Consider the following 41,826-nt stretch of genomic DNA (forward strand, 5'->3'; position numbering starts at 1 on the left):
TATAAAGTTATATGGTGCTAAAAGTCAGCATTTAAAATGTAAAAATATTAGGTTATAAAAGACTCTCGCCTAGGTGTAATAAAATTAAGATTGTTAATGGCTACTATTTTGTTGATAATTTCTGATTAACTACGGCTTAAGCTTGTATGCTCCATTGTGAGGTTTTTCAAGTAGATTCGGTCATGTCCTTAGAACATTCGCTATGTTGGTTGTTATTGGCGTTTAACTTGGCCATAAGGGTAACCTTATTCATCAGCCTGAAACAATTTTTTAAGGGCTACTATGAATTAATAGCCTTGTCTGTGGGTTTATACTCTGCCTATCCTAAATCCTACACGGTAATTAATGATAGGCAGTTATATAGATATAATTACTGGGGTCGTTACTATTGTTATTTACCAATACAAAAGGATGAAAATATTTCACTTAATAAATCATCATTGGTAAATTCGCCGGTGATCTTATTGAGTTCTTGCTGACAAAAACGTAGTTCTTCAGCTAGAATTTCACCAGCAACATAGGATTCAAGTTGCTCTAAACCAATAGTTAAATGTTGGTGGGCTTGTTCAAGAGCGACCAAGTGACGTCGTCTCGCCATAAAACCTCCTTCGGTGCTACCTTGGTAACCCATTATGTGTTTTAGGTGCTCAGTTAGCTCTGTAACACCTGCACCTGTTTTAGCTGACAAGGTTATCGTGGGTGTGGCATTGATTTCACTGTATCCAGTTTTTGCTTGGTTAATATCAGCTTTGTTTCTAATGATAGTTAAGCCGATATTAACAGGTAACTTTTCAAAAAACTCTGGCCAAGCTGCTTTTGGATCCTCGGTTTCATCCTGTGCAGAGTCAATCATTAGCAAGACACGGTCTGCTTGTTTGATCTCCTGCCAAGCCCTTTCAATACCTATTTTCTCTACTTCATCGACACTTTCTCTTAATCCTGCGGTATCAATAATGTGTAGTGGCATACCATCAATGTGGATTTGTTCAGATAATACATCACGCGTGGTGCCTTCAATGTCAGTGACTATGGCGCTTTCTTTACCACTGAGGGCATTAAGTAAGCTTGACTTACCTGCGTTAGGTCGACCGGCAATAACTACCCGCATACCTTCACGAATAATACTGCCTTGCTGTGCTTTATTTTTTACTTCTGTGACCTGAGTAATAATCGCTTTTAAGTCGTTAAGTACTTTTTTATCAGCAAGAAAATCTATTTCCTCTTCTGGAAAGTCTATCGCGGCCTCCACATACATGCGTAAATGTATAGTGTCGTTTACCATTTGATGGACAAGTTTAGAAAAATCACCTTGTAATGAATGTAAAGCACAGCGGGCCGCTTGCTCTGAGCTTGAGTTAATTAAATCTGCTATAGCTTCTGCTTGAGTTAAATCAAGTTTATCATTAATAAATGCCTGCTCACTAAACTCACCAGGGCCGGCCATACGCACTTTAGGTAGTGTTAAAATCTCTTTCAGCAACATATCTAAAATAACGGGACCTCCGTGGCCCTGTAGTTCTAAAATATCTTCACCAGTAAAGGAATTAGGGCCTTTAAAATAGAGTGCTATGCCTTGGTCTAGTGCTTGTCCTTTATGATCTTTAAAGGTTAAATATTCAGCTTTACGCAATTCAGGCACTCTACCTAAAATAGCTTGAGCGACATTTTTAACTTCAGGTCCTGAAACCCTGATGATACCAACACCACCTCTGCCTGGAGCTGTAGCTTGTGCTGCTATGGTTTCTTTCTGGCCGGATATAAAAGCTAGGTCGGTCATGTTAGTTTCTCAGTTAACGGTTTAGGCCTTAATTGGCTTCATATTATAAAGCCTTAATTACCTGCTGCAAATGTACACTGAGCTATTGTGTAATTTATTCTGCTTTGATTTTAATAAGTGCCTGATATGAGTCTTGGTATCGGTGAATAGTGCCTAGTTAATGTTAGTTATCTTTGTCGTTTCTTGTTTCCTGCAGTCAGCATTACTGTTTGTGGCGTGTTATTTTATCAGGGAGGAAATAATGAGAGAAGAAATAGGAATAATTAAGCTTTAAGAAAAACTAATCTCATTTTGAGCACTTATAATTCATTCAAAGAGACTTCAAGGTTTGATGAAAAGCTAAATATCAAAAAGACGCCTTGTGTTTGGCTGTTTTACCTAGCTTTAAAGTAGATTAGATAATTAATAAAAATATATCCTCGTACTTTATTTTATTTCAAAATATTCAATAAATTTTTAATGATCTCAAATTTAAGTTATAAAAAAAGGTAGCCTAAGCTACCTTTTTAGTCGATAAAAAATAACCTTATTTGGCTTTTTCTTTCTCTTTGGCCTTTTCGATGCCCGAGAATATTATCTTCATTTGTGCAATTGAAATAAGGTTACTGACCAACCAGTAAAGTACTAAGCCGGATGGGAACCAGAAAAAGAATACTGTAAACATGACTGGCATGTACTGCATTATTTTTTGTTGCATAGGATCTTGTACTGTCATTGGCTGCATTTTTTGCATAATGAACATACTGACACCCATTAATACCGGCAAAATGTAAAATGGGTCTTGTGCTGATAGATCCTGTATCCACAACATAAAGGGTGCATGACGTAATTCAACACTTTCCAAAAATACCCAGTATAGTGCTAGGAAAATAGGCATTTGAATAATTAAGGGTAAACAACCACCAGCAGGATTTACTTTTTCTTTACGATAAAGTTCCATCATGGCTTGTGACATTTTTTGTTTATCATCACCTAATCGCTCTTTTAGCTGCGCCATTTTAGGTTGTAGTGCCCGCATCTTAGCCATTGAGGTATATTGTGCTTTCGTTAATGGATACATACCACCTTTAACGATAAGGGTAATGATAATAATCGCTACACCCCAGTTAGTTACAATAGATTGAATTTTGATAAGCAACCAGAATAATGGCTGGCTGATCATGAATAAAAATCCGTAATCAATTGTTAGATCAAGGTTTTGTTCAATACTTTCTAATACATCTTGGTCTTTTGGACCGACATAAAAAGTCGCTGATGTGGTTGCTGTGCTGTTAGGCTCAATCGTTATTGCCGGAGCTTTAAAGCCGATCACTGCGTCTTTGTTACTAGAGTATCTAGTATATAATTGATTATCTGAAGTTTTTTCTGGTACCCAAGATGATACAAAATAGTGTTGCAACATAGCAACCCAACCACCTTGAGTTGTAACACTCAGGTTGGCTTCAGCGATATCATCAAAGTCATATTTTTCGTATATATCTTCAGTTGTTGAATAGGCCGCACCGACATAAGTCGGAATTAAACCGCTTGAGCTATCAATTAAAGTGGTTTGCTTTAGTTGTGCATACATTTGTACGCTTGCAGGGCTTGTCGCGTTATTGGTAATGATATATTCAACATTAATGGTATAGCTGTCGTAATTGAGCGTAAAACGCTTAGTAACAGACAAACCAGCGTCATCAAGATAATTTAAATCAATTACTAGTGGCTCACCAGCGTTTGCTTGATAAGAAGTGGCTGATGTTTGATAAATAGGTCGACCAGGAATAACACGGTCTAAACCTTGTGCGCCAGTCAAACCACTTTGTGCTACATAGCGGTCACGATCGTTGCGCAATATAGTAAAGGGTATGCCATTACCTTGTTCGGTATCGAACTTAAGTAATTTAGCTTCAACAATGTCGCCGCCGTTAGTATCAATTTTTAGTGATAAAACATCATTTTTTACTGTAATTAGTGTAGCACTAACTACTTTTTTTTCATTGCTGATAGACGTTGCTGTAGCTGATGACTCAGGAACAAATTCGCCGTTACTAGTACTTGGCGTTGTTTGTTGAGTTACTGCTGGTTGCTCAAGAATTGGAGCTTTGTCTGTTTGCCATTGGTTAAATAGCAAATAGGTAACAACCATAAGCGCAATAAAAAGAAAACTGCGTTGGGATTCCATAATGTTTTATTTCTCTTTTTTTGATGGTGGCACGGGATCAAGTCCTCCCGCATTGAGTGGGTGGCATCTTAGTATACGTTTGCCTGCTAACCAACAACCTTTTATCACACCAAAGCGATTAATTGCTTCTATCGCGTAAAAAGAGCATGTTGGATTAAATCTACAATGGGGTCCAAGCAATGGGCTAAGCCAGCGCTGGTAGGCTTTTACTAGTGTAATAGCTACTTTTTGTGGCGTTGAATTATTTTTCGCCATATTTTTTCCAATTGCTGATTAATTTCTTTATTTTCGAGCTTGTCAGTGCCAGATTTTACCATAACGACTATATCAACAAAGGGAAGGTTATGTTGATTTAAACGGAAGCTCTCGCGAATTTGTCGTTTGATACGATTTCGTTGAACAGCTAGTTTCACCCGCTTTTTAGCAATGGCTAGACCGAGACGGTTATTATTATCAGAATTTGGAGTGACGAGTATAGTGATGTGGCTAGAGCCAAAACGAAGAGGTTTTGCGAATACAGCTTGAAAATGACCGGGAGTCAACAAGCGCGACTCCCGATTAAATTCATAAGTAACCATAGCGGTCACTGTTCTTTTAACTTAAGTTTCAAGTTAAAAGATTAAGCACTAAGGCTTTTACGGCCTTTAGCACGACGACGTGAAATTACAGCACGTCCGTTTTTCGTAGCCATACGAGCACGGAAGCCATGGTTGCGCTTACGTTTTAATACACTAGGTTGAAATGTTCTTTTCATTACGCTAATCCGTCTGTTGTTGTTGCCCTGGCAAAACAGCCTTCATGAGCACACTGGGTCTAAAAATGAGGCGAAATTCTATATAGAGAAAGAAACTTTGTCAATGCTTATTCACTAGCTATTTTCAAATGATCGTCTATGGATCGTCTGGATCACAAATATATCCACAGTTTTATCACAATTTGGCTTTTTCGTTGCAAGTAACTCGTCATATTTAGTCATAATTAAATTGTATATTAAAATGTTTTCAGCACTAATTTGCGATTAAAAATAGGCAGGGAGCCTAATTTAACTGAGTTTACTAAAAATAACTGAAAATAAAAGCCATTTATTGAAAAGTCAATATTGATGTTGTGGATAACTATAGAGATAATAGGCTAATTATAAAAATTAATTTTTTTTACTTTTCTGTATTTTTATCGGCCATTTTTATCGGTTATTAAACGCAGGGAGAATAGTATTTATCAGGAGTCGGTTGTTGGATCATACACTTTGGCAAAAATGTTTGTCTGTTCTTCAAGAAGAATTGCCCGCACAACAATTTAGTATGTGGATACGTCCACTACAGTGCGTGATCACAGACAATATTATGACGTTATATGCGCCAAATCGATTCGTTTTGGACTGGGTTAGAGACAAGTATGTTAATCGCATTAATGAACTTGTGGGTATGCAAGACAGCGCAAACCCACCATTATTGCGTTTTGATGTTGGTAGTATCCCAGCACAAAAGACTAATATTCCAAATAGTATTAACCAATTGCAACCCAATATTAGAACGCCAAATCGAGATACTCCACCACCAGAAAGTAATTTACCAAAAACAACCAATATCAGGGTTAAATACACCTTCGATAATTTTGTTGAAGGTAAATCAAATCAATTGGCCCGCGCTGCGGCGTCACAAGTGGCTGATAATCCAGGCGCGGCTTACAACCCTTTATTTATTTATGGTGGTACTGGCCTAGGTAAAACACATTTATTACATGCAGTCGGTAATGGTATTTTACTTAATAAACCCAATGCAAAAATTGCCTACATGCATTCAGAGCGGTTTGTGCAAGATATGGTTCGAGCGTTACAAAACAACGCGATGGAAAAATTTAAACAATATTACCGTTCAGTTGATGCCTTACTTATCGATGATATTCAATTCTTTGCCGGTAAAGATCGTACGCAAGAAGAGTTTTTTCATACTTTTAATGCCTTACTTGAAGGCAATCAACAAATCATTTTGACCAGTGATCGCTATCCAAAAGAAGTGGATGTTGAAGATCGTTTAAAATCACGCTTTGGTTGGGGATTAACCATCGCCATTGAACCACCAGAATTAGAAACTCGTGTCGCAATATTAAAACGCAAAGCACAAGAAAGTCACATCAATTTAGCTGACGAAGTTGCCTTCTTTATTGCTAAACGCCTGCGCTCAAATGTTCGCGAATTAGAAGGTGCTTTGAATAGGGTAATAGCAAATGCTAACTTTACGGGTCGAGCTATCACGATTGATTTTGTTAGAGAAGCTTTACGTGACTTATTAGCCTTACAAGACAAGCTGGTCACTATTGATAATATCCAGCGTACAGTTGCAGAATATTATAAGATTAAAGTGGCAGATTTACTGTCTAAACGAAGAAATCGCTCAGTAGCTAGACCGCGTCAAATTGCCATGGCATTATCTAAAGAATTAACAAACCATAGTTTACCTGAAATTGGCGATGCCTTCGGTGGTCGTGATCACACGACTGTATTACATGCCTGTCGTAAGGTAAAATCGTTACGTGAAGAGTCTCACGATATTAAAGAAGATTATTCAAATTTAACCAGAACATTGTCATCATAATAATAAGTAAGTTACAAGTGAGTCAGAAATGAAATTTTCATTGAGTAGAGAACTACTGCTGAAACCTTTGTTATTGGTTTCTGGTGCTGTAGAGCGAAAAAGTACATTACCTATTTTAGGTAATATACTCTTTAATGTAAGTGGGCAGTCACTTACATTAACAGCCACTGATTTAGAACTAGAGATGGTTGCTTATGCCAGTATAGATAATCAAGCAGAGGATGGGAAAATCACCATTCCTGCTCGTAAGTTACTTGATATTTGTAAAAGCTTACCTGATGATTCTATGTTGACCTTTGAATCTGATAACGACATTATAAAAATTAGTACAGGTCGTAGTAAGTATTCACTTTCAACCTTACCAGCCAGTGACTTTCCTAATATTGAACAATGGCAAGGTGACGTAGAATTTAGTTTATTAAAGTCTGAATTATTACGCTTAATTGAAAGCACCCATTTTTCAATGGCAAACCAAGACGTACGCTATTATCTCAATGGTATGTCGATAGAAACAGAAGGTCATGAAATACGCTCTGTTGCTACTGACGGACACCGTTTAGCTATCTGCAAAATATCTAATCAAGCGCTTGAACTCCCTGCTCGACAAGTGATTGTACCGCGCAAAGGTATTTTAGAGATTATTCGTTTACTAGACCCAGTTGATGAAGGCGTGCAGGTTTTTCTAGGCTCTAATCACATACGCATTATTGATAGCGAATTTTCATTTACTAGTAAACTGGTTGATGGTCGTTTTCCTGATTACCGTCGAGTATTACCACGTAACGGCGATAAAATTCTTAATGCTAACAAAGACGCACTTAGGCAAGTATTGTCTCGTGCTTCTATTTTATCTAACGAGAAATTTAAAGGCGTTCGTCTTAACTTTGGCCGCACCGAGCTAAAGATAACTGCGAACAACCCTGAGCAAGAACAAGCTGAAGAGGTTATTGAAATTCACTTTCCTTATGAGGAAGTTGAAATCGGTTTTAATGTTAGCTATGTTTTAGACGTACTCAATGCTATCAAAGAAAATGATGTTAAATTTACCTTAGCTGATGCTAACAGCAGTGTGGTTATTGAAGGTGGAGAATCTGGAGAAGCTTTGTATGTTGTTATGCCAATGCGACTGTAACAACGACCTATTATAATGAGTATTGGTAAATTAATTATTCAAGATTTACGAAATATTGAAAGTGTATCGGTTGAATTACATCCAGATCTAAATTTTATTATTGGTGATAATGGTAGTGGTAAAAGTAGTGTATTAGAGGCTATTTTCTATTTAGGGCACGGTAAGTCATTTCGTAGCTCAAAAGTAGAAAACTTGCTTCAGCATACTAAGCGTAGTTTTACTGTCAGCGCTAAAACTCATAAAGATTGCCAGATGGGTGTACGAAAACTCTTTAATGGCCACAGTACAGCGAATACTGAAATACGTATAAATGGTGAAAAAGAAACAAAGTTCTCTGTGCTAGCAAAAAATATTGCTGTGCAAGTGATTACCCCAGAAAGTTTTAAAATATTTTTTGGTGGCCCAAAGCAGAGAAGAAGGTTTGTTGATTTAGGTTTGTTTCACGTGAAACATACATTTTCAGATCATTGGAGAGAATTTTCACGAATCCTTAAACAGCGTAATGCCTGTTTACGCAGTAAAACTGCGGGTAGCACGTTAAACTATTGGACTGATGTCTTTATTGATAGCTCGCAAATAATAGCTAATCTTCGAGCCAGTTATGTTGAAGAGCTGACTAAAGAATTAAGTTATTGGTTGAAAATAATGTTACCTTCAGTATCAGACGATATTGTTATTCAATATTTACAAGGCTGGAATAGTAAGAAAAACTTGTACGATGTTTTGCAACAATATAAAGAAAAAGAATTAGCTTATGGTTATAGCCTATTTGGTGCACAAAAATTTGATGTCCGTTTCTTATTAAGAGGTGCATCAGTCGATAACCAATTGTCACGTGGACAACAGAAGTTGTTTTTACTGGCGTTAACTTTTGCTCAAGCAAAACTAATAGAAAGAGTTAATCTAGTAAAACCAATTTTATTAATTGATGATGTAGGTGCAGAATTAGACATTCACTCTAGAACGTTATTAAATAATGCAATAGCAGGAATTGAATGTCAGGTTATTGTAACCGCAATAGATAAAACAGCAGTGGAACAACTCGTTCCACAGAAAGAAAACTATAAAATGTTTCACGTGAAACATGGCAAACTATCAGTAATGAGTGAGTAGGCTACAAGCTATGACAATAGAAAATGAATATGACTCGGCTAGTATAAAAGTACTAAAAGGCTTAGATGCAGTTCGTAAAAGACCAGGGATGTATATAGGTGATACCGATGATGGCACAGGCCTTCATCACATGGTATTTGAGGTGTTGGATAACTCAATTGATGAAGCTCTTGCAGGTCACTGTACTGATATTATTGTTAAAATTCACTTAGACGGCTCGGTATCTGTAAAGGATGACGGTCGTGGAATTCCAACAGAAATTCATCCAGAAGAGGGTATTTCTGCCGCTGAGGTTATCATGACAGTATTGCATGCTGGTGGTAAGTTCGGTGGTGAAGACTCAGGCTATAAAGTTTCGGGTGGTTTACACGGTGTTGGTATTTCAGTAGTAAATGCTCTCAGTAGTAAATTGAAACTAAATATTCGCCGAGCAGGTAAATTATTCGAACAATTTTATCACCACGGCATACCACAAGAACCTATGAAACAGGTTGGCGAAAGTGATAAAACGGGAACAGAAGTCAGGTTTTGGCCAAGTGAAGAGACCTTCACTGATGTGCTATTTCACTATGACTTACTAGTAAAAAGAATTCGTGAATTATCATTTTTGAATTCAGGTGTATCAATTAGACTTATTGATGAACGTGAAGAAGGTAAGTCAGATCACTTTCAATTTGATGGTGGTATTCAAGCTTTTGTTGACTATCTAAATACCAATAAAACGCCGGTGAATGAAGAGATCTTTTACTTCGATTTAGCACGCGAAGATGGCATTGTAGTGGAAGTGGCAATGCAGTGGAACGATGGCTTCCAAGAAAGCATTCATTGTTTCACTAATAACATTCCACAACGTGATGGTGGAACTCACTTAAGTGGTTTTCGTACCGCTTTAACTCGTACGCTTAATAGCTATATGGTTAAAGAAGGTTTAAATAAAACTAAAAAAGGTGGCAGTACTGAAACCAGTGCCTCTGGTGACGACGCTCGTGAAGGTTTAACTGCGGTAATTTCAGTTAAAGTACCTGACCCTAAGTTTTCATCTCAAACAAAAGATAAGCTTGTTTCATCTGAAGTTAAAACTGCAGTAGAACAAGCTATGGGCGAAAAATTAGGTGAATACTTATTAGAAAAGCCTTCAGTTGCTCGTACTATAATTATGAAAATTGTTGATGCCGCTCGTGCTCGTGAAGCGGCGCGTAAAGCAAGAGAAATGACCCGCCGTAAAGGGGTGTTAGATATTGCAGGTTTACCGGGCAAATTAGCTGATTGTCAGGAAAAAGATCCAGCCCTATCTGAACTCTATATTGTGGAAGGGGACTCTGCTGGTGGCTCTGCTAAGCAGGGAAGAAACCGCAAAAATCAGGCTATATTGCCATTGAAAGGTAAAATTCTTAACGTAGAAAAAGCGCGTTTTGATAAAATGATATCTTCTCAAGAAGTTGGCACATTAATCACAGCGTTAGGTTGTGGTATTGGTCGCGATGAATATAACCCAGAAAAACTGCGTTATCACAGTATTATCATTATGACGGATGCTGATGTCGATGGTTCACACATCCGAACATTATTACTGACATTTTTCTATCGTCAAATGCCTGAAATAATGGAACGTGGCTATATTTATATTGCTCAACCACCACTGTATAAAGTGAAAAAAGGTAAGCAAGAACGTTACATAAAAGATGAAAATGGCTTAGTTGAGTATTTAACATCATTGGCATTAGAAAATGCAGAAATTCATGTTAATGAATCTGCACCGGCCTTATCAGGCTTATCTTTAGAAAATTTAGTAAAACAGTTCCGGAAAACTCACGAAACTATTAAGCGCGTATCGCGTTTGATTCCTGCTGATATTCTAGAAAAGATGATCTATGGTGAATTAATTACCACTGAAGAATTTAAAACTAAAGCTAACGTTGAATCTTGGACCGCTGATCTACTAAAACAGCTTTCTGAGCAAGATGGTAATGGCTCTATCTATACTGTTGAAGTTAAGCATGACCAAGAACGCCATGTTTATTACCCAAGCTTTAATGTCCGTAAACATGGTATTGATACGGTTTATGATTGTGACTATGAATTTTTTGATTCAAAAGAATTTGCCTCAATTCAAAGTCTAAATAAAGCAGTGAATGGCTTAATGGAAGAAGGTGCTTACGTTAAACGTGGCGAAAAAATTAAGCAAATAACTGAGTTTGACGAAGCCTTAAATTGGTTAATGGCTGAATCTAAACGGGGCCAATATATTCAACGTTATAAAGGTCTAGGTGAAATGAACCCCAATCAATTATGGGAAACTACCATGGATCCAGATTCACGCAGAATGTTACAGGTAACTATTGAAGACGCTATTGCAGCAGATCAATTGTTTACCACCTTGATGGGTGATCATGTTGAGCCACGTAGACACTTCATTGAAGAAAATGCGCTTAAAGTAGCTAACTTAGATGTTTAGTCTTTAAACTGTAGAAATAATAATGCCCGATCATCAAATCGGGCATTTTTGTTTCTAAGCAGATATTTTTAGATAAAAATATCTAATATCTAATATCTAGCCCTAGTGTTTAGTAATACCATTATTCGCTTATCCTTAATGCTTAAAACAAAAAAATACCGTGTTGTAAATTTATCAGTCAATTACCGATAAAATTTTATATCTTTTCTTTAGCTATTTTTTTTGATGAAAAATTAGATCACTTAATTAATTAAATTGCTATAAGGACACTAGGCTAATAAAGCGACAAACGGTATAATTAGCCTTATTTAACCCCATATAACTACAGATTTGGAATGTTATGAGTACGTTTAATATAAAGACCTTTCAAGGACTAATATTGCAGTTGCAAGATTATTGGTCACGCCAAGGCTGTGTAATAGTTCAGCCATTAGATTTAGAAGTTGGGGCCGGCACGTTTCACCCAATGACATTTTTACGTTCTATTGGTCCTGAGCCAATGAGTAGTGCTTATGTGCAACCATGTCGACGTCCAACCGATGGTCGCTACGGTGAAAATCCAAATCGCCTACAACACTACTATCAATTTCAAGTCATGCTAAAGCCTTCTCCAGATAATATTCAAGAGCTTTACCTTGACTCGTTAAAAGAGATGGGTATTGATCCACTCGTGCACGATATTCGCTTTGTAGAAGACAACTGGGAATCACCCACCTTAGGTGCTTGGGGGTTAGGTTGGGAAATCTGGCTAAACGGCATGGAGGTTACGCAGTTCACTTACTTTCAACAAGTTGGTGGTATAGAGTGTGCACCTGTTACTGGTGAAATAACCTATGGCTTAGAACGCTTAGCCATGTATATTCAAAACGTAGATAGTATTTATGATTTAGTTTGGACTGATGGCCCTATGGGTAAAGTACTTTATGGCGATGTCTTTCATCAAAATGAAGTTGAACAATCAACTTATAACTTTGAATATGCTGACGTTGATGCCTTATTTAACACTTTTGATCAGTGTGAAAAAGACAGTGAAAAACTGATTCAAGCAGGTTTAGCTTTACCGGCGTACGAACAAGTGATGAAAGCTTCTCATGCCTTTAACTTACTGGATGCTCGACACGCAATATCGGTAACAGAACGCCAACGTTACATATTAAGAGTAAGAGCTTTATCAAAAGCTTGTGCACAAGCCTATTACGCGAAACGTGAAGAGCTTGGCTTTCCACTTTGTAAAAATAATTCAGCCAATGATAACTCAACTAAGGGACAGTCATAATGACAACAGAAACACTATTGATTGAACTCGGTACTGAAGAATTACCACCAAAGTCGTTGAGAACCTTAGCTACAACGTTTTATGAACAAATTAAATTACAACTAGATGAAGCAAAACTTTCTTATTCTGATATTTATTGGTATGCGACGCCAAGACGTTTAGCGGTAAAGGTTGATAATTTAGTCGCTAACCAAGCTGACAAAGCTATTGAAAAACGTGGTCCTGCTGTTAGCGTAGCATTTGATGCTGAAGGTAAACCAAGCAAGGCTGCCGAAGGTTGGGCACGCTCAAATGGCATCACTGTTGCTCAAGCAGAGCGCTTAATAACAGATAAAGGCGAATGGTTACTTTACAAAACCATTGAGCAAGGCAAACATGTTGAGCAATTAATTCCTGACATGGTAAACCTAGCTATTGCAAAGTTGCCTGTACCCAAACCTATGCGTTGGGGATCAGGTAGAACACAATTTATTCGTCCTGTGCATACGTTAACATTACTGTATGGCTCAAGTGTTATTGCGGGTGAATCGTTAAACATTCGCTCTAATAACTTAGTGACCGGTCACCGATTTCATTATCATGGCTTAGTCGCGTTAGCACATGCCAATGACTATGAAAGTGCACTAAAAGCAGCGCATGTTATGGTTGACTATCAAGCACGTAAAGACACTATTCAACACCAAATTAATGCAGCGGCGATAGCCATTGGTGGTTTCGTGTTACCGGATGACGAGTTACTAGAAGAAGTGACTTCATTAGTTGAATGGCCAGTAGTATTAACAGGCAGCTTCGACAAAGAGTTTTTGAATGTACCTGCTGAACCCTTAATTTATTCGATGAAAGATCATCAAAAATACTTTCCTGTCACTGATGGTGAAGGTAAGTTGTTGAATAAATTCATCTTTGTATCAAATATTGATAGCAAAGATCCAAGTCAGGTTATTAAAGGTAATGAGAAGGTTATTCGACCACGTTTGGCTGATGCTGAATTTTTCTTTAAAACAGATAAAAAACAGTCACTTGAGTCAAGGTTACAAGGTTTAGAGTCGATGTTGTTTCAAAAGCAACTAGGCACAGTGAAAGCTAAGTCTGAACGTATTGCTAGTTTAAGTGAATTTGTTGCGGCTAAAATTGGCGACGATACGGCTATAGCTTATCGCGCAGGTTTACTGAGTAAAACGGATTTAATGTCAGACATGGTGCTTGAATTTCCACAAGTTCAAGGCACCATGGGTAAGTATTATGCTCAGCACGATGGTGAACCGGCTGCTGTTTCACAGGCCTTAGAAGATCAATATCGACCTCGTTTCGCGGGTGATGTATTACCTGAACAAACTATCGGTTGCGCCGTTGCTATTGCTGATAAAGTCGATACTTTAGTCGGCATCTTTGGCATTAACCAAGCACCTAAGGGTGATAAAGACCCGTTTGCTTTGCGCCGTGCCGCCATTGGTTTAATCCGTATCATCATTGAGAAAGATCTTAATTTAGATATTGCGGATCTATTGGCAAAAAGTGTGGAGCTTTATCAAGATAAATTAACTAATCAAGACGTGACTCAACAAGTGCTTGAGTTTGTTCTTGGTCGCTACCGTGCTTATTATCAAGATCAAAATATTACAGTTGATGTTATACAAGCTGTTCTAGCTAACGCTCCATCTTCACCACTGGACTTTAACAAGCGTATTCATGCGGTAACACATTTTAAAACCTTAGGTGAAGCGGCTACGTTAGCTGCTGCTAACAAGCGTGTGGGTAATATTTTGGTTAAATTTAAAGGTGAGCTTTTTAACACTTTTAAAGCTGATTTAGCGACAGAAGCTGCTGAAGCAGAGTTAGCCTCAGCTTTTTCAGTGGTTAATACTAAAATAGCACCATTAATGGCGACAAAAGATTATCAAAGTGCATTAACCGAATTAGCGGCGTTAAAGCAGGCCATTGATAACTTCTTTGATCATGTCATGGTGATGGCTGATGATGAACAAGTTAAAATCAATCGTTTAACCTTACTAAACGAAATCCGCAATAGTTTTCTTGCGATAGCTGATATTTCTTTATTGCAGTAATACTTGTGGTTGTAGCGTATTAAAAACTATAAGGAATGCTAAGGCATTCCTTTTTTTTATCATTAAATCTTGCTTACACCGAGATTAATTTTGCTAAGTGGTATTTAACACAAACAATAAAAACACTCCACTCCTTACTTAATATAGCTTCTGTCAATTAAGTCAATTAAGTCAATTAAGTCAATTCAGTTAATTCAGTTAACTGAGTTCGAAAATGGCAACTACTGTGTCGTTTAGAAGCGTCTATTTGAATATAAAAATAATATCAAACAACTTTTCTAACAACAAAATAAACATTTAGCGAACGGCGCAAGTTTTTTTCTGCTCTTGAGCTTGCAAAGTTACCTGCATAATACTTTCACTGTTTGCTAAAGTAAAATCTAGACCTAGTCTTATAAGCTTAGCTAATTTTAACCAGCAAAGTTAAGTGTGACAAACTTGACCGTATTTTAAGCTGTTATTTTAGCTTGATATAATTTTTTTATCCGCCTTACCCTGAGCAATAGATTATTCTATAGTGAGTTTGAGAGTGAGTTTAACCGTGCGTTGAATTGAATTATTAATAGGACGGATGAACCCGCCAAGCTTATTAAATGTGCTAATCTTTTAACAAAATAATAATCACAATAATATTAGGTCGTCGTTATGTTTATACATTTTTCTCAAGTGAAAATTATCGCGCTTACTCTATCGTTTAATGCTTTTTCTCGAAAGATTTTTGGGACGTTATGTGCATTTGCTACTGCGATACCTGTTTACGCTACTGTTGTGGTGCCACCGAATGAGCAGTTGGTATTACGTGAGATCCAGCAACAAGTAAGTGCAGAGAGATTGAAAAAAGATGTCACTAAATTAGTTGGCTTTGGTACTCGGCACACCTTGTCAGATACAAAGTCAGATAGCCAAGGCATTGGCGCTGCACGTCGTTGGATTAAGTCAGAATTTGATGAAATTTCAGCACAATGTGGAGGCTGTTTAGAAGTTGTTTATCAAAAACAGACCTTTTCAGGAGAAAAGCGAATTCCTGAACCGACTGAAGTGATCAATGTTATCGCTATTCAGCGCGGCCAACTCGATCCCAATCGCTATATCGTGATGTCTGGCGATATAGACTCTCGAGTGTCAGACCCGCTTGATTACACCAGTGCCTCTCCAGGAGCCAATGATAATGCTTCAGGTGTTGCTGGAGTTATCGAAGCGGCTAGAGTGCTGTCCCAACATAAATTTGCCGGTACTCTTGTTTATGCTGCATTATCAGGAGAAGAACAGGGATTGTTTGGTGGGAAAATAATGGCGGGTATTGCCAAGAAAGAAGCTTGGCGTGTGGAAGCGGTTATTAATAACGACATGATTGGTAATATTTCAGGTATCAATGGCATTATCAACAATACAACCGCAAGGGTTTTTTCCGAAGGCGTTCGCTATGTTGAAACACCGGCAGAAGCTAAAAAACGCAGATTTACCGGTGGTGAAGTAGATTCGTCGTCACGAAATTTAGCTCGCTATATTGATAAAATTGCCGACCAATACATCCCTAACTTAGACGTTATGATGATATATAGATTGGACAGATTTGGTCGAGGCGGACATCATAGACCATTTAATGCAGTTGGTTATCCTGCGGTGCGTATTATGGAAACTAATGAGCACTACGATCGTCAGCATCAAGACCTTAGAAGCGAAAATGGCCGAGCGTTCGGTGACGTTATTTCTGGTGTAGATTTTGATTTTACTGCGAAATTAACCTCGTTAAACCTCGTTACTATGGCCGCTATGGCTTGGGCGCCTCCACCGCCAGCAAATACTGAAATTTCTGGGGCTGTTCAAGCATCAACAAGGTTAAAGTGGCAGCGTCCAGAAGGGACTATGGCAAATAATTTAGCGGGTTACCGTGTTCATTGGCGATTGACCACAGAGGCTACATGGACAAATAGTCAATATGTAGGTGATGTTACTGAATTTGAGTTAAAAAATATCGTAATCGATAACTATTTTTTCGGTGTTAGCAGTGTTGCAAAAGATGGTTTTGAAAGCCCAGTAGTCTTTCCAGGTCCTGCTGGCTCTTTTGGGGGTTATAAATAACAGTTTAAAAACTATTATAAAAAGCTAATTTTATGGCTGAGTAACCAAGCGCTATAATTATCTGGTAAAACAGGTTAAAAAAATTATTTGGCTTCAACTATTATGCACTGATAAGTAATGATTGAAGCCAAAGTTACAGTGTTTATAAAAATTTTTATAACAAGTTTGCCTATACAGATACAGATCTTCCCCCGCATTATCATCCATATTAAAAATTAACCCTCACGCGCTAACTTTTGTTATATAGTATGAAAGCACAGGGTAAAAAATTATGTACTCAATATTAGATAAACTTAATAAATTAAGCTATCGCTTAAGTGATTATTTTAGTATAAGTTAAAGTGATAATAAAAGTTAATTCAGTCTATAACCTACCCATAACTTATTGATGATTTGCCCCTTAAGTTTGCCCCTTAAATTTGCCCCTACGGGTAAATACTGGACTAGAAAAGGAAAGCTTATATAAAATGAAGATAACTGCTACTAAGACTAACTCTGACCAGAAAAAATCATCGTATATTAAGGTCAACAAGATTGGTTATTACGCCAGTTTTTTTGCATTTCCAACTTTAGTGTTCATTATTGTCATAAATTTATGGTTGAGCAATAAATCAGAACAAGCCAGAGAATGGGTAGATCACACCCATCAAGTTAAAGCATCGCTTTACCAAGTGCTATTGGCGCTAAAATCTGCAGAGACAGGGCAACGTGGCTATCTTCTGACCGAAGAAAAAAGTTATCTGAAACCTTATACCCGGTCCATTGCTCGATTAGACAAGATAGTAACATCGCTTCAGATGCTAACCTTAGATAATTCTAAGCAACAAAATAGCTTAAAACAAATCAAGCCTCTGATAGATGAAAAGTTAAGTGAATTAGAAGAAACAATTTTTTTAATCACCATGCAAGACAGAGAAGCCGCGCTTGGTATCGTTATAAGTGGCAAAGGCCAAAGGCTAATGGAACAGCTTAGTCAGATTATTAAGACAATGATGAATGAAGAATCTGCGCTGCTTATTGACCGGCATCAGGCTTTAGACACCAACAAAAAAATTGCCACATGGACTCAGTTGATTGGATCTATTGTTCTTATTTTAATTTGGGTACTGACTTTTTTTCACATTAAAAAATTACTTTTTCAGCAATCTAAGTCTGATAATGCACTCGTTCTTGCTAACGAAGATCTGGCTTTTCAAAACCAAGAAAAAGATAAACGCACAGCTCAACTCACCCTTGCCGCGAGTGTATTCACCCATGCCCTAGAAGGCATTATTATTACAGATGCGGAAAATATTGTTATCGATGTTAATAGAAAATTTGTTGACGTTACCGGTTATTCCTACCAAGAAGTTGTTGGCCAAGCCTCATGTTTTTTTCAAACAGACCGTCATCCACCTGAGTTTTATAGCACGATGTGGCAAGTCATTAATACTACTGGGCAATGGGCTGGTGAAATATTAAGTCGTCGCCAAAATGGCGAAAAATATATTGCTGGCATTAACATCAGCGCTGTAAAAGATGCCGCTGGCGGAGTCAGCCATTATGTTGCTCTCTTTAGTGATATTACGCTGCAAAAAGATCATCAATATCAATTAGAACAGATGGCTCATTTTGACACCTTAACTAAGCTGCCTAATCGTGCATTACTTGTCGACCGACTACATCAAACCATGTTGCAATGCCAGCGTCGTCATAATTCACTCGCTGTTGTCTTTATGGATTTAGATGGTTTTAAAGAGGTTAATGATACCTATGGCCATGCGGTAGGTGATGAACTACTTATTATTGTCTCTCAGCGTATGAGTGATACCTTACGTGAGGTGGACATACTTGCCCGTTTCGGCGGTGATGAATTTGTCGCCGTATTAAGTGATTTAGTTTATGCTAAAGATTACAAAAAGGCATTAAAGCGCTTATTACGTGCAGCGTCAGAGCCTATTACTGTTGGTGATCTGGTGTTGAAGGTGTCGGTTAGCATAGGTTTTACACTATACCCTCAAGATGATGCAGATGCAGATATACTTATCCGTCATGCCGACCAAGCCATGTATATGGCGAAAAAAGCAGGTAAGAATTGTTATCACTTGTTCGATAATGCCCTCAATGACGCCGTTAACCTTGAACTAGAAAGCATCAGTCATATCAGAGCAGCACTTAATAAACATGAGTTCGTTTTGTATTATCAACCAAAAGTGAATATGTCTACAGGTTTAGTTGTGGGCGTAGAAGCATTGATCCGCTGGCAGCATCCTGTCCGCGGCTTAGTGCTACCATTAGATTTTTTACCACTAATAGAAAATCACGCCATCAGCCTTGAGATAGGTGAATGGGTTATCGATACCGCGCTGAGCCAAATAAGCCAATGGCAAGGTATAGGTATCGCGTTGCCGATTAGCATCAACCTCAGTGCTTATCAGCTCCAGCAAACTGATTTTGTTGAATGCTTGGCGACATTATTGGCTGCGCACTCTGATGTGCCAGCACATTTGTTAGAATTAGAGATATTAGAAACCAGTGCCTTTAGTGACATCAACTACATTATAGCGACCATGAAAGCTTGCCTCGAGCTTGGTGTGCAGTTTACCCTCGATGATTTTGGTACCGGATATTGCTCCCTAACCTACCTCAAACGCTTACCCGTTAGCATGATTAAAATAGATCAGAGTTTTATACGCGACATGCTCACTGACCCGGATGACTTAGCCATTGTTATGGGTGTTATTAGTTTGGCGAAAGCTTTCCAGCTTGAGGTGATCGCTGAAGGGGTTGAAACTGTTGAACATGGCACCGAATTATTACAACTGGGTTGTAAATTAGCGCAAGGTAACGTCATTTCAAGGCCTATGCCTTCGAGTGATATTCGAACCTGGCTTGACAGTTGGCAGCCGGATAGCGCTTGGCGGGCCTAATTTTATGGCATGTATTTATCGATTTTTCTGGATGAAAGAGTAGATCACTTAATTAATTAAATAGTCATAAATTAATTGCAAAGTGAGGTGGTAACGACAGATTTTAGCTAACACCTTAACTACTCGCTTAGCTAGCGCCTTAGTATCATAACCCTTTCTTAATAACGTATTGAAAAGGTATTTTTTTAATTTGCTGACTCATAAGTTGATGCTCCATAAATCGACAAAAGCTTGGGATATCTCTTGCCGTTGACGGGTCATCAGCGCTCACGAGGAGGGTTTCACCCAAAGCCATTTTTCGTATTTTTAGCCGAAGCATCATTACTGGCTCAGGGCAGCGAAGCCCAATGGTATCTAATTGGTGGTCTGGAGCTGAAAAAGGGCAGTCGGTCATACTTTACCTTGCTAAGGAATATGGTTTGGCGCTAATTTTAAAGCCTATTTGTCATGACGCAACAATAAACTTACCTTGATTGTTTTTTGTTCAATGAGTTTTTAAGCATTTAAGGTGGGTTTCAAGAACAAATATTGATAATTAAGCTAATAATTGTATGTAATAGGCTTGCTTTGTTGCGTTAGAGGTGAATAATTGATCCATGCTTATTTCTCCAAGGTCTTCAAATGCCGCTAGGTAATTTCCGATTTTTTAAAACCGTCATCTTAAGTGTGCTATTAACGAGTGCTGCAACATTTGCTAATGATGACAGACAGCAGCGAAAAAATTTCTTACAAGCCGAAAAGCAAATTTGGAATCACAGCTCGGCTAGTTATCAAAACCTATATAATCAACTACATTATTATCCGCTGCAACCTTATTTGGATCAGAAACGCTTAATGACCAAAATGAAGTTGTCATCTGCACCAGAGATAAAAGACTTTTTAGCAAAGTATAAAGGTACGCCACTGGATTGGCCTTTAAGAAATAAATGGTTAACTTATTTAGCCAAACGTAAGCAGCCGGTACTGTTTCAAAACTTTTTCGAAGCCACTAGTGATGTTGAACTCACTTGTCAGCATTATCGCTTTCAACTGCAATCTGGTGTTTCGCCAACGAAAATATTGCCAAAAGTAAGCTCGCTGTGGATAGTAGGTAAGTCGCAACCTAAAGTTTGTGACCCTTTATTTAAGCAGTGGCAGCAAGCAGGGTATCGAACCAATGAGGTTATATGGCAACGTATCGTATTATCAGCGGATGGCGGTAAACATACCTTAATACCATATTTAACCCTGTTATTACCAGAGAATGAGCAATATCTAGCTCAGCTTTGGCATCAAGTACGTCGCGACCCATCATATACTATACACTTATCAAAATTTAAAAATAAAACCCAGAGAGAGGCGAAAATAGTCGCTTATGGTTTAAAGCGCCTCATATGGCGCGATCCAAAAAAAGCACTTGATACCTATAAATTGGCCCAGTCGTTGTTACCTTTTTCTGTGCAGCAACAGCAACAAATCACATTGAAATTTGCCCTAGCTTTAGCCAGTAAAAATCATTTTGATGCGGCGAAATGGTTAGCGAAAGTTGATGAAAAATTATTTACTAGTAACTTAACCCAGTGGTACATAACCGACGCTCTGCGTGATCAAAATTGGCAAAACATCAAAACTAAGCTGTTAAAGTTACCTGAAATAGCGCAAAAAAGCCTGCAGTGGCAATACTGGTATGGCAGAAGCTTGTTGGCCACTGATGAGTTAGTGGCAGGAAATTTACACTTAAATAAGCTGGCGCTAAGCCGACATTATTACGGCTTTTTAGCCGCGAGTTATTTAAATAAACCGGCTAATTTTCAAAATATACCGCTCGTTGTTAGCGCAGAAGAAAGAGCTTTAGTGACTAAAAGCCCTGAAGCAAAACGAGCCATTGAACTGTTTGCCATTGGTCGGTTTTATCACGCCCGTAAGGAATGGAATTATTGGTTGTCAAAACTCAGTAAGCGCGACAAGTTAGTTGCCTCTAAAGTTGCCAATGAAATGCAATGGTATGACAGGGCTATATTTACCTTAGCTAAAGTGGGGTACCTTAACGATGTAGGTTTACGTTTTCCACTGGGCTTTGAAAGTGAAATTAACCACTATGCGGACCAGCAAAACATTAATCCAGCTTGGGCGTTTGCTATCACGCGTCGTGAAAGCTCATTTATGTCTGATGCTAATTCTCCAGCAGGCGCTAAAGGTTTAATGCAAATTATGCCGAATACAGCAAAACAGCTTGCACGCAAAAAAGTCTCTACTCGATATTTATTCAAAGCTAAAAATAATATTAAATTAGGCACAAAATATTTACGTGATTTACTCGACCGTCATGACGGCAATCAGGTACTGGCTACCGCGGCTTATAATGCTGGCCCTTATCGGGTAAGGAGTTGGTTAAAAAACGCTGAGTCATTACCTGCCGATGTTTGGATTGAAACCATTCCGTTCAAAGAAACCCGAGAATATGTTAAAAGCGTTTTAGCTTATCAGCAAATATATCAACACAAAGTAGGACAAGCCGCCTCTTTGTTTGACCAGATCATTGCAATGAATATAAAAGAATAGCAGCACGCTTGCATTATAATATTGGGCTAAACAAGGTACAATTCACATCAAAGAAATTTAGAGAGTTACCAGATGAATACACTAGCTAGCCAATACCCAGCTCATGTAGCTGAGTTACAAAAACGAACTAAAGCCGTATTAGCAAGAGAAAGTCTTGAAGGTTTAGTCATTCACTCTGGTCAAGAAATTAAAGCCTTCTTAGACGATAACAGCTATCCATTTCGCGTTAACCCACACTTTAAAGCCTGGTTACCTTTAGTTGATGTTGCTAACTGTTGGTTATTGGTTAACGGTACAGACAAACCCACACTAATTTATTACCAACCAGTTGATTTTTGGCATAAAGTTATCGGTTTGGTGGATGATTATTGGCATGAATTCTTTGATATAAAAATTTTAGCTAAGGCCAGTGATGTCGATAAGTTACTGCCTTATGATAAAAAAGCCTTTGCCTATATTGGTGCTCATATCGAAGTGGCGAAAGCGTTAGGCTTTGAACATATCAATCCCGAGCCATTGATTAACTATTTTCATTTTCACCGTGCTTATAAAACCTCTTACGAACAAACGTGTTTGCGCCATTCAAATGAGATTGCGGTTAAGGGCCATAAAGCAGCCAAAGCCGCTTTTTTTGATGGTGCCTCAGAGTATGATATTCAACATGCTTTTCTTAAAGCAACACAACATGTTGAAAGTGAAACACCTTATGGCAATATTGTTGCGTTAAATGAAAATACCGCTATTTTACATTACACCGCTTTAGATCGCGGTGTACCACAAGCCCATCGTTCTTTTTTACTGGATGCTGGCGCTAATTTTCATGGTTATGCTGCTGATATTACTCGCACCTACTCTTTTAAGCGTGATCGCTTTGCTGAGTTAATTGCGCGCATGGATATTTTAATGTTGAATGCGGTTGACGCCTTAAAACCAGGGCTGAGTTATGTTGATCTACATATTGCCACCTACCGCGAAATAGGTAAGGTATTACGAGAGTTTAACTTTATTAATGTTGATGTCGATACGGCGGTTGAAAGTGGTATTATTTCTACTTTTTTCCCACATGGCTTAGGTCATCATTTAGGTTTACAAGTACACGATGTAGGCGGTTTTATGGCTGACGAACGTGGTACTCACGTTAATACCCCAGAGCAACATGCTTTTTTACGGACGTCGCGAGTAATAGAAAGCAATCAAGTTTTTACTATTGAACCTGGCTTATATTTTATCAATTCTTTGCTAGCTGACTTAAAAAAATCTGCCCATGGTAAAATGGTTAATTGGTCAGAGGTTGACGCTATGCGGCCATTTGGTGGTATCAGAATAGAAGATAATGTTATTGTTCACCAATCGCATAACGAAAATATGACACGAGATTCTGACTTAAACTAAGCGAAAATATTTGTGTCTACACCATATGAAATAGCGGCCCAAGCGATTATTGACGAAACCATAGTCACACGCAGCCGCTTTATTTGTTACCTTAAACCTTGCAGCAGTGTTGCTGATGCCAAAGCGTTTATTAAAAGCTTACAAGTATTACATCCACAAGCTAATCATCACTGTTATGCTTTTATTGTGGGTCGGCCTGAAAACAGTCAGTTATATGGTTTTTCTGACGACGGTGAGCCGTCAGGCACTGCCGGTAAACCTATGCTTAATATGTTAATAGGCAGTCATCTTGGTGAGCTTTGTGCTGTTGTTGTACGATATTTTGGCGGTACTAAGCTTGGGCCTGGCGGATTACAACGCGCTTATGGCGGCAGCGTTAAGCAAGCATTGGCGAATTTACCGACAAAATTGAAAATTCCTATGGTACGCAAAACACTAGCGTGTCAATATGCACAAGTGAATGATGTTTTGCATTTTGTTGCTCAAATGGGTGGCGAAATTATCCAGCAAGACTACCATGAGAATGTTGTTCTTATACTCGCATTACCTGATGAAAAACTTGAGCTTTTCCAACAGCAATTGCAAACCATGTCTGCGGGACAGTTAACACTTCAACCTATAACTAAAAAGCAATAATAAACTACCGTGCAATTTAAAAATATCATCCGAATATTAGGGTTATTAGTCGCTTTACTGAGCGTAACTATGCTGCCGCCTGCTTTTATTTCTCTGGTTTATCGAGATGGCGGTGGTGTTTCTTTCTTAATGTCATTTCTTTTTTGTTTAATCGCTGGGCTTTTATCTTGGTATCCTTATCGAGACGAAAAAAGCGATTTAAGGGCTCGGGAAGGCTTTTTAATTGTGGTGTTGTTCTGGACCGTTTTGGCGAGTTTCTCAGCGGTGCCTTTATTATTATTAGATCAACCTAACCTTAGCGTTGCCGATGCATTTTTTGAGTCTTTTTCTGGTCTCACTACGACAGGCGCAACCATATTAACGCAGATAGACGGATTACCACACGCGGTACTTTGGTATCGACAACAACTACAGTGGTTGGGTGGCATGGGGATCATTGTGTTAGCTGTGGCTATTTTACCTATGCTAGGAATTGGTGGTATGCAGTTATATCGTGCTGAAACTCCAGGGCCGGTGAAAGATTCAAAAATGACCCCGCGCATTGCCGATACAGCTAAGCATTTGTGGTTAATCTATGTCACTTTAACCCTTGCCTGTGCCATGAGTTATTGGGCGGCAGGGATGAATTTATTTGACGCTATTTGTCACTCTTTCTCTACTATTGCGATTGGTGGCTTCTCGACTCACGACTTAAGTATGGGCTATTTTGATAGTCCGTTGATCAATTTTATCTGTGTATTTTTCTTACTGGTTGCTGGTGTAAACTTTGCTCTGCATTTTGCGGTAGTAAATAGCCGATCATTACGTAGTTATTTTTATGATTCAGAATTTAAAGTGTTTTTAGGTATTCAAGCCGTTTTGATTTTAGTGTGTTTTATTGTGCTAATGAGCTTTAATGTTTACCAGTCAGGTTTTGATAACTTTGAACAAGCGATGTTTCATGCGGTTTCAATTAGTACTACTGCCGGCTTTTCAACAACATCTTCAGGCGAAGTCGCTTTTGCTAACTGGCCAACGCTGCTGCCTATTTTATTAATATTTGCCAGTTTTATTGGTGGTTGCGCGGGCAGTACCGGCGGTGGCATGAAAGTTATTCGGGTATTACTGCTTTATTTGCAAGGTGTGCGAGAATTAAATAGATTAGTACACCCTAAAGCTGTTTTTACTATTAAGTTAGGTAAGAAAGCGCTACCAAATCGTGTGGTAGAAGCCATATGGGGGTTCTTCTCTGCTTATGCGGCTGTGTTTGTTGTTTGTATGTTGCTGTTATTAGCGGGCGGAATGGATGATATTTCAGCCTTTACTGCCGTTGCGGCCTGTTTGAATAATTTGGGCCCAGGTTTGGGGCAGGTTGCGTCCAACTATGCAGAAATAAATGATTTTAGTAAATGGGTTTTGGTTGTTGCCATGCTATTTGGCCGTTTAGAGATATTTACCTTGCTGGTATTGCTGACACCAGCATTTTGGCGAACCTAATATATCTTTCTGATAGTACTTAACACAATTATTGCTTAGAACAAATCGCTTAGAAAAACGCTATGGCATCCAGTTGGAATAAAGCTTCAACGTCACTGATATAGCGTTTGTTAACTAAAAACAACACCACATGGTCTTCTGCTTGAATTCGAGTATCTGAATGGGCAATTAAGACTTCTTCGCCACGCACGATTGCACCAATAGTTGTGCCAGGTGGTAACCTAATCTGTTGGATAGTTTTACCCACCACTTTAGATGATTTTTCATCACCTTTAGCGACAATTTCTATTGCTTCTGCTGCGCCACCACGCAAGCTATAAACATTATTAATATTACCACGGCGCACGTGGGTTAATAGGGCCGAAATAGTGGCGTGTTGCGGTGAAACGGCAATATCTATATCACTACCATGGACTAAATCAATGTAAGCACTGCGCTGGATTAATACCATAGCTTTGCGTACCCCTAAGCGTTTTGCTAATAACGATGACATAATGTTGGCTTCGTCATCGTTGGTGACAGCAATAAAAACATCAAACTGATCAATGTGTTCTTCTAACAGCAACTCTTGATCAGAAGAATCACCGGTAAACACTAAGGTGTCGTTTAGCTCAGACGCTAAATAGGCTGCCCGTTTAGCCGAATGCTCGATTAACTTTACTTGGTGGTTTTTTTCTAACAAGCGCGCTAGACCTGAGCCGATATTACCACCACCGGCGATCATGATTTTTTTATAAGGCGCTTCCAACTTTTGCAGCTCGTTCATTACCGCGCGAATATGAATTGAGGCGGCAATAAAGAATACTTCGTCATCGGCTTCAATAACGGTAGTGCCCAGCGGTCGAATAGGTTTACCATTACGATAAATAGCTGCAACCCGGGTATCAATATTCGGAATATGTTCGCGCAAAGTAGATAGGGCATGACCTACCAATAAACCCCCGTAATAAGCTTTAACGGCAACTAAACTGACCTTACCTTCAGCAAATTCTAATACTTGTAGTGCACCCGGGTAATCAATAAGTCGGGCAATATCTCGGGTCACCAGTTGCTCTGGTGCAATAATATGATCTACCGGAATATTTTTATTTTGAAAGAGTTCTTTTTGATATTTCAGAATTTGACTGGAGCGAATTCGGGCAATTTTATTTGCGGTATTAAATAGCGAATAACAAATTTGGCAAGCAATCATGTTGGTAGCATCGTCGTTGGTTACTGCAACAACGAGTTCGGCATCTTCTGCGCCAGCTTGTTTTAGTACATCAGGGTGAGAGCCGTGACCAACAACAACACGCAAGTCCATTTTGTCTTGTAATTCACGCAAGGTTTCACTACTAGTGTCTATTAGCGTAATTTCGTTTTTTTCACCAACGAGGTTTTCTGCTAATGTTCCACCAACTTGCCCAGCACCAATAATTATAATTTTCATTTAAGATTGCTTTTATTGTTGTTTTTACTATGATTTTTTAATGAGTTTGGCGTAGTAAAAACCGTCCATTGAATTGTCGTTAGACAGGATCTGCCAACCAATATCATCTACATTATTGGTTATCGCGATATGTTCCACATCTGAATTTTCAGCAACAAAACGTTGAACTTGCTGACTATTTTCTTCTGGTAATACACTGCATGTTGCATACAGCAAAGTACCACCGGGTTTTAATAAAGACCATACATTTTTTAATATATCTTGTTGTAAATCAGTTAATACCGCAATGTCTTGGCTTTTACGTAACCATTTAATATCAGGGTGTCTGCGTATGACACCGGTACCAGAACACGGAGCGTCAAGTAAAATGCGATCAAATAGTTCTCCATTCCACCACTTGTCTGGTGTGGCGGCATCAGCGGTAATCACCTTTGCTTGTAGGTTCAGACGTTGTAGGTTTTCATATACTCTCAGCAAGCGCGACTCTTCAATATCAATGGCGGTTAGCGCTTTTATTTTTGGACTATATTCAAGTATATGACAGGTTTTTCCACCTGGGGCGGCACAACAATCAAGTACATTGTCATCTGGCTGACAATCAAGTAAAAGTGCGGCTTGTTGTGCGGCACCGTCTTGAATTGATACCCAACCTAGCTGAAATCCAGGCAACTTATTGACATCGATAGCGTCAGTTAAACGTATCGCAGATGACTTTTCATCGACATAGGCATAATCAATTTTTTCAGCCACTAATAAAGTCAGGTATTCATCAATACTATGGTGTAGGACATTAACGCGCAACCACATCGGTGGTTTTTGCATATTTGCTTTGAGAATATCCTGCCAACTATCAGGGTAACCACTTTGTAGTTTTTTAATAAACCAAGAGGGGTGGTTAAAGGCGACCGCTTCTGGAAGCTTGTGAGGTTCAGCGGCTAGGCTTTTATCTGCTAATTGTGTTTGCTGGCGTTGGAAATTTCTTAATACGCCATTAATCACCCCTTTTAAATGGTCGCATTTTAATGGTTTACAGGCGGAAACGGTTTCATTAAATGCGGCGTGATCTGGTATGCGGGTATACTTAATTTGATAAATCCCAACCAGTAATAAAAAGTGACCAACGCGTTGTTTGCCGCTAAAAGGTTTTTTAATAAAGTCACGAACATCATGTTCAAGCTCAGGTAAATGTCTTAATACGCCATAGCAAAGCTCTTGTAGTAGCCCTTTATCTTTAATATCTATTTTTGCGATTTGTTGTGGTAGCTCGTCTGACAAACTACGGCCTTTATCAACAACGGCAAAGGTACAGCGAGCAGCCAGTGCTCTAAGGTTAGCGGCCATAATTAAGTTAACTCTTGTTGAGGCTGTATTAGCCGATTGATTGATTGGCCTTGGGTAAACCAATCTGCTTTGCCATTGAGTATGTCAGCCACGGCTAAGGCTTTTTTCCCTGGCAGTTGTAATATTTCAAGTCTTAAAGCATTGACTGTTGTGGCGACCACAATACCTTGTTTATCACAGCTTATAATAGTGCCAGGAAGCTGCTGATGCTCAAGTTCAATAACGCTAGCTTGCCAAACCCGAATACGGTGTTGTTGACTGTTGTCATCAAAGGTAAATTGCGCCACAGGCCATGGAATGTAAGCTCTGATTTTCCGATCAAGTATGCTTGCGGGTTGTTGCCAATCTAACTCCGCATCTGCTTTATCAAGTTTGGCAGCATGAGTGGCTTTTAGATTATTTTGGGGTTGACGTTGATATTTGCCTAAAGTCATCAAGGCTAAGGTGTCTAATAATGCTTTTGGACCTAATTCAGCTAACTTGTCGTATAAACTTGCACTAGTGTCTTTTAGGTTAATGTCACAAGTTTCGGTTAATATCATATCACCGGTATCTAGGCCTTTATCCATTTGCATTATGGTAACGCCAGTTTGTGAGTCACCCGCTTCTAAGGCACGTTGAATCGGTGCAGCACCACGCCATTTAGGCAAGATAGAACCATGAACATTAATACAGCCTAATCTGGGTGTCTGTAAAATTACTGTCGGCAATAATAAACCATAAGCAACCACTACCATGACATCTGCCTGGTAATTTTCCAGCGTTAACTGTGCTTGTTCAGCTTTAAAATTCACCGGCTGCTGAACTGGAATGTTGTGCGCTAGGGCTAATAGTTTAGTTGCACAAGCCGTGAGCTTTTTACCGCGGCCAGCCGGTTTATCGGGCGGGCAATAAACCGCAACAATGTTGTGCTCTGAGTGAATTAGCGCCGCTAAATGTTGCGCGGCAAAGTCAGGGGTACCAGCAAAAATGATATTTAATGGTGTAGTTACGGCATTGGGCAAAGGAGTTTCCAAAATGCAATTGATACCAATTGAAATAAATAATCGCTCATTTACTTAATTTAATTGGTATGAGTTATAAAAGAGCTATGACACTTAAGCGTTGGCATTATCCAAACGCGCTTCTTTTTCTAATTTCTTTTTGAATCGCTGGCGTTTAAGTGGTGACAAATAGTCAACAAATAAGATGCCATTAAGATGATCTAGTTCATGTTGAATACAAATAGCTAATAGCTCTTCACCGTCTAAAGTAAAGGCTTTGCCATTTTCATCAAGGGCGGTAACTGTGACATCAATACTACGGTCAACTTTGGCATAACAGCCGGGTACTGATAAACAACCTTCTTCATTAATAATGGTGTCATTACTTTTATGGGTGATTTCAGGATTTATTAACACATAAGGGTGTTCTTTATTTTCTGAAACATCAATAACGACAATTCGTTGGTGAATATCAACTTGAGTTGCCGCCAAACCAACACCATTTTCATCATACATGGTTTCAAACATGTTACTGATAATATTACGAATTTCATCGTTAACTTCAGTTACAGGTTGCGCTTTTGTTCTTAATTTCTCATCAGGAAATCGTAATACAGGTAAAATAGCCATAATTTATCAAAAGAATTCGCGAAATGTCGCATAGAGTGTTATGTTTCAATTTTAGCCATTAATTATAGTTAATCATAGTGGTTTAGGATAAAACCTCTAATAATAAGGAAATTAACATGCTACTAAGAGTTTTATCCTTGCTATTTGGTATTGCTCTGTCAGTTTCTTTAATGGCCAATGAGTTAGCATTAAAGCCAGATGCTCCAAAATCTTATATTGTTAAGAAAGGTGACACCTTGTGGGATATATCAGGTGTATTTCTCAATCAACCTTGGTTGTGGCCTAAGTTATGGCGTCTTAATCCTGAGATTAATAACCCACATTTAATTTACCCTGGGGATGAGTTGCTGCTAGTATTTGATGTCCAAGGCCAACCCATGCTGGTTAAAGGCAAGCCTGAACTTAAATGGTCACCTAAAGTACGTAAACAATTAAAAGACCAAAACCCCGTTAGTACATTACCTTTGCATGTTATTGCGCCCTATATTCGCTATGATACCGTGATGAGTTTATCTGAGTTAGCCGGCTTACCTCATATTATTGGCAGTGAGGAAGGCTATAAATCAAGTGTTGATGGCTTTAAAGTTTATATTAATAGCGATCTCATCGTTGGTCAAAGTTACGGGATTTACCATAAAGCTGATGCCATTGTTGATCCCGAAACACAGCAAAACTTGGGTTATAATATTCGACTTATTGGCACCGGCAAGGCACTACAAAGTGGCAATATGAGTAAGCAGCAGCCAAGCACTATTTTTGTTGATGGTGCAAAACGCGAAATTCGTTCTGGTGCCTATGTTATGCCAGTCAATGTTGAGCAAGACTACCCTTCTATTTTTACCATGCGAGCAGGTGCTAAGAGCACTGACGGTTTAATTATTAGCTCGGTGACCAAACTACGTGAATTTGCTAAATTTGACGTGATAATGATTAATAAAGGCAATAGCCAAGCCGTACAAGCTGGCGATGTGTTAACGGTTAGTCGAAAAAGCCCCGGCGTTATTGAAACAGACTATGGACCCCAATACAGTAAAGACACTTCTCATTGGAACAAAATAGCCAATAACAGCTATTCAGATTACGATATGCCAGCCGAAGTAATCGGCAAAGTGATGGTATTTAAAGTTTATGACAAGGTCAGTATGGCGTTAATTATTAATGCTGAAAAGCCATTAAGAGTACTTGATGGAGTTACTGCACCCTAGCCCTAAAATTGGGCCACGCTTAAGGAGAAGCAAGTGGCAAACACTAGTAACAGGGTAACGTTGAAGTTAACTTTAACGCATTATTGGCTAGCAGTGAAAGCTATTCCACGGTTAGCCAATTATAAAAAAATTGCACTAGTCGAAAAATTTGGTTTAACAGCTTTATTCGCGGCGACTACTGACTTAACGCTGTCAGGCCTCACTAGTCCACAGCAAGCTGCAATAAATTTTCCTGCCTGGGATTTATTGATAAAAATAATTTCTGATTCAAGTCACTGTCAAAGTCAAATTATTACCTTTGATGATCCCCTATACCCACAATTATTAAAAGAAATTTATGATCCACCACTAGTGCTTTTTGTTCGTGGTAATGTGGATTTATTGTTATTACCTAAAATTGCCATTGTCGGTAGCCGTAATGCCAGTATATCAGGTAGAGAGATTGCTTATAATTTGGCGGGTCAGTTAACAACTCAATTCGTTGTCACTAGTGGTTTAGCATTAGGTATTGACGGACAAGCGCATTTAGGGGCTCTATATCAGCAGGGCTATACTATTGCTGTGGTAGCAACAGGGCTAGATATAACCTATCCCGCTCGCCATAAAAAATTACAAAAAGATATTGTTGAAAAAAAGGGGTTAATCATTAGCGAGTTCCCCCCGGGTATCGTACCTAAGCCGGGACATTTTCCAAAGCGAAATCGTTTAATAAGCGGTTTAAGTTTGGGGGTTTTGGTCGTTGAAGCGTCTTTAAAAAGCGGTTCATTGATCACGGCGCGTTGTGCCTTAGAACAAGGCCGAGAAGTATTTGCTATACCTAGCTCTATTTATAATGTGCAGGCGAAAGGTTGTCATTGGTTAATTAAACAAGGCGCTAAGTTGGTCGAAGACACCAGCGATATAGTGGACGAGTTTCAAGAGTTCGCGACAGAGAATGTAAACTTAAGTAGAAACAAAGTGAAAGATAATTTAGCAGAAAAAAGTGAAAAACAGCACTTGTGTAACGATCCAATGTTAGCTAGTGTGGGGTATGAAATTACACCCGTAGATTTAGTGGTTTCGCGCAGTAAACTACCGATAGACGTAGTGCTAACTCGATTAACCGTGCTTGAACTTAGAGGCCTGGTGTCTGCTGTGCCAGGGGGTTACCTTAAATTAAATAGGGGCTAGTGATGTTCGATATCTTGATGTACCTTTTTGAAAACTATATTCATAGTGAAGCCGAAGTCATGGTCGACCATGAGCTACTTACTGATGAATTAACGCGTGCTGGTTTTCACCAAGATGAAATTTATAAAGCGCTTGCTTGGCTGGAAAAACTTACCGCTTTACAGGACACTGAGGCTTATCCTTATTTAACACGAGTAGGTAGCCAATCTACTCGAATTTATACTGCACAAGAGAGCCAAATCCTTGATGTAGAATGTCGTGGTTTTCTGATGTTTTTAGAGCAGGTTAATTTATTAGATTTTACTACCCGTGAAATGGTTATTGACCGTGTTATGGAGCTAGACACTAAGTTTTTCTCTATTGATGATCTAAAGTGGGTTGTGCTGATGGTACTGTTTAATGTGCCAGGTAAAGAAAGTGCCTACTCTCAAATGGAGGACCTGATTTTTGATGAGCAAGAAGGCCCATTGCATTAGCTTTTTTTCTAAGACAAAAAGTGCACGAAAAATAGCCACGTTACTATGGTAAAAATATGACATAATATGTACCTAATATTTTAGGTGCATTACTATGTCAAACTCCGAAAAACCTCTGTTTTCACGTCATGAACATGCCTTAGAAAAAGCCGCTGAAATTTGTCCTGACTGTGCTTCGCAGCTCACTATTAAGCACAGCAAGTCAGGCTCATTTTTTGGTTGCGTTACCTATCCTAACTGCCAATACACTCGAGCGGTTGTTGAACATGAGCGCGTTGATGACAAAATACTGGTTGGCAGTGAATGCCCAGCATGCAATCACGAATTGGCGGTCAAACAAGGTCGCTATGGTATGTTTATTGGCTGTACAAACTACCCGGACTGTTCTTACATTGTGGCGCAAGATCACAATGAACTTGAGCAACAAAATGTCAGTTGTCCACAGTGTAAAAAGGGTCAACTACAATCAAAAATCAGCCGTTTCGGTAAAACATTTTATTCCTGTGATCACTATCCAAAATGTAAGTTTGTTGTGAATCATGAGCCAGTTGTTGGCGAATGTGAAAAATGTGGCTTTGCTTTATTACTAAAAAGACAGATGGCAGCGGGTGAAAAATTACAATGCGCGTCTAAACCCTGCAGTCACTTTCAGCCGCATTAATTTTCTTATAAATTGAGGTATGAATTGAGGTATAAAAAAGCCAGTGACTTATCCGTAAGGCATCACTGGCTGTGTAATCACTAATTTAGTGTTAGCTCAATTGTTTTTTGTAACTGGCGACATAAGGCTTAAGTTCATCAAATGCTGCTTCTGGTAGCATGTCAGCTAATAAGGTTAATCGCTCGGCTAATTGTTTTTCATCATTACCTGAAACATTAATATGACCCATTTTACGCCCCGGGCGCTTGCTTTTTCCATACCAATGTAAAGTGGTACTCGCCACACTCAAGATGTCATTGGGTACTTCATCTTCACCCAATATATTAATCATGGCTGATGGACGAATTAACTCAGTACTGCCAAGCGGCAAATCACATACCGCACGTAAATGGTTTTCAAATTGACAAGTATCTGCACCTTGTTGGGTCCAATGACCTGAGTTGTGTACACGAGGAGCAATTTCATTTACTAACAATTGCTCGCCAATTTGGAAAAATTCAATGGCTAATATACCAATGTAATTTAATTCTTTTGCTATGCTATCAAATACCTGTTTTGCTTGTGCTTGTAGCGCTTCATCTATTTGGATGGCAATTGACACACTCAGCACGCCGTTGGTGTGATGGTTTTGAGTTAAGGGGTAAACTACCGTATTACCTTGACTATCACGCGCGCCAACTAACGAGACTTCGCGATCAAAAGGCACCATTTGTTCAGCCACTACCGCATGTTGAAGGCCTTGTACGCCACCATCAAAGAAAGCTTTAATATCAAGCCAAATGTCTTCAGCTTGTGCTTTATCTTTTAATCGCCATTGACCTTTACCATCATAACCTGCCAAAGCGCTTTTTAAAATTAACGGCAGAGACAGGTTATTTAAAGCTTGGTCAAAGTCTGCTTTGGTCGCAATAATTTGGTGTTGCGCATTGGCTACACCGCATTTGATGAGCAGATCTTTCTCTAACCTTCTATCACCACCGACTTTAATGGCTTGGCTGTTCGGGCGTAGTTTTCCAGACGCTTGGCAAAGTGCAAGTGTTTGGTGATCAATATGCTCAAACTCAGCCGTAATAAAGTCAGCAAAATCAATACCTTGATTTATCCCGCCAAAAGCAATGTTAGTTGAAAGTGGATCAACCACAGTGTCTGAGCCAACATCAAAAGCTCGTATATTGATATTTAAAGGCTTAACCGCCAAGGCCATCATACGAGCCAGTTGGCCAGCACCTAATACTAAAACATTCATTTAGCTAGCCTATTCTGCAGGGTTTGGGTTATCAAGAATTGTTTGTGTTTGCTCTGCTCTAAATTGCTCAACAGCTGCTTGTACTGCCGGGTCAGAAAGACCAATAATTTGAGCGGCTAATAAGCCCGCATTGGCGGCACCTGCCGTGCCAATGGCTAATGTACCAACCGCAATACCTTTTGGCATTTGTACAATAGAGAGTAAAGAGTCTTGACCATTTAAGGCCTTTGATTGCACGGGCACACCCAAAACCGGCAAGCTTGTATAAGCAGCGGTCATACCAGGTAAGTGTGCTGCGCCACCTGCGCCACCAATGATAACTTGAATACCACGATCTTTAGCACCTTGTGCATACTCAGCAAGTAAATGCGGTGTTCTATGTGCAGAAACAACTTTTGTTTCATAAGCTACATTAAATAGATCTAACATTTCAGCAGCGTGCTGCATGGTTGGCCAATCTGACTTTGACCCCATGATAATCCCAACTTTCATACGCGTAGTGCCTTTTGATGAGGTGATTTGAAACCTAACGTTATGCTTAAGGCGGTAATGTTAGGTGAAATTTAATACCATTTTAATACCATATTGTAACGTGTTTGAAAATATTCTGAAATGACAATTCTTTCATAGCATTTATAATTTTCTTTGATGTAGAACGGGTATAGACCAAAGGATAATTTTTTAATTTAATTATTGGCGTATGATTATTTTAAATTGTAAAGCCGAACATAATATAAAATCACAGCGTTATACTAATTTAAAGAATGAATGAGTTTACTTATCATTAAGTTAATTAGTATTAAGAGTCGCTTCGGTAAAATAAATGAGGAAAAAAATGAATAACATTTATAGCCAAAGTTTAGACAAGGTTGCTGCTAACAGTCAGCCATTAACCCCTATAAACTTTTTAAATCGTAGCGCTGATGTCTATCCAGACAAAATTGCAATTATCCATGGTAAGCAAAAATTTACCTATCAAGAATATCGTAAAAATGTTCGTCGACTCGCCTCAAGCCTGATTAAAAATGGGGTAAGTCCAGGGCAAACTGTGAGTATTATGGCCGCTAATATTCCGGCATTTTTGGATACCCATTATGGTGTGCCATTAACCGGTGCTGTGCTTAACGCTATTAATATTCGCCTCGATGCGGAAAATATCGCTTTTATTCTTGATCACGCCGAATGTGATGTACTGTTTACCGATACCGCGTTTTCCGGTGTGATTAAACAAGCATTAGCACTGTCAAAGCGTAAACCTTTAGTGATTGATATTGACGATCCAGAAGGGCCAAGCGGAGAGCGCCTTGGTACCATGGAGTATCAAGAGTTACTGGCTCAAGGGGATGAAAATTTCTCTGGCTCATTGATTCATGATGAATGGCAAGCTTTGGCGCTAAATTACACCTCAGGCACTACAGGTAATCCTAAAGGTGTAGTTTACTCACACCGTGGAGCTTACTTGAATTCTCTTGGCCATAACTTTGTTTGGCCGACAGACAGCAAGACCAATTATCTGTGGACTTTGCCGATGTTCCATTGCAACGGTTGGTGTTTTCCTTGGACGATAGTGGCTGTTGGTGGTACGCAAATTTGTTTGAGGCAAGTTGAAGTAGGCGCTATCGTTAATGCGATGATTGAGCATAAGGTCAGTCATTTTTGTGGCGCGCCAATCGTGCTTAATATGATTTTAAATGCTGACGAAAGCTTGCTGGCGCAATTACCTAAAAATATTAAAGCGATGACCGCTGGTGCTCCGCCACCTGCCGCGGTTATTAAGGGTATTGAAAGCTTAGGCATTGAAATAACCCAAAGTTATGGCTTAACTGAAGTTTATGGACCCTGTGTCGTTAGTGAGTGGAAAGATGAATGGAATGAGCGTAGCGATGATGAACGGGCGGCATTAAAAGCGCGCCAAGGTGTGCGTTATATCACGCAAGAAGAAGTTGATGTGCTAAATCCGGATACTATGGAGCCTGTTCGCCCAGATGGAATCACTATGGGTGAAATAATGTTCCGAGGTAATAGCACGATGAAAGGCTACTTGAAAAATGAACAAGCTACAGAAGAGGCTTTTGCTCATGGTTGGTTTCATTCAGGGGACTTAGCGGTTAAACATCCAGATGGGTATATTGAAATTCGTGATCGTTCGAAAGATATTATAATTTCGGGAGGTGAAAATATTTCATCAGTCGAAGTAGAAGGTGTGTTATATACCCATCCAGCCATTTTAGAAGCCGCCGTAGTAGCCAAAAAAGATGAAAAGTGGGGAGAAACTCCCTGTGCATTTATAGCACTGAAACGCGGGCAGACGTTGACAGAACAAGAGGTAATTCAATATTGCCGTGAACATATGGCGGGCTTTAAAGTACCTAAAACTATTGTTTTTAGCGAATTGCCTAAAACCTCAACCGGTAAAGTACAGAAGTTCGTGCTTAGGCAGAAAATTAAAGAGTTGTTTGAAGCTTAATTTATTATTAGCGTTGGACGGGGGGTAATCCAAACGGTAAGAGTTTACAGACTCTTACCGTTTTTTTTTACTAGCCATGTTGTTTGTCAGTAAAAAACGTATAATCATCATTAAATTAATTTTACTAAGCGCCATCATAAAACGCCATGACGACAGCATTAGAAACATTTCAACAGGGTGGGATTTTAGCTTACCCAACCGAGGCCGTATTCGGCTTAGGCTGTGATCCTGATAACGATGAGGCAATTGAAAAGCTACTGTTGATCAAGTCACGTTTAGTCGATAAAGGCTTAATACTACTTGCGGGTGATTATAGACAACTTTTACCTTATATAGATGAGTGTAAAATACCTCAAGACAAACGCCTTGCGATATTATCTCGCTGGCCTGACGGCATTACGCAACTAGTGGCTAAAAATGCTAACACTTCTAGGTTGTTGACGGGGTGCTTTGACACTATTGCTGTGCGTGTTACTAGCCAGCCAGACGTTGTGGCACTTTGTCTCGCCACTAATAAGCCGATTGTTTCTACGAGCGCGAACTTAAGTGGTAAACCTCCGGCCAAAACATGGCAAGGGATTCCCAATGAACTCGCTAATAAAATTGATTTTATTATTAAAGGAAAAACTCTAGGCTTTGATCAGCCTTCTACTATTATTGATGCATTATCTGGAGATGTTATTCGCTCATGAGCACTATAAATATTAATGTTGTTGTTGAATTCTTAAAATCGTTGCAAGACCAAATTTGTTCGGCGTTAGAGGCTGCCGACGGTAGTGGTAAATTTATTGAAGATAATTGGCAGCGCGCTGAAGGCGGTGGTGGCAGAACCCGAGTACTTACAAATGGTAGCATTATTGAGCAAGGTGGGGTCAATTTTTCAGTGGTTTCTGGTGATAAGTTACCACCATCTGCAACAGCACATCGTCCAGAATTGGCTGGCCGTAAATGGCAAGCTTGTGGTGTATCATTAGTTATTCATCCTAAAAATCCTTTTATTCCGACATCTCATGCCAATGTCCGATTTTTTATTGCTGAAAAAGAAGGTGAAGAACCTGTGTGGTGGTTTGGTGGTGGTATTGACCTCACGCCTTTTTACCCGTTCAAAGAAGATGTTGTGCATTGGCATCAAACGGCAAAAGATATTTGTCAGCCTTTTGGTGACGATGTTTATCCAAAATATAAAAAGTGGTGTGATGAATACTTCCATTTAAAACACCGCAATGAAACTCGTGGCGTTGGTGGCTTATTTTTTGATGATCTGAATAAATGGGAATTCGATAAGTGCTTTGATTATATGAAAGCAGTTGGCAAAGGCTTCCTTGATGCTTACATACCTTTAATAGAAAAGCGTAAAGCAACGCCCTTTGATGATAACCATCGTCAATTTCAACTTTATCGTCGTGGCCGCTACGTTGAATTTAATTTGGTTTTTGATCGTGGCACCTTATTTGGCTTGCAATCAGGTGGCAGAACAGAATCCATTTTAATGTCAATGCCGCCACTGGCACGTTGGGAGTATAATTTTCAGCCGGAAGCTGGCAGCCCAGAAGCAGCACTACAAGACTATTTAGTACCGCAAGATTGGTTATAACCTAGCATTACCGCTTGTTGTTTATTACCTAGCAAACACATCAACAGAAAAGTTCGCTGTAGGTGTGTTTGCTAGGTTAAGTTACCCAAGTTCAGCTTTTTAATTTCAAGACCATTAAAGCCTATTTTTTTAGGGTTTATGGTAAAGCTTGGGCTAGATCAAACTGTCGAAAATTAGGCACGCGCAAAATTACCTTATTGAACAAATTTAATATTTTTTCTATTTATAAAAGGTAACGTTCTAATGAAAACCCCAGAAATTAATGGACTAATCCTCTCTGCTCTTACATTATCTCCACTTGTATTTGCTAACCAAGCCGGCGACTTTGTCGTTCGTGGTGGCGCCACTATGGTTGATCCTGCCAGTAATAAAGCTAACGTGTTCCTCGATTGCGCTAATTCAGGTTTAGATGTATCAGCGGATGGTGATACTCAATTTGGTGTTAATTTTGTTTATTTTTATGATAAAAACTGGGCTATTGAACTCTTAGCCTCAACCCCGTTTTCTCATGACATAAAACTGCATGCCGATGGCGTAACCACAACGGGTGGTAAATATCTCATTTACCACCCACATTAAGTGCACTGTATTACTTTGATACTAACTCAGCGTTTAAGTCCTATGTGGGTGCGGGTATCAACTATACAATTTTCTTTGATGAGAAGTTTTCTTCAACTTATAAAGAGGCCGGTTTTAGTGATTTAGACTTAGACGGGTCGTTTGGACTGTCTGTTCAACTTGGTGCTGATGACCAACTTGACAAAAACTGGTCATTAAATGCTTCCGCTCATTATATTAATACGGATACCAGTTTTAAAGTAGGTGGTAGTGTTAATGGCAGTGATGAAGTTGAAATAGACCCGATGGTTTATTCACTAATGTTAGCTTATAAATTTTAAAGACACTTTAATCTTATTCAACACGGGCCAAGGCGATGAAAAAAGCAGTTACTCAGTGACTGCTTTTTTGTTTTCATTGTTTAATAACTAGGGTAGTCTACCGCTAAACATTTAAGCTAGTAATCTTATGGATCAGTATCGCGTATTTGGTAATCCTATCGCTCAATCAAAATCTCCCTTTATTCACCAACAGTTTGCGCTGCAGTCAAAGCAAACAATGAACTACCAAAGTGAGTGGGTTGCATTAGATCAATTCGACAATGCCGTAAAAGAATTAATGGCTAACAATGGCAAAGGCGCCAATGTCACCGCACCATTTAAAGAACAAGCATTTGCCCTGTGTCATGAGTTGAGTGAAAGAGCCAAGTTAGCTGGCGCAGTGAACACCTTGATTTTCTCTGACGGAATTATTTATGGTGATACTACAGATGGTGTCGGCTTAGTTAGTGACTTACTCAGGCATCAAGTGCAACTGCGAGATAGTAAAGTGTTATTACTCGGTGCTGGTGGAGCCGCAAAGGGCGTTGTGCAGTCAATATTAGAGCAGTCTCCTCAATCATTAACTATTGCCAATAGAACATTAAGTAAAGCACAAGCCATTACTAGCCAGTATCCTAATGACGCTATTGATGTTATTACTTTCGCAGAGACCAATAACTTAGTATTTGATATCATCATCAATGCCACATCAGCAGGTCTATCCGGCGATAGCTTACCGATATCAGATCACACAATTAAAAGTTCAACAGTTTGTTATGACATGGTGTATGGCAAAGAGCCAACAGCATTTTTAAAACAAGCAAAACAGCTAGGTGTTGAACATATTATTGATGGCTTAGGCATGTTAGTGGGCCAGGCTGCGGCAAGCTTTCATTTGTGGAGAGCCGTTAGCCCAGCAGTAGAGCCTGTACTTGTCTCCTTAAGAGCTCAGTTAAAGTAATGAAAGTGAAGCGAGCATAAGATGAACCAAGCAATTTTATTTAATGATGATCTACATTTTGATCAGCAGCATGATGCTTGGTCTTTTACCGGACAAGTTTCAGGACAGCGTATAACGTTATATTTTCATTCTATGCAGCTAAAGAAATTAACCGAAATTGATAATGGCACTAAATTTGATTTAGAAGAAGTAACAGAAAGCTGGCTCGAGGAAAACGAGCCAGAAGGTAATGAAATACATATAGAGTTGGAGTAACTTCAGAGGTTAATGGTTATCAACTAAGTACTCAGCTTTTAATTCAACATAGTTTATTGCAGACTGTTTGAGAAAATCAGCTTCACTCTGCTTTAACTCTCTCGCTTGTTTAACTGGGTTACCAACATATAAGTAGCCGCTTTTAAGTGTTTTGTTTGGCGGCACTAAACTACCCGCACCGATAAACACATCATCCTCAACAATAACACCATCCATAATGATAGCGCCCATACCAACCAGTATGCGGTTACCCAAAGCACATCCGTGTAACATACACTTATGACCAACCGTAACATCGTCACCAATAACTAAAGGGTTACCATTGGGATTACCGGTACTTTTGCGTGTGACATGTAAAACCGTACCGTCTTGTATATTAGTGCGAGCGCCAATGGTAATTTTGTTCACATCACCTCTAGCGGCAACTAAAGGCCAAATACTAGTATCATCACCTAAGGTAATGTCACCAACAAGTACGGCCGTTTCATCAACATAAACTGCATTACCTAATATAGGAGTAATGCCATGATAGCTTCGAAAATTATTTTTATGCATAAATAAGAAATTTTAGATGACTGATATAGTTATCTTAGCAAAAAAAGCCATTAAACAGCATTTTTCAATGCACTGAGTCACTCCCGGTACTTAGCGGTTAAGACAAAGTTACTTCAAAACACAATATAACTGGGTGATTTTTCAGCGTATCGAGCATTAAAAACCCAGCCACAGGAAGGGTTGTACAAATAAAAAGCAAACAAACCTTTATTTGTAAATTAATGGCAATTAAGGGTTGACGTGAAGCGAGAAATCTCTAGAATGCGCTCCAGTTCCAAGGGGTAACCCAAACGAACGGTTATAATGAGTTATCTAATCTAGTCTAGGCTGATTAAGTTAACTTAACGTTTTAAAAGTGA

General features: G+C 39.1%; 37 protein-coding genes (1 of these 37 cut by a window edge). 24 read left to right on the plus strand and 13 right to left on the minus strand.

Translation table 11 applies throughout. From position 1 onward, the window contains the following. Window positions 1–58: the final stretch of a hypothetical protein gene (locus H4J46_RS13740; protein ID WP_182234008.1), read on the plus strand. 167 nt of this gene lie to the left of the window's left edge; only the last 58 of its 225 coding nucleotides appear in the window; the start codon falls outside the window, past its left edge; its stop codon occupies window positions 56–58. 333 nt (window positions 59–391) lie between these two features. On the opposite strand, the gene mnmE is transcribed toward H4J46_RS13740, so the two are convergent. The 5 genes from mnmE to rpmH all read right to left on the minus strand — a co-directional run bounded on the left by mnmE (window position 392) and on the right by rpmH (window position 4,698). Next, complete coding sequence (gene mnmE / locus H4J46_RS13745) at window positions 392–1,777, minus strand: tRNA uridine-5-carboxymethylaminomethyl(34) synthesis GTPase MnmE (protein WP_182234009.1); 1,386 nt, start codon at window positions 1,775–1,777, stop codon at window positions 392–394. A gap of 526 nt (window positions 1,778–2,303) precedes the next feature. Next, the gene (gene yidC / locus H4J46_RS13750) at window positions 2,304–3,944 is read right to left on the minus strand and encodes a membrane protein insertase YidC (protein ID WP_182234010.1); all 1,641 of its coding nucleotides are present in this window, start codon (window positions 3,942–3,944) and stop codon (window positions 2,304–2,306) included. A gap of 6 nt (window positions 3,945–3,950) precedes the next feature. Beyond that, window positions 3,951–4,199 carry a membrane protein insertion efficiency factor YidD gene (yidD, locus tag H4J46_RS13755; RefSeq protein ID WP_182234011.1) on the minus strand — a complete coding sequence of 83 codons (249 nt, stop codon included), beginning with the start codon at window positions 4,197–4,199 and terminating at the stop codon, window positions 3,951–3,953. Then, window positions 4,166–4,489, minus strand: a complete 324-nt coding sequence (rnpA, locus tag H4J46_RS13760) for a ribonuclease P protein component (RefSeq protein ID WP_404842458.1) — start codon at window positions 4,487–4,489, stop codon at window positions 4,166–4,168. Before rnpA ends, yidD begins: the two co-directional genes overlap by 34 nt. A gap of 74 nt (window positions 4,490–4,563) precedes the next feature. After that, complete coding sequence (gene rpmH, locus H4J46_RS13765) at window positions 4,564–4,698, minus strand: 50S ribosomal protein L34 (protein WP_070375296.1); 135 nt, start codon at window positions 4,696–4,698, stop codon at window positions 4,564–4,566. A 478-nt stretch (window positions 4,699–5,176) separates the two neighbouring features. On the opposite strand from rpmH, the gene dnaA reads away from it, so the two are divergent. From dnaA to H4J46_RS13805, 8 genes are all read left to right on the plus strand, one after another. After that, on the plus strand, window positions 5,177–6,538 hold the full coding sequence (gene dnaA, locus H4J46_RS13770; RefSeq protein ID WP_182136208.1) for a chromosomal replication initiator protein DnaA: 1,362 nt from the start codon (window positions 5,177–5,179) through the stop codon (window positions 6,536–6,538). Window positions 6,539–6,566: 28 nt separating this feature from the next. Next, on the plus strand, window positions 6,567–7,670 hold the full coding sequence (gene dnaN / locus H4J46_RS13775; RefSeq protein WP_182234012.1) for a DNA polymerase III subunit beta: 1,104 nt from the start codon (window positions 6,567–6,569) through the stop codon (window positions 7,668–7,670). Between the two features lie 15 nt (window positions 7,671–7,685). Further along, complete coding sequence (gene recF / locus H4J46_RS13780) at window positions 7,686–8,783, plus strand: DNA replication/repair protein RecF (protein ID WP_182234013.1); 1,098 nt, start codon at window positions 7,686–7,688, stop codon at window positions 8,781–8,783. Window positions 8,784–8,793: 10 nt separating this feature from the next. Continuing rightward, window positions 8,794–11,238: a DNA topoisomerase (ATP-hydrolyzing) subunit B gene (gene gyrB, locus H4J46_RS13785; protein WP_220463027.1), complete on the plus strand. Its 2,445-nt coding sequence runs from the start codon at window positions 8,794–8,796 to the stop codon at window positions 11,236–11,238. Window positions 11,239–11,578: 340 nt separating this feature from the next. Next, window positions 11,579–12,514 (plus strand): glycine--tRNA ligase subunit alpha, encoded by a 936-nt coding sequence (glyQ, locus tag H4J46_RS13790; protein WP_182234014.1) that lies wholly within the window; start codon window positions 11,579–11,581, stop codon window positions 12,512–12,514. Further along, complete coding sequence (gene glyS, locus H4J46_RS13795) at window positions 12,514–14,580, plus strand: glycine--tRNA ligase subunit beta (RefSeq protein ID WP_182234015.1); 2,067 nt, start codon at window positions 12,514–12,516, stop codon at window positions 14,578–14,580. The genes glyQ and glyS overlap by 1 nt, the downstream gene beginning before the upstream one ends. A 645-nt stretch (window positions 14,581–15,225) precedes the next feature. Next, on the plus strand, window positions 15,226–16,662 hold the full coding sequence (locus tag H4J46_RS13800; RefSeq protein WP_182234016.1) for a M28 family peptidase: 1,437 nt from the start codon (window positions 15,226–15,228) through the stop codon (window positions 16,660–16,662). A gap of 467 nt (window positions 16,663–17,129) precedes the next feature. Further along, a complete protein-coding gene (locus H4J46_RS13805; RefSeq protein WP_259365852.1) occupies window positions 17,130–19,571 on the plus strand; it encodes an EAL domain-containing protein in 2,442 nt (813 codons plus the stop codon). Between the two features lie 145 nt (window positions 19,572–19,716). Here the strand turns inward: H4J46_RS13805 and tusA are convergent, their stop codons facing one another. Further along, window positions 19,717–19,965 carry a sulfurtransferase TusA gene (gene tusA / locus H4J46_RS13810; protein WP_182234017.1) on the minus strand — a complete coding sequence of 83 codons (249 nt, stop codon included), beginning with the start codon at window positions 19,963–19,965 and terminating at the stop codon, window positions 19,717–19,719. A gap of 227 nt (window positions 19,966–20,192) precedes the next feature. On the opposite strand from tusA, the gene H4J46_RS13815 reads away from it, so the two are divergent. The 4 genes from H4J46_RS13815 (at window position 20,193) to H4J46_RS13830 (ending at window position 25,616) form a co-directional block, all read left to right on the plus strand. Further along, entirely contained in the window at window positions 20,193–22,112 is a 1,920-nt protein-coding gene (locus H4J46_RS13815; RefSeq protein WP_182234018.1) for a transglycosylase SLT domain-containing protein, read from the plus strand. 72 nt (window positions 22,113–22,184) lie between these two features. Then, window positions 22,185–23,504, plus strand: a complete 1,320-nt coding sequence (pepQ, locus tag H4J46_RS13820) for a Xaa-Pro dipeptidase (protein ID WP_182234019.1) — start codon at window positions 22,185–22,187, stop codon at window positions 23,502–23,504. A gap of 12 nt (window positions 23,505–23,516) precedes the next feature. After that, complete coding sequence (locus H4J46_RS13825) at window positions 23,517–24,140, plus strand: YigZ family protein (RefSeq protein WP_310650244.1); 624 nt, start codon at window positions 23,517–23,519, stop codon at window positions 24,138–24,140. Between the two features lie 9 nt (window positions 24,141–24,149). Further along, window positions 24,150–25,616, plus strand: a complete 1,467-nt coding sequence (locus tag H4J46_RS13830) for a TrkH family potassium uptake protein (RefSeq protein WP_182234020.1) — start codon at window positions 24,150–24,152, stop codon at window positions 25,614–25,616. Window positions 25,617–25,665: 49 nt separating this feature from the next. Here the strand turns inward: H4J46_RS13830 and trkA are convergent, their stop codons facing one another. The 4 genes from trkA to def all read right to left on the minus strand — a co-directional run bounded on the left by trkA (window position 25,666) and on the right by def (window position 29,999). After that, the gene (gene trkA, locus H4J46_RS13835) at window positions 25,666–27,045 is read right to left on the minus strand and encodes a Trk system potassium transporter TrkA (RefSeq protein ID WP_182234021.1); all 1,380 of its coding nucleotides are present in this window, start codon (window positions 27,043–27,045) and stop codon (window positions 25,666–25,668) included. 27 nt (window positions 27,046–27,072) lie between these two features. Further along, window positions 27,073–28,386, minus strand: a complete 1,314-nt coding sequence (gene rsmB, locus H4J46_RS13840) for a 16S rRNA (cytosine(967)-C(5))-methyltransferase RsmB (RefSeq protein ID WP_182234022.1) — start codon at window positions 28,384–28,386, stop codon at window positions 27,073–27,075. A 2-nt stretch (window positions 28,387–28,388) separates the two neighbouring features. Continuing rightward, on the minus strand, window positions 28,389–29,402 hold the full coding sequence (gene fmt, locus H4J46_RS13845) for a methionyl-tRNA formyltransferase (protein ID WP_259365853.1): 1,014 nt from the start codon (window positions 29,400–29,402) through the stop codon (window positions 28,389–28,391). Between the two features lie 81 nt (window positions 29,403–29,483). Then, window positions 29,484–29,999 carry a peptide deformylase gene (gene def / locus H4J46_RS13850; protein ID WP_182234023.1) on the minus strand — a complete coding sequence of 172 codons (516 nt, stop codon included), beginning with the start codon at window positions 29,997–29,999 and terminating at the stop codon, window positions 29,484–29,486. Window positions 30,000–30,115: 116 nt separating this feature from the next. On the opposite strand from def, the gene H4J46_RS13855 reads away from it, so the two are divergent. The 4 genes from H4J46_RS13855 to H4J46_RS13870 all read left to right on the plus strand — a co-directional run bounded on the left by H4J46_RS13855 (window position 30,116) and on the right by H4J46_RS13870 (window position 33,511). Next, window positions 30,116–31,204 carry a LysM peptidoglycan-binding domain-containing protein gene (locus H4J46_RS13855; protein ID WP_182234024.1) on the plus strand — a complete coding sequence of 363 codons (1,089 nt, stop codon included), beginning with the start codon at window positions 30,116–30,118 and terminating at the stop codon, window positions 31,202–31,204. A 33-nt stretch (window positions 31,205–31,237) separates the two neighbouring features. Beyond that, window positions 31,238–32,374 (plus strand): DNA-processing protein DprA, encoded by a 1,137-nt coding sequence (gene dprA / locus H4J46_RS13860; protein ID WP_310650245.1) that lies wholly within the window; start codon window positions 31,238–31,240, stop codon window positions 32,372–32,374. A 2-nt stretch (window positions 32,375–32,376) separates the two neighbouring features. Then, on the plus strand, window positions 32,377–32,850 hold the full coding sequence (locus tag H4J46_RS13865) for a DUF494 family protein (protein WP_182234025.1): 474 nt from the start codon (window positions 32,377–32,379) through the stop codon (window positions 32,848–32,850). 94 nt (window positions 32,851–32,944) lie between these two features. After that, complete coding sequence (locus H4J46_RS13870) at window positions 32,945–33,511, plus strand: topoisomerase DNA-binding C4 zinc finger domain-containing protein (protein WP_182234026.1); 567 nt, start codon at window positions 32,945–32,947, stop codon at window positions 33,509–33,511. A 91-nt stretch (window positions 33,512–33,602) separates the two neighbouring features. Here H4J46_RS13870 and H4J46_RS13875 read toward each other — a convergent pair whose 3' ends face one another. Both H4J46_RS13875 and purE read right to left on the minus strand, forming a co-directional pair. Then, complete coding sequence (locus tag H4J46_RS13875) at window positions 33,603–34,757, minus strand: 5-(carboxyamino)imidazole ribonucleotide synthase (RefSeq protein ID WP_182234027.1); 1,155 nt, start codon at window positions 34,755–34,757, stop codon at window positions 33,603–33,605. A 9-nt stretch (window positions 34,758–34,766) separates the two neighbouring features. Next, a complete protein-coding gene (gene purE / locus H4J46_RS13880; RefSeq protein WP_182234028.1) occupies window positions 34,767–35,249 on the minus strand; it encodes a 5-(carboxyamino)imidazole ribonucleotide mutase in 483 nt (160 codons plus the stop codon). A 343-nt stretch (window positions 35,250–35,592) separates the two neighbouring features. On the opposite strand from purE, the gene H4J46_RS13885 reads away from it, so the two are divergent. From H4J46_RS13885 to H4J46_RS13910, 7 genes are all read left to right on the plus strand, one after another. Beyond that, the gene (locus H4J46_RS13885; protein ID WP_182234029.1) at window positions 35,593–37,224 is read left to right on the plus strand and encodes an acyl-CoA synthetase; all 1,632 of its coding nucleotides are present in this window, start codon (window positions 35,593–35,595) and stop codon (window positions 37,222–37,224) included. A 146-nt stretch (window positions 37,225–37,370) separates the two neighbouring features. Continuing rightward, window positions 37,371–37,916 (plus strand): Sua5/YciO/YrdC/YwlC family protein, encoded by a 546-nt coding sequence (locus H4J46_RS13890; RefSeq protein WP_182234030.1) that lies wholly within the window; start codon window positions 37,371–37,373, stop codon window positions 37,914–37,916. Beyond that, window positions 37,913–38,818, plus strand: coding sequence for an oxygen-dependent coproporphyrinogen oxidase (gene hemF, locus H4J46_RS13895; protein WP_182234031.1), 906 nt, complete (start codon window positions 37,913–37,915; stop codon window positions 38,816–38,818). The genes H4J46_RS13890 and hemF overlap by 4 nt, the downstream gene beginning before the upstream one ends. A gap of 243 nt (window positions 38,819–39,061) precedes the next feature. Further along, window positions 39,062–39,397, plus strand: coding sequence for an OmpW family protein (locus H4J46_RS17350; RefSeq protein WP_259365861.1), 336 nt, complete (start codon window positions 39,062–39,064; stop codon window positions 39,395–39,397). 5 nt (window positions 39,398–39,402) lie between these two features. Further along, the gene (locus H4J46_RS17355) at window positions 39,403–39,717 is read left to right on the plus strand and encodes an OmpW family protein (protein WP_259365877.1); all 315 of its coding nucleotides are present in this window, start codon (window positions 39,403–39,405) and stop codon (window positions 39,715–39,717) included. A 127-nt stretch (window positions 39,718–39,844) separates the two neighbouring features. Beyond that, complete coding sequence (gene aroE / locus H4J46_RS13905) at window positions 39,845–40,657, plus strand: shikimate dehydrogenase (protein WP_182234032.1); 813 nt, start codon at window positions 39,845–39,847, stop codon at window positions 40,655–40,657. A gap of 21 nt (window positions 40,658–40,678) precedes the next feature. Then, entirely contained in the window at window positions 40,679–40,912 is a 234-nt protein-coding gene (locus tag H4J46_RS13910) for a hypothetical protein (protein WP_182234033.1), read from the plus strand. A 9-nt stretch (window positions 40,913–40,921) separates the two neighbouring features. Here the strand turns inward: H4J46_RS13910 and H4J46_RS13915 are convergent, their stop codons facing one another. Continuing rightward, a complete protein-coding gene (locus H4J46_RS13915) occupies window positions 40,922–41,467 on the minus strand; it encodes a gamma carbonic anhydrase family protein (protein ID WP_182234034.1) in 546 nt (181 codons plus the stop codon). Window positions 41,468–41,826 lie beyond the last annotated feature (359 nt).

The organism is Colwellia sp. MB02u-6 (assembly GCF_014077095.1).
Taxonomy (GTDB): domain Bacteria; phylum Pseudomonadota; class Gammaproteobacteria; order Enterobacterales; family Alteromonadaceae; genus Cognaticolwellia.

Bases quoted from the DNA above. Each gene is read 5' to 3' on its own strand.
- glyQ (WP_182234014.1), top strand. From the start codon at position 11,579: ATGAGTACGTTTAATATAAAGACCTTTCAAGGACTAATATTGCAGTTG.
- hemF (WP_182234031.1), top strand. From the start codon at position 37,913: ATGAGCACTATAAATATTAATGTTGTTGTTGAATTCTTAAAATCGTTG.
- mnmE (WP_182234009.1), bottom strand. From the start codon at position 1,777: ATGACCGACCTAGCTTTTATATCCGGCCAGAAAGAAACCATAGCAGCA.
- trkA (WP_182234021.1), bottom strand. From the start codon at position 27,045: ATGAAAATTATAATTATTGGTGCTGGGCAAGTTGGTGGAACATTAGCA.
- def (WP_182234023.1), bottom strand. From the start codon at position 29,999: ATGGCTATTTTACCTGTATTACGATTTCCTGATGAGAAATTAAGAACA.
- yidD (WP_182234011.1), bottom strand. From the start codon at position 4,199: ATGGCGAAAAATAATTCAACGCCACAAAAAGTAGCTATTACACTAGTA.
- rpmH (WP_070375296.1), bottom strand. From the start codon at position 4,698: ATGAAAAGAACATTTCAACCTAGTGTATTAAAACGTAAGCGCAACCAT.
- H4J46_RS13815 (WP_182234018.1), top strand. From the start codon at position 20,193: ATGCCGCTAGGTAATTTCCGATTTTTTAAAACCGTCATCTTAAGTGTG.
- H4J46_RS13865 (WP_182234025.1), top strand. From the start codon at position 32,377: ATGTTCGATATCTTGATGTACCTTTTTGAAAACTATATTCATAGTGAA.
- aroE (WP_182234032.1), top strand. From the start codon at position 39,845: ATGGATCAGTATCGCGTATTTGGTAATCCTATCGCTCAATCAAAATCT.
- dnaN (WP_182234012.1), top strand. From the start codon at position 6,567: ATGAAATTTTCATTGAGTAGAGAACTACTGCTGAAACCTTTGTTATTG.
- H4J46_RS13875 (WP_182234027.1), bottom strand. From the start codon at position 34,757: ATGAATGTTTTAGTATTAGGTGCTGGCCAACTGGCTCGTATGATGGCC.
- H4J46_RS13890 (WP_182234030.1), top strand. From the start codon at position 37,371: ATGACGACAGCATTAGAAACATTTCAACAGGGTGGGATTTTAGCTTAC.
- pepQ (WP_182234019.1), top strand. From the start codon at position 22,185: ATGAATACACTAGCTAGCCAATACCCAGCTCATGTAGCTGAGTTACAA.
- H4J46_RS17350 (WP_259365861.1), top strand. From the start codon at position 39,062: ATGAAAACCCCAGAAATTAATGGACTAATCCTCTCTGCTCTTACATTA.
- H4J46_RS13870 (WP_182234026.1), top strand. From the start codon at position 32,945: ATGTCAAACTCCGAAAAACCTCTGTTTTCACGTCATGAACATGCCTTA.
- rsmB (WP_182234022.1), bottom strand. From the start codon at position 28,386: ATGGCCGCTAACCTTAGAGCACTGGCTGCTCGCTGTACCTTTGCCGTT.
- tusA (WP_182234017.1), bottom strand. From the start codon at position 19,965: ATGACCGACTGCCCTTTTTCAGCTCCAGACCACCAATTAGATACCATT.
- H4J46_RS13805 (WP_259365852.1), top strand. From the start codon at position 17,130: ATGAAGATAACTGCTACTAAGACTAACTCTGACCAGAAAAAATCATCG.
- purE (WP_182234028.1), bottom strand. From the start codon at position 35,249: ATGAAAGTTGGGATTATCATGGGGTCAAAGTCAGATTGGCCAACCATG.
- recF (WP_182234013.1), top strand. From the start codon at position 7,686: ATGAGTATTGGTAAATTAATTATTCAAGATTTACGAAATATTGAAAGT.
- yidC (WP_182234010.1), bottom strand. From the start codon at position 3,944: ATGGAATCCCAACGCAGTTTTCTTTTTATTGCGCTTATGGTTGTTACC.
- H4J46_RS13910 (WP_182234033.1), top strand. From the start codon at position 40,679: ATGAACCAAGCAATTTTATTTAATGATGATCTACATTTTGATCAGCAG.
- H4J46_RS13915 (WP_182234034.1), bottom strand. From the start codon at position 41,467: ATGCATAAAAATAATTTTCGAAGCTATCATGGCATTACTCCTATATTA.
- gyrB (WP_220463027.1), top strand. From the start codon at position 8,794: ATGACAATAGAAAATGAATATGACTCGGCTAGTATAAAAGTACTAAAA.
- glyS (WP_182234015.1), top strand. From the start codon at position 12,514: ATGACAACAGAAACACTATTGATTGAACTCGGTACTGAAGAATTACCA.
- H4J46_RS13855 (WP_182234024.1), top strand. From the start codon at position 30,116: ATGCTACTAAGAGTTTTATCCTTGCTATTTGGTATTGCTCTGTCAGTT.
- H4J46_RS13800 (WP_182234016.1), top strand. From the start codon at position 15,226: ATGTTTATACATTTTTCTCAAGTGAAAATTATCGCGCTTACTCTATCG.
- H4J46_RS13885 (WP_182234029.1), top strand. From the start codon at position 35,593: ATGAATAACATTTATAGCCAAAGTTTAGACAAGGTTGCTGCTAACAGT.